Here is a 56937-nt window from a genome sequence, read left to right on the forward strand (position 1 = left end):
GTTCGCCGGCGGCAAGCGGATTCGCCCGTTGCTGTGCGTCCTCGGCTGGCACGCAGCCGCGGGCGAAGTGCCGGTGCCGCAACCGATTGTCCGGGCCGCGGCCTCGCTCGAACTGTTCCACGCCGCCGTGCTGATCCACGACGACATCATCGACAACAGCGACACCCGCCGCGACCGGCCCACCGTGCATCGCGCACTGGCGCAACGGCATCGGGACCGCCGCGATCCGGACGAGTTCGGCGCGCACGCCGCCATCGTGCTCGGCGACCTGACGATGGTCTGGTCGGCCGAACTGCTACACACCGCACAACTCACCGCCGCGCAACTGGACGACGCGCTCACGGTGCTCGACGGCATGCGCGCGGACGTCATGTACGGCCAGTACCTCGACCTGCTCACCACCGCGCGGCCGTCCAGCGACCTCGGCCGCGCGCTGCGGATCATCCGCTACAAGACGGTGTCCTACACCTGCGAACGGCCACTCCAGCTGGGTGCCGTGCTCGCCGGTGCCCGCAGCGGGGTGCGGTCGGCGCTCACCGCCTACGCCGGGCCGCTCGGCGAGGCGTTCCAGCTGCAGGACGATCTGCTCGGCGTCTACGGCGACCCGGCGCGCACCGGCAAGTCCGATCTGGAGGATCTGCGCGACGGCAAGCACACCGCGCTGGTCGCGCTGGCCCTCGAACACGCGACGCCCACACAAGCCACGCAGCTGCTCGCCCTGCTCGGCGATCCAGAGCTCGATGACCGGCAGGCCGACACCTGCCGCGAAATCCTCACCGCCACAGCGCGACACCACGTCGAGGCGATGATCCGCACGCGCTGGGCACAAGCCAACCGGGTCCTCGACCACGCGCCGTTCCCCGCCGCGGTCAACCAAGCGCTACGCGATGTCGCCGACGCCATCGTTTCGAGGAACACCTAGAAAGGTCGCGCTATGGACAGTGAGCTCGTACAGCAGTTGGTCGTGCCCCTAGCGGTCGCGGCCCTTGCCGTCATCGTCTTCGTGGTCGGGAATCGGCTGCGGCCCGCCTCGTGGCGCGAGACCGAGGACGAAGGGTCCGGCACCCTGGTGCTCGACCTGATCAACACACTGTTCATGGCTGTGGCCGCCTTCGTCGTGGTGATCTGCTGGCAGCAGTACGACAACGCGCACAACCACACGGTCGCCGAGTCCAAGGCGCTGGTCGACGTCTACTGGGCCGCGCACTCGCTGCCGGAGCCGGCGCACGAGCAGGTCCAGCGGCTGGTCCACGACTACACCGAGCAGGTCGTCACGGTGGAGTGGCCGGAGATGGACAACGAAGAGCGGCTGAGCCAGTCCACCCAGGACACCTTCGACAAGCTGCGGGACACCGTGCTGGCCATCCAGTCGGAGGACGCTTCGGTGACCGAGCTGCAAGCCAAGGCGGTGGCCGCCCTCGATGCGGTAGCGCAGGCGCGCCACGATCGCGCGATGGACGCGAAGCTCGGCATGCCCGGATTCCTTTACACCGCACTGTGGTTCACCACGATTCTGCTGCTGTGCAGCGCGGCGCTCTCCGGCGTCGAGGTGACCAAACGCAGCGTCGTGATGACCGCGCTGCTCGGTGTCGTGGTCGGCGCGGCGATCGTCGCGATCTACGGGCTCGATCGGCCGTTCACCGGCGGGAACATCGTGTCGAAGGACGCGTTCGAACTGGCACTGTCCCGTTATCAGGACATCACCTGACCGAACCCTGTTGGCAGCGAACCGATTACGAACGGGATGTGCGCACATGGCACAGATCAGAGGATTCGCCGCCGTGACGGCACTGCCCCTCGCCGCCGCGGCACTGGTCGCCGGTCCGGCCGCGGTCGCGACCGCCGACCTGCCACCGCCGGAATGGCCGTCGCTCGGCGAAATCGTCTCGGGCAGTGCCGCTCCGGGCGGCATCGATACCGGAAGCGCGGACTCGGGGACACCGTTGCAGCTCGGTCCGAGCGGCGGCCCCGCAGTGCGCGAATACCTCGGTACCGGTAGCGTCGGCCTCGGTACCGGAACGCGGGCCGAACTGGGAACCGGCACAGGGGAAATCGACGACACCGTGTCGGCGGCCCCGGTGCAGACATTGCCCGGCGGCTCCGCCGAATTGCCCGATCTCGACTCCGACGGCGTCCGAACAGCGTGCACCGGCAGCGTCGCCGTCGGCGGCGCGCTCATCCTGCTCGGCATCGTGACCGGAAGTTCGCACGGCATCCTCGGCTCCAGCGGATCCGCACTCGGCAGCGTCGTCGTCGGCAGCGCCGCCACGGGCAGCGGGCTGGCCTGCCTCCTGTGGCCGCGCGACATCCTGCCCCCCTATCCCGGAAACCCGCTCCTACTCCCCCCGCCATTGCCCACCCTGCCGACGCTCCCCGCGCTACCGGACCTCCCCGCTCCCCCAGCCGAGATCCCACCCACCCCTGAACTCACCCCCGCAACACCGAGCCTCCCGAGTTCCCGAACCAAGCCTCGCCCAACATATTCGGCGGAAGCGGAACTGATCCTCGACCCCGTCGCCTGGAACCCCCTGCAACTGGTGACGATCATGGTGGTCACCATCCTCACCGCCGTGCGCGGCGTCGCAGTCGTCAGACGCAGGCACAGCGGCTAACTACAGCGGCGCCACCAATCGAGGAAGTGCGCGAGGGCCGGGGCGTCGGAGCCGCGCATCCAGGCGATGCGGATGGCGATTTGCGGTGGGTTGGCGCCGAAGGGGATGACGACGATGTTTTCGTGGGCGATTCGGGTTGCGCGTTTGCGGTCGAGCACGCTGATACCGGTGCCGGTCGAGACGAGGTCGAGGACTTGTTCGGCGTCGGATTCCTCGGCAACCAGGTTCGGGGCGCCGTCGCCCCAGATGTGGGTGACCAATTCGTCGTAGAAGTCCGGTCCGGTGTGCCGGGACCAGAGCACGATGGGTTCGTTGACGATATCGGCTATTTCCAGGGTCGATTTCTCGGCCAGGGGGTGGCCTTTGGAAACCACCACTGCGGCTTCCTGCAGTCCGATGAGGTGCGTCTGCACCCGTGGATGGGTGATATTTCCGCGCACGAACGCGACATCGACCTCGCCCGATTCGAGCAGGTCGAGATTCCACGAGGTCCAGCCGGTAATCGTCGAGACGGTGATATCGGGGAACTCCTTGCGAAAGTCCCTGATGCGCTGGGAAATATCGCTGTCGGAGCCCGATCGGGTGAAGGCGATCTTCAACTCGCCTGCCGTGCCCGAGGCGCGCGCACGCACCGTGCGCTCCAGCTCGGCGGCCGTGGCGAGGAGTTGCTGCGCACCCGCCTGCAACGCCAAACCGGCCGCGGTCATCACGAAACCCCTGCCGGTGCGGGCCAGCAGCTCGACGCCGAGCTCTTTCTCCAACGCCTTGACCTGCTGGGACAGCGCAGGCTGGGTGATGTGCAGCGACTCCGCCGCGCGACCGAAGTGTCGGTGCTCGGCTACTGCTAGGAAGTAACGAACGCGACGTAGGTCGTCCACGCGGCCAGCCTAGCCAGATAAGACTTCCTTATCAACGGGAAGCAAATACGTATTGGACCTGGCGTTCTGCGTGGCCCGAGACTGTAGCTACCGAACAGTCCGAGCCCCGCTACCGCGAGAAGGTGTTCCGATGCCGACAGTCGCCGCCGCCATAGCCGAGAATCTTCGCGCCAGGCAGATATCCGAATTCTTCGGCCAGAGCCTGCCGTCGCTGCTGGTATTGGCCGCCGAGGATCTCGGGATCCGGCAGATCGTTTACCGCACCGAAAACGCGGGCGGCACCATGGCCGACGGCTTCGCCAGAGTGTCCGGGCATTGTTCGGTCGTGGTGGCGCAAAACGGTCCCGCAGCGACTTTGCTCGTGCCGCCGCTGACCGAGGCCGCGAAGGTCTCGATTCCCGTGGTCGCCTTCGTGCAGGATGTGCCGAGTCCGATTCGCAACAAAAATGCGTTTCAGGAAATTGATCACCAAAGTCTGTTTTCCGGGTGCACCAAATGGTTCGATCGCCTCGATGACCCGGCCCGCGTCCACGATTATGTCGACGCGGCCTTCCGGGCGGCGACCAGCGGCAGGCCGGGCCCGGCCGTGCTCATGCTGCCGAAGGACGTCCTCGAACTGGACGCACCGCCCCCGCCCGCGGGCCTCGACCGGCCGGCCTTCCCGCTCGACCGGATCCGCCCGCCCGAGGCCGCTGTGCACGCCGCCGCGCAGCTGCTGGCCGGTGCCGAGCGGCCCCTCATCGTCGCCGGTGGCGGCGCGGTCTCCGCCGACGCGGGCGCCGCGCTGGCCCGCCTGAGCGATCTGGCCTCGCTGCCGGTGGCCACTACCCCGATGGGTAAGGGCGTCGTCTCCGACACCGCCGATCTGAGCGTCGGCGTCATCGGCAATTACATGGGCCCGCACGGTGTTTCGCACGGCATGCGCGAGTGGATCGCCGGGGTGGACACGGTCCTGCTCCTCGGCTCGCGCACCAACGAGAACGGCACCGACGGCTGGACCCTGTTCCCGCCGGAGGCCACCTTCATCCATCTCGACATCGACCCGACCGAGATCGGCCGCAACTACCCGTCGCTGCGACTGGTCGGCGACGTCCGGACCGGCATCGATGATCTCGCGGCCGCACTGCGCGAACTCGACCTGAGCAAGCGCAGCGCCGACCGCCCCGCGATCACCACGCAGATCGCCCGGTCACGCGCGGAATTCGAGACGGCCACGGCCGCCGTGCGCACGTCGACGCGGCAGCCGCTACGCCCGGAGCGGGTGGCCGACGAGATCAGCACCCTGCTGCCCGAGGACGCCATCGTCGTCGCGGACGCCAGCTACTCCTCGATCTGGGCCGCGAACTACATCCGCGCCACCACCCATCGGCAGCGGTTCCTGCTGCCGCGCGGCATGGCCGGGCTCGGCTGGGGACTTCCGCTGGCGCTCGGCGCGAAGGCGGCGCGGCCGTCCGCTCCGGTGATCTGCCTGGTCGGGGACGGCGGTTTCGCGCACTGCTGGGCGGAGCTCGAGACGGCCGTCCGCGAGCACCTCGACGTCGTGGTGGTGGTGCTGAACAACGCCATCCTCGGCTACCAGAAGCACGCCGAGATCGTCCAGTTCGGCAGGCCGACCTCGGCGGTCGAACTCGGTCACGTCGACCACGCGCAGATCGCCACCGCGTGCGGCGCGCACGGGCACACCATCCACACCGATGTGGAACTGCGCGAAGCGCTTTCGAAGGCGATCGTCGATCCGGCGACCACCGTCCTCGACGTCATCACCGACTCCGACGCCTACCCACCCATCACCGGCTGGGACGCCAACCGCGCACTCACCGACCATCTCGCCGACCAGAAGCTCAACTGACCGACAGATAACACCCTTCGAGAAAACGGAGACTCCCATGGCTTTCGACTACATGGCCTTTTTCGAGAGACGAATCGACGACATCCGAGCGTCGGGTCAATATCGCACCTTCGTCGAAATCGAGCGCCTGGCAGGCCGATTCCCGCAGGCGGTGCACCACCACCGGGACGGGCTGCGCGAGATCACCGTGTGGTGTAGCAACGACCACCTCGGCATGGGCCAGTTCCCCGCCGTCGTCGAAGCCATGCACCGGTCGGTGAACCGCTCGGGTGTCGCAGCGGGTGGATCGCGCAATATCTCCGGCAACAACCACACGCACATCCTGCTCGAACGTGAAGTGGCGCAACTGCATCGGAAGGAGGCAGGCCTGACCTTCATCACCGGCTACGCGGTCAACGACGCCGTGCTCGGCGTGCTCGGCAAGGAGCTACCCGGCGCGATCTTCTTCTCCGACGAGCAGAACCACGCGTCGATGATCCTCGGCATGCGCGCCTCGCGCGCCGAGCGGCGGATCTTCCGCCACAACGATCCCGCGCACCTCGACGAGCTGCTCGCGGCCACCGACCCGGATCGCCCGAAAATCGTTGCCTTCGAATCGATCTACTCGATGGACGGCGACATCGCGCCGATGCCCGAATTGTGTGCCGTGGCAAAGAAGCACGGCGCGCTCGTCTACGTCGACGAGGCGCACTCGGTCGGCATGTACGGCCCGGAAGGGTCCGGCATGGCCGCGCAGCTCGGCTGCGCCGATCAGGTCGACCTGCTGATGGGCACCTTCGCCAAAGGCTATGGCACCCTGGGCGGTTACCTGACCGGGCCCGCGCCGATCCTCGACGCCGTGCGCAGTTTCGCGCCGGCCTTCATCTTCACCCTCGCGATGCCGCCCGCCCTCGCGGCCGCCGCGCTGGCGAGCGTGCGGCATCTGCGGGAATCCGACAACGAGCGAATCCTGCTGCACCACCGGGCCGGACTACTCCAGGACCTGCTCGCCGACGCCGAAATCCCGTTGGTGTCCACCGAAAGTCATATCGTTCCCGTGCTCGTAGGTGACCCGTACAAATGCAAACAACTGGCCGACATCCTGCTCGAGGAATACCGCCAATACGCCCAGCCGATCAACTTCCCGTCCGTCGCGCGCGGCACCGAACGGCTCAGGATCAATCCGTCACCGGTGCACAGTCCCGCGGCCGTGCACCGATTCGCCGAGATCATCGACACCGTCTGGTCTCAGCTGAACCTGCCCCGCCGCCCGATACTCCCGATCGCCGGCCACGATGTGCTGGAGAAGGTTTCGGTATGAGTATCGAGACGCAGGCCGAGCCACGCCGGAGCCTGCATCCGGCGGTGGCGGCTGAGCCCCCGACGCCGTGGGCTCAGCACATACTTCTCTACGCCGCGTTCTTCCTGATGGGCGCCGAAATGTATCTGGTGGCACCGATGCTGCCGGAGATCGCCCAGTCGTTGCGCGCGTCGGTGGCCGCCTCGGCCACCATCGTCACCGCCTACGTTCTCGTCTACGCCGTCGCGGGCCCACCGTTCGGCATCCTCGCTGACCGGTATCCGCGGCGCTGGTCGATCCTGCTCGGCTCGCTCGTCTTCATGCTCGGCAATCTGGCGTGCGCGGCGGCGAGCTCGCTGCCGATGCTGGTGGTCGGACGCGGTGTCACCGGTCTCGGTGCGGCGATCGCGGCTCCCGCGATCTGGGCCTACCTCGCCGAGCGCACGCCGCAGCACCGGCGCGGGCGGGTGATCTCGCTCGGCGCGAGCGTCTATTCGCTCGGGCAGGTCCTCGGCGTGCCGCTCGGCGCCGCCCTGGCCTCGCTGACCAGCTGGCGGTGGCCGTTTCTCGCGGTCGGCGTGCTGATGATCGCCACCTCGGCGGTGCTGTATGCGCGGCTCGACCACATTCCCGCGACCGGTACCGCCCGTGGCTTCAGCGCACTGCTGGCGCCGTGGGCGCAACCGCGGATCAGCCTGGGGCTCATCGCGACACTGTTCCTGCAAGCGGGTCGCCTCGGTGCCTACACCTTCGTCGGGGTGATCTTCGCCCAGCGCTTCGGTTTCAGCCTCAACGCGCTGGGTCTCGTCGGCCTGCTCGTCGGTGCGGGATCGCTGGTCGGGTCGCTGAGCACCGGCACCATTCTCGATCACTTGCACCGGCGGAACGTGAGCGGCGTGTGGGTCTCGGTAGTGGCCGCCGCCGCGTTCGCACCGTGTGCCGCAGTGGCTTTGAGCACACAGCACGTGCTCGTCGCCCTGGTGGCGCTGACGCTGTGGTGCGTGTTCGGCGGGGCGTTCTACTCCAGCCAGCAGGCCTACCTGTCCTCGGCCGATCCGACCCAGCGCGCGTCCGTCGTCGCCTGGAACAACTCGATGATGAACGCGGGCATCGCGATCGGCACCACCCTGCTCGGCACGCTCACCGTCGGCAGTGCCGCCTTCGCCGGACTGACCGGCGCCCTTGGTATCACGGCGGCGCTGGTCGCGACCGCCCTGCTCGTCCTGCTCCGAAAGGACCGTCAGCCAGCATGATTCCCGCACCGGCCACCGCGCCAAGCCGAACCGCCCTGCCCGTCGCCGCGTGGGCGCAGGGTCCCTACATCTACGACGCCGACGGAAACGACTACCTCGACGGCTCTTCCGGCGTGCTCAATGTCAATGTCGGACATTCGCATCCGACTGTGCTGCAGGCCATCGAGGACCAGCTCGGGCAGCTGACCTTCGTGCACCGCACCCAGTTCCGCAATGATCCCGCGCGGCGACTCACCGAACGCCTGCTCTCGATCGCGCCCGCCGGGACCGCCGCCGTCGAGTACAGCAACTCCGGCTCCGAGGCCAACGAATGCGCGCTACGGCTGGCGTTCGCCTACCAGCGCCGGCGCGGCGCACCGCAGCGCACCGTCATCTTGTCGGAGGAGCCCAGCTACCACGGTATGACCGCGGCGGCGCTGTCCATCACCGGCAGTCCCAACAAGCGTGATCCATCGGTGGAGCCGCTGTTGGGGCTGCCGAACGGAAACCGAGTCCTGGTGCGCCCCAAACCCGGTCGACGGCGCGCCACCCACGAGGAGTGGGCCCAGGCCCTGCTCGGCGTCGGTCCGTCCAAGGTCGCCGCCATCGTCATCGAACCGCTCGGCGGTGCATCCTCGGGTGCCGCGCCCATCGACGTCCATACCATGCAATGGCTGCGCCGGGAGACGAAGAACAACGGGATCGTCCTGATTGCCGACGAGGTGATGTCCGGCTTCGGGCGCACCGGAAAGTGGTGGGCCTGCGACCATTCCAGCATCGCTCCCGACATTCTCACGTCAGGAAAGGGAGTCACCGGCGGCTACACCAGCCTGGCGGTCACCCTGATCGCCGAGACGATCACCGCGGCGATCGCGGAGCCGCTCGGCCCGATCGCGCTGGGGCACACCATGTCCGCGAACCCGCTGGCGTGTGCCGCCGCCAACGCGGTGCTGAGCGTCATCGAGGACGAAGCGCTGCTGAGCAACGCCGCGCGCGTCGGTGAACTGCTCGCGGCGGCGCTGACCACCCTGTGCGATCGGTATCCGACGCTGTTGTCGGATCAGTCGGGCATCGGGCTCATGCGGGCGCTGCATATCCAGGCCGGACAGCCTGCCGACACGAACAAGCGAATCATCGCCGCTGCGAAGGTGAACGGGCTCGTGCTCTGTGCGGCAGGCATCGGCGAGGCAACCAATTCGGTGCTCGTGGCGCCGCCGCTTAACAGCACTTCCGAGCTCATCGACGAGCTCGCCGACCGCCTCGACAAGACGCTGTCGGCGGGCTCCGGAAGCCGAGCAGGCGATGCGTGAGGTAGCCGAGCTGCTCGCCGCCCTACCCACCGAACTGTGGATCGGCGGCGAGCAGACACCGGCGCTGACGGGAAGCACCTTCCCCGTGCACAATCCGGCGACCGGCGAGGTCCTGATCGAGGTCGCCGACGCGGCGGCCGCCGATGGCGCGCGGGCCCTCGACGCCGCGGCCGCGGCGCAAAGCGGGTGGGCCGCAACACCGTCCCGGCTCCGGGCCGAAATCCTGCGCCGCGTATGGGAACTGGTCATCGCGCGACGTGACGATTTCGCCATGTTGATGACCCTCGAGATGGGCAAGCCGCTGGCGGAGAGCCACGGCGAGGTCGACTACGGCGCGGAGTTCCTGCGCTGGTTCGCCGAGGAGGCGGTCCGCGTGCACGGCCGCTACACCCATTCGCCGTCCGGCAACGGCCGCATCCTGGTCACCAAGCAACCCGTCGGTCCGACCTTGGCCATCACCCCGTGGAACTTCCCGCTCGCCATGGGCACCCGCAAGATCGCCCCCGCACTGGCGGCAGGCTGCACGATGGTGGTCAAGCCCGCGGCGGAGACGCCGCTGACCATGCTGCTGCTCGGGCAGGTCTTCGCCGACGCCGGACTGCCACCCGGCGTGCTGTCGATCCTGCCGACCGCGGACGCGGCACCGCTCACCGATCCGCTGTTCGCCGACGACCGGCTGCGCAAGGTGACCTTCACCGGCTCGACCGGCGTCGGCAAAATCCTGCTGGCCCAATCGGCTACCCGTGTCCTGCGCGCCTCGATGGAGCTCGGCGGCAACGCGCCCTTCGTCGTCTTCGCCGATGCCGACATCGATGCGGCGGTCGACGGCGCGATGGCCGCCAAGATGCGCAACACCGGCGAGGCCTGTACCGCGGCGAACCGCTTCCACATCGACAACGCGGTCCGCGCGGAGTTCACCGCGAAGTTGACCGACCGGATGCGCGCGCTGAAAGTCGGTCCCGGCCATCTCGACGGAGTACAGGTCGGTCCGCTGATCAGCGAGAAGCAATGTGGCACCGTCACCGAATTGGTCCGGGATGCAACAGAAAAGGGCGCGCTTGTTGCCACCGGCGGTGCGCGCATCGCGGGTGAAGGCTACTTCTTCGAGCCGACGGTGTTGACGGAAGTGCCTGCCGAGGCACGCATCCTGCGCGAGGAGGTGTTCGGCCCGGTGGCGGCGATCACCGGTTTCGACGGCGAGGCGGAGGGGATCATCGCCGCCGACAACACCGAGTTCGGCCTCGCCGCATACATTTACACCACCGACCTGAACCGCGCGCTGCGCGTCGCCGAGGCGCTCGAAGCCGGCATGGTCGGGGTGAACCGTGGCGTTATCTCCGATGTGGCAGCACCTTTCGGCGGCGTAAAGGAGTCCGGCCTGGGCCGCGAGGCGGGCACCGAGGGCATCGAGGAGTACCTCGAAACCAAATATATTGCCCTGCCCTGACACCGGGGCGACTTGCCATACGCGTATTTTTACGGCATCTTTACGGGTAGGTGCGCCGGGAAGTCTGGTCGGCAAACCCGGTTCGCAGAGCGGCGGGTCGGGCCGTTCGACCACGGGAGATTCGCACCATGTTCGTGACACTCAGGGATGACAACAGGGGCGGACTCGACTACGTCAGCATGGCTCTCGGCTGGGATCCGGTGCACCAGCGCCGGTGGTTCAGCGGCGGTGCCAAGGACATTGATCTGAACGCGTCCGCCCTGCTGTACGCCGAGGACAGCCTCGTGGACGTCGTCTACCACGAGCAGCTCATGTCCAGGGACGGCGCGGTGCGCCATCTCGGCGACAGCACCACCGGAGAAGGCCACGGCGACAACGAGATCGTCACCGTCGACCTGACCCGGCTGGCACCGGAGATCACCCTCGTGTTCTTCCTGGTGACCTGTTACACGGGACAGGGTTTCGACCAGATCGAGAATGCGTTCTGCCGCATCGTCGATGGGGTGTCCGATGTCGAAATCGCCCGCTATGACTTGAGCAGCGCCGGGTCATCCACCGGCCTGATCCTCGGCAAGCTGGCCCGATCGGGCGACGTTTGGCAGTTCGACGCGATCGGTGAAGGTATTTCGGCTCGGCATCCCGCCGACGCGGTGCCTCAGCTGGGAGCCTTGGTGCCGTAACGGGATTCAGTCCGCACGGGCTTGTTCGTCGAGTTCGTCCAGTACCTGCTGACCGATGGCGAACGCGGCGTTCGCGGCGGGAACTCCTGCGTAAGCACCGGTATGCAACAGGACTTCGGCGATCTCGGCGGCGGTGACGCCATTGCCGAGGGCGGCGCGCACGTGCATCGCTATCTCCTCGTGCCTGCCCAGGGCCGTGAGTATCGCCAGGGTTATGCAGCTTCGGGTTCGGCGATCCAGGCCGGGGCGGGTCCAGAGCGATCCCCACACAGCCTCGGTGATGTATTCCTGGAAGGGGCGGGTGAATTCAGTGGTGTTGGCTTCGGCGCGGTCGACGTGCGCGTCGCCGAGCACCTCGCGCCGCACCTGCGAACCCTGCTGTGCGCGCTCGTTCACGAATTCTCCTTCAGCTGTCCGAGGATCAGGTCATTGACGATGCCGGGCTGTTCTACGTTGGCCAGATGCGCTGCCGGGCCGATGATTTCGAGCCGAGCCATCGGCACCGCATCGGCTATCCGCTGTGCGTGCGCCGGTGGCGTCGCGGGATCGTCCGCGCCCGCGACGACCAGTGTGGGTGCGCTGATCTTCGGCAGGCGTGCGGTGAGGTCCATCGTCTCGATCGCCGCGCAGCATGCGGCGTAGCCTTCGGCGGGAGTGCTCGCGATCATGTCCTGAAAGTCGCGGGTCCGTTTCGGATGGGCGGCGCGCCACTGCGGGGTGAACCACCGCTGCACGGCCGCCTCCGCCACCGCGCCGGTCCCCTCGGCTCGAACGGTCGCGGCACGGTCGGCCCAGCCGCTCGGCGGCCCCAGCTCGGCCGAGGTGCAGCACAGGGTCAGCGTGTGCAGCCGATGCGGTGCATACTGGCCGACCCACATGCCGACCATGCCGCCGAGCGACAGGCCGACGAAATGCGCCCGGCGAATGTGCAGCCGGTCGAGCAGTGCGAGCGCGTCGGCACCGAGATCGGCCAGCGAGTACGGGCCGGGCGGCACCGGGGAACGACCGTGCCCGCGCTGGTCGTAGCGCACGACCCGATAGCCCGCCGTCGTCAGCGCGGCGACCTGGGGTTCCCACATCCGCAGGTCGCTGCCGAGCGAGCCACTCAGCAGGACAGGCGGAGCATCCGGCGCCCCTTCCACGACATAGTGGACATCAACCGCGGTCATCACTCCCCCACCCCGGGTGTCGGCGCTTCTGCCGCACACCCTTTGATTTCCCGCACACCGACTCGCCGCGCTGACACGCGTGCGTCTGTCAAAACCTGTGCGGCTGTGGCGGTTGACCTGAGTGGCGGTCATAGGCTCGACTGCCGGTCATGTAGTGCGCGGCGGATGAATTCCTCCGTGGAGCCCAGATAGCCGGCTGGCTCGAGCAGTTCACCGATTCTGTTGCGGCTCAGAAACTTTGCGATGGCGGGGGTGGTCGCGAGCACGTCGGCGAGATCAGTCGCCGTTGCCTCGGCCTGAAGGCAACATTCCGCGACGAGGTCGCCTGCCTCTTGTCGGCCCACCGCACCGTGCGAGGCTGACACCAACTCGATCGCGACGTGCTCAGCCAGCAGCTGGCCACCGGTGCTGTCGAGGTTGGCGCGCATGCGCTGCGCATCGATCTGGAGACGGTCCAGGCAGACCCGAAGCCAGTGCACCGCCGACCCGGTACTGCGCAGCAGCTCGATCAGTGGCCGCCACTCGGCATGCCACGATCCGGCGGCCCGCTGGTGTTCGTGCGCGGCGGCGCCCAGCAGCGTGGCGACCAGCCCCGGCGCTTGCGCTGCCGAACCAGCGGCCAACACCGCGGCGACCGGATTCCGCTTGTGCGGCATCGTCGATGAGCCACCACTGCCCGGCGGACCCTGTTCGCACACTTCGGCGATCTCGGTCTGCGCCAGCAGCGTCACATCACGGGCGATCTTCGCGACCGCACCGCTCGTCTGCCCGAGCACCCCGGCGACCTCGGCGATCCGGCTGCGCTCGGTGTGCCACGGCAGCACCGGCTCGGCCAGTCCGAGGCGATGCGCGAGCTCGCTCAATACGGGAATGCCATTGCCGCGCAGCGCAGCCAAAGTGCCGACAGCGCCACCGAATTGGACCGCGAGCCGATCCCGGAGAAGCGTGTCGATGCGGTCCAGCGCCGCGACCACGCCGCTGAGCCAGCCGGCCGCGGTGAGCCCGAAGGTGACCGGCGGTGCCTGCTGGAGCAAACTGCGCCCAGCCAGCACCGTGCCCGCGTGTTCCTCGGCAAGTTGCGCGAGCCTGTCCGCGCAGGCGTGTAGATCGGCGCGCAGCGCGGTCAGTGCCCGCGCGGTCACCAGCATGGCGGCGGTATCGAGGACGTCCTGACTGGTCGCGCCCAGATGCACGTAGGCAGCCGCCTCAGGGGTGACCCGCGCAGTCAGTGCGCGCGCCAGTGGACCCGCGGGATTGCCGATGCCCACCGCGGCCGCGCCGAGCTCCGCGATGTCGTACTGCTCGGCGTGGCAGCACCTTTCGATGGCCGCTGCGGCCTCGGCCGGAATCTCGCCCACCGCGGCCGAGGCCAGTGCGAGCGCCGCCTCGAAATCGAGCATCGCCTGCACCCAAGCCCGGTCAGCGACCAGCTCTGCGACGGGTCCCGCCGCGAGCACGCCGTCGAACAGTCCCTCAGACATCGAAGAACACCGTTTCGCCCGCGCCCTGGAGGTGCACGTCGAACACGTATCCGTCACCGTCACGCACGGCGATCAGCGTGTCGCGCCGTTCCGGTGGCACCGTGGCCAGCACCGGGTCGGCCCGATGACGGTCGGCATGTTCCGGAAAGTAGACCCGGGTGACCAGCCGATGCAGTAGCCCGCGGGCGAACACCGACATATCGAGGTGCGGCGCCTGTAGGCCCCCGGCACCGTCGCTCACTGGACCCGGCACGACCGTGTAGATGGCGAACTGCCCGCGCCGAGTGTCGCTGCGCGCGAAGCCTCTTCGGTCGTTGCGCTCGTCGTCGGCCGATCCTGGTGCGTCGGCCTGCCAGGTCTCGACCATGGCGTCATCGATGGCCGTACCCGCTCCATCGAACACCCGGCCCGTAATCCACACCGCGCCAGCAGTTCCCAGCGGCACGGCGAACTCGCACTCATCGCGAATCAAGCCGATGTGCAGATAAGGCCCGACGGTCTGGGACGGGGTGCTGCGCAAGCTAGTCATCGTCGTCCTCCTCGTGTTCGAACGGTGTCGCGTCGCGGCCGCGCAGAACGATGTCGAACTCGAAGGCCAGCGCCCGCTCCGGCTCGCTGCGCGCGTAATCGAAACGGCTGACCAGTAATTCACGGGCGTGCTGGGGAACCGAATTGAACACCGGATCCTGGAAGAACAGCGGATCGTCCGGGAAGTACATCTGCGTCACCAGCCGCTGCGCGAAGGCCTGTCCGAACAGCGAGAAGTGGATGTGCGCGGGCCGCCACGCGTTGTGATGGTTACGCCATGGGTAGGCACCGGGCTTGATCGTGGTGAACTCGTAGCGCCCGGCACCGTCGGTGTAGGTGCGCCCGGCTCCGTCGAAGTTGGGGTCCAGCGCGCAGTTCCAACGGTCGCGGTCGTGCCGATAGCGCCCGCCCGCGTTGGCCTGCCAGATCTCCACCAGCGAATGCGGGATGGGCTTGCCGTCGCCGTCGAGCAATCGTCCGTGCACGATGATGCGCTGACCGATCGGCTCGCCCGCGTGCTGGGCAGTCAGATCATTATCGTTGGGGCCCAACCGATCCGAGCCGAACACCGGGCCGGTGAGTTCGGTGAGCCGCTGCGGCAACAGGATCAGCGATTCACGCGGATGCCGCAGCACCGTGGAGGTGTAGCCGGGAAAGTCCAGCGGCGGGTGGATGTCGTCGGGATCGCGACGGAAACCCGCCGGGTGCACCGGTCGCGTCTTCATGACGTTGCCTCCAGCACGACGGCGAGACCTTGGCCGACACCGATGCACAGTGCGGCCAGTCCCCACCGGCTGCCGCGACGGCGCATTTCACGGGCGAGCTGATTGACGAGCCTGACGCCGGACGCACCCAGCGGGTGCCCGAGCGCGATCGCGCCGCCGTTCACATTGACGATCGCCGGGTCCAGCTCCGGCCACCCGGCCAGACAGGCGAGGGACTGCGCGGCGAACGCCTCGTTCAGTTCCACCACCCCGACGTCGCCCCAGCCGATCCCGGCTCGCCGCAGCGCAATTCGCGCGGCCTCTACCGGACCGATGCCGAACGCGTCCGGGTCGACGCCTGCCGCGCCGCGGCCGGCGATGCGGGCGAGTGGCGCGCTACCGATCCGATCGGCGAGCGTCTCGGCACCGAGCAGCAGGGCGCAGGCGCCGTCGCTCAGCGGTGAGGCATTGCCCGCGGTCACCGTCCCGTTCGGGCGGAACGATGGGCGCAGGCGCGCCAGGGTGGCCACCGTGGTGTCCGGGCGCACCGGTTCGTCCCGGCTGAGGTCGATGTCCGGCAGGGCCGCGACGTGGTCGTCGTAGAAGCCGTCCTTCCAGGCCTGAGCGGCGAGTTGATGGCTGCGCGTAGCGAATTCGTCCTGTGCCGCGCGATCGATGCCGAAGAGGTCGGCGAGCAGTTCGGTGCCCTCGCCCAGCGATACCGTCCACCGCGCGGGCATTTCCGGGTTGACCAGGCGCCAGCCCAGTGTCGTCGAATGCAGCGTGGCGTCGCCTGCGGGAAATCCTCTGGGCGGCTTGGTCATTACCCATGGTGCACGGCTCATCGACTCGACTCCGCCGGCCACGAGGACCGAGGCGTCACCGGTCTCGATCATGCGAGAAGCGTGCAGCACCGCGTCCAAACTCGAACCGCACAAACGGTTCACGGTGGCGCCGGGTACCGAGGTCGGCCAGCCCGCGAGCAGCGCGGCCATCCGCGCGACGTTGCGGTTGTCCTCACCCGCCTGGTTGGCGGCGCCGAACAGCACGTCGTCCACCGTCGCCGGGTCCAGTTGCGTGCGTTCGGCCAACGTGCGCAGGACGTGCGCGGCGAGGTCGTCGGGGCGAGTGCCCGCGAGCGCACCGCCGTAGCGGCCGAAGGGGGTTCGCACGCCGTCGTAGAGAAATGCTGCGCTCATGACGCCGCCTGCAAGGTGTGCAGGGCCGCGAGTTCGGCGGCGGTCGGCGGCTCGGTGACCGCCAGGTCGGCGGCGACCTTCAGCTCCCAACCGGTGGCCGCACGGACCTGTTCGACGGTCACCCCGGGGTGCACCGCCGTCAGCACGAGCTCACCGTTCTCGTCGGGTCGCATGATGCCAAGATCCGTGATCACCTGCGTCGGTCCGGCCCCGCGCAGCCCGAGTCGCGCGCGCTCGGCACCGCCGCGCCCGTGCCCGAACGAGGTGACGAAATCGACTCGCTCGACAAAGGATTGACGTGATTGCCGGACCACGACGAACACCTCACCGCACGACGCGGCGATCTCCGGCGCGCCACCCGCGCCCGGCAACCGCACCTTCGGCTTCCGGTAGTCGCCGATGACGGTGGTGTTGATATTGCCGAAGCGGTCCAGCTGCGCCGCGCCGAGGAACCCGATATCGATGCGTCCCGGCTGCAGCCAGTAGTTGAACACCTCCGGCACACTGATCACCGCGTCGGCGGTCTCGGCGAGGATGCCGTCGCCGATCGAGGCGGGCAGCCGGCCCGGCTTGGAACCCAGCGTGCCGGACTCGTAGATGAGCACCAGGTCCGGCGCGTGGGTGGTGCGCGCCAGATTCGCGGCGGTGGACGGCAGGCCGATGCCGACGAAACACCGCTGGCCGCCGCTCAGGGCCCGCGCGGCCGCGACGGTCATCGTCTCGTCGGAGGTCGAGCTTCTCATGCCACGCTCCCTGCGATGTCGGCGAATACGTGCTGCTCCAGCCAGTCGGCGAAACGTTCTCGATCACGGCTGATCGCGTCCCACGCGGCGTAATAAGCGTTGTCCCGTTCGGAATACCCGTGCGCGTAGGAAGGATTCGCACCGCCGGGAACCTCGGCCACCATGGTGACCGCCCAGGCGGGTAGCACGATCGCACCGGGCACCGGGGTGAGCTCGTCGACGATCTCTTCGACGGTGACCAGGCTGCGGCGCGCGGCGAGCACGGCTTCCTTCTGCACCCCGAGCAGACCCCACAGCTGCACGTTCCCGGCCCGGTCCGCGCGCTGGGCGTGAATCACGGTGACGTCGGGGTTGATCGCGGGCACCGCGGTCAGCCGCTCACCGGTGAACGGGCAGGTGATCGGCTTGATGGTCTCGGTCACCGTCGGCAGATCCGTGCCGACGTAGCCACGCAGCACCGCGAACGGCAGACCGGAGGCACCCGCGACATAGCGGTTGGCCATGCCCGCGTGACTGTGCTCCTCGATCGCCAGCGCGCTGGGCCAGGCATGCTCGACCGCGTCCCGAAACCGGTGCAGCGAACCGACTCCGGGGTTGCCGCCCCACGAGAAGATCAGTTTCGCTGCGCAGCCTGCGCCGATCAGCTGGTCGTACACGATGTCCGGGGTCATCCGCACCAGGGTCAGCTCGCGCCTGCGCTGCCGGATGATCTCCTGTCCGGCCGCGACCGGGATCAGGTGCGTAAAGCCTTCCAGGGCAACGGTGTCGCCGTCGTGGACGAGTTCGGCTACCGCGTCCGCCAAGGACGAAATCCGGGCCACAATCACTCCTTACGTTCGTCGGGTCTAGTTCTGCTGCTGCCAGCCGGTGTAGGCCTCAGCGAAATATGCTGCGCCATACCGGGAATCGGCGATCAGCGACAGCTCACCGCGCTGTCGCTTGATATCGAAGGGGGACGCACCGCCCACCGCGTGCAGCATCGTGGTCGCCCAGTACGAAAAGTGCTGTGCCCGCCACACCCGCCGCACGGCGCGCTCGGTGTACCGGTCGAGTACGTCGGCGTCACCGGCGCGGTAGAAGTCGCCGATCGCCTCGGCCAGCACGGCCACGTCGGCGAGCGCCAGGTTCAGCCCTTTCGCGCCGGTCGGCGGCACGGTATGCGCGGCATCGCCGGCCAGCAGCAGCCGACCGTGGCGCAGCGGTGCGGTGACGAAGGAGCGGAACGGCAGCACCATCTTCGCGCTGATCGGGCCTTCCCGCAGGGCGAAGCCGTTGCCGTTGACGCGGCGGCGCATCTCGGTCCAGATCCGGTCGTCGTCCCAGTCCTGCGGGCGCTCGTCGGGCGCGCATTGGAAGTACATCCGCTGCATCGTCGGTGTGCGCTGGCTGATCAGCGCGAAGCCGAACTCCGAACGGGTATAGATCAATTCGTGGTGGGAGGGCGGCGCCTCGGTCAGGAAGCCGAACCAGGCGAACGGGTATTCGCGGAACCACTCGGCGCGGGTGCCGGGCGGGAAGGCGTGGCGGCAGACCGATCGGGAGCCGTCCGCACCGACGAGCAGGTCGGCCTCGATACGCACTCGGCTGCCGTCCGGCTCGGTACACGTCACCGTCGGGCGGGCGCCGGTGTGGTCGACGACGGTATCGGCCACGCCGTAGCGCACGTCTCCCCCGTCGATCGTGCGTCGCCTCGACAAATCCAGGAACACCTCGGTTTGCGGGTACAGCCAGACGGATTCACCGACCAGCTCCTGGAAGTCGATCCGGTGGTTCTCCCCGTCGAAACGCAGCACCACCCCGTCGTGCCGGTGGCCCTCGGTGAGCACGCGATCGGATACTCCCGAATCCACCAGCAGCCGAACAGAACCCGCTTCGAGAATGCCCGCCCGGATCGTGCCCGCGATCTGCTCGTACGTGCGGATATCGACGACGACGGACTCGATCCCCGCGCGGTGCAGCAGATGCGAGAGCAACAGACCGGCCGGACCGGCGCCGACGATCGCTACCTGGGTGCGGGTGGTCCTCATGCCGGGCGTGCTCCTTCGTCGATCAACGGGGCCGGCTCCGGCGCGAGTCCATCGACGGTGGTGCGCGGCACGGCGGCCATGGCGAGCAGACCTATCCCGGCGACCGCCGCGAAAAGGTAGAAGCCCCAGGGGTTCGCGGAACCGAGGACGATGAGCCAGCCGGTGATGGTAGGTCCGAAGATGGCGCCGAGCCGGCCGACACCTGCCGCGAATCCCATTGCCGTGGCTCTGATCTCAGCGGGGTAGGCCTGAGTTACGTAGGCATAGATGAGCACCTGCGCGGAGAAGACGAAGACTCCGGTGACCAGCACCAGCGCGTTGAGCAGCACCGTGCTGGAAATCTTGATACTGAGCAGCGCCAGGAACACCGCCGCCGCACCGAACCACACCAGCACCGTCGGTTTGATGCCCCGCCGATCAGCGAGCGTCCCTGCCGTCAGCAGGCCGATCACCGCACCGATGTTCAACATCAACAGCACCGTCAACGAGGTCGACATGTTGTACCCGGCATCACGCATCAGCTTCGGCAGCCAGGTGTTCAACCCGTAGACAAGCAGCAGCCCCATGAATGATCCGACCCAAACACCCAGCGTGGCACGCAGATACAACGGCTTCAGCAACACCGCAGGCCGCACGCGGGTGGGCGCGTCCTTGGCCGCGAGGAACGCCTCGGACTCCGGCAATTTCGCCCAGATCACCGGCAGCAGCACGAAACCGGCCAGGCCACCGCCGTAGAACAGCGGCTGCCAATGCGGGATGACCCGCAGCGCGAGCAGTGCGGTGAGCACCGCCCCGGTGTGATAGCCGGTCATGGTGATCGTGCTGGCGAAGGCCCGGCGCGCAGGCGGCATGTGTTCGGCCATGAAGGTCAGCGCGGTCGGCAGGCACGCGCCGAGGCCCACGCCGGCGATCAGCCGGAACACGGCGAAGACAGTGACCGATCCGGCCAGTGGAACAACGGCGGTGAACAGGGAGAACACCGCAATCGAGCTGATCAGCATGCGGCGGCGGCCGTAGCGATCGGCGATCGGGCCGGAGGCCGTCGCACCGATGGCCACGCCCACCAGCGAAATGGTCGCGGCGAAAGTCGCACTGGCCGCGGTGAATCCGACGTGGTGCTGATCGATGAGGGTGGGAATGACGGCGCCGAGAACGACTAGGTCGTAGCCCTCCAGCAGCACGATCAGCCAGCAGAGCACGGCCGGCCAGGACAGCAACTTCTTCATGGTGACTTCGTTTCTGGTGTGCAGTTGTGACTGCCATCACGCTACGATCGGCCACATCAGAAATCCAATAGATGTTTTTTCACATCTGTATAGAGGAGATCTATGGCGGCGGAGTTCGATCTGAACCTCATCCGGACCTTCGTGCTGCTCTACGAGACGCGGAGCGTGACGGCGGCGGCGGACGTCCTCGGCGTCACCCAGCCCACCGTCAGCTACGGGTTGGGCAAGCTGCGCAGGCGGCTCGGTGACGAGCTGTTCGTGCGCGGGCCCGGCGGCCTGGTGCCGAGTTCGGAGGCCGAGCGGCTCTATCCGCCGCTGCGCACCGCCATCGAGCAGCTCGATGTGACCATCGGCGCCGCAACACAATTCGATGCGTCCGGACCGGTCAGTTTCTCGATCGGCCTGTCCGACCTCGGCGAGGTGAACACGCTGCCGCTGGTGCTCGCCGAACTCGCGGCGCGGGCACCCGCAGCGACCTTGCAGGTGCATGCGTTCGACATCGACACCGCCACAGACGAACTCACCCGCGGCCGGGTCGACGCGATCGTGGCCAGCCCGGTGCTGGATTCCGTTCGGCTGCACCGGCTTCCACTGTTCACCGAGGGGTATGCGGGCATGGTCGCGGTCGATCATCCACGCCTGCGCGGTGATTCGGCGACCGAGGACGAGCTGCGCGGCGAACGGCACATTGTCGTCGACGGAACCACGGGTCATCCCGCACCCCGTCAAGCGTTGCGCACCTATGGCCTGGAAGGCCAAATCGCCGTCAGGGTAACACGTTTCGCGACGCTCCCGTATGCCGTGCAGGACACCGACCTGGTCGCCATCGTGCCGCAGCGCGTCGCGCGCGCCTTGGCCCGAACCCATCGCGTACGGACCTTCGCATTGCCGTGGGCCATCGAACCCGCCGAGATCGCCGCCTACACCCGCCGGACGCCCGGCCGCAGCCCGGCCCAGGCGTGGTTCCTCGAGGTGATCCGAGCAGCGCTGCAAGATCTGCCGTGAACCGCGGACCCCAGTTCTGCGGGCATGACTACGCATCGCGCGGCACATTACGATCCCCGGACAGGCAGACTGCTCGTCAGACGTCCCATAATTGAATACGGGGGCGGCGGGGCTGACGAATCGCTCTGACTTCGATGACGACCATGGGAGGAATCGTCAGTGAACGATGATCGGGCGGGAAAATTCGAGCAATTGGATCATGGGCGCAGCGGGGTGCGCGGGTTGGGGACAACTCTGCGCTGGTTCCGTGATCCGCTGGCCGTGATGGGTCGGCTCGCCGACCAGCAGGGACCGGTAGCCGGGTTTCGGATCGGGATGTTTCCTGCGGCGCTGGTGACCGGACCGGAGGAGATCCACGAGGTCCTGGTATCGCGGGCCCCGGAATTCCGGCGGGCCAGGGCGGTGACCGGCACGCTGTGGCCCGCGCTGCGCGAGGGGTTGATCATCTCCGAGGGCGAGGTGCACCGCACGCAGCGGGCAATGGTCGCGCCGCTGTTCACGGCGCGGCGGGTGCCGAAATACGTCGACGTGATGGCGACCCGCATGCAGGCGCATCTGCGGCGGTGGCAGGCGGCGGGCGAGGTCGATCTGCTCGCCGGGGTGCAGGCGATGATGCACGATGTCGTCGCCGGGCTGCTGATCGATGAGCCACTCGACGATCACGCGGACGTGGTCGACGCGGCGACCAGGATCTTCGACTGGGAAATGCGGGCGATGTCGCGGCCGATCGTCGCGCCGTTGAACATTCCGACGAAGCGCAATCGCGACTTCATCGCCGATCTCGCCCTGGTGCGCGACTGGGCTGCCCGGATGATCGACACGCGCCGTCGGCAACCCGGGCGGCACGACGACATCGTGACGGCGCTGCTCGCCCAGCGTGACCGCGACGGCGCGCCGATGAGCGAGAATCGGCTCGTCGACGAGGTGATCAACCTGTGGGCGGCGGCGCACGAGACCAGCGCCGACGCGATGTTCTGGACCGCATACGCGCTGTCGCGGCATCCCGGCATCGCCCGGCGGGCCGCGGCAGAAGCAGACCGGGTCCTCGATGGGGCGGCGCCCACCGCGGCGGATCTGCCACAGCTCCCTTACTGTTTGCAGGTGTTCAAGGAATCGATGCGGCTGTATCCGCCGTCGCCCGCGTTCCTGCGCGAGGCCGCGCAGGACACGCGGATCGGTGACTACGCGATCGGCGAGGGCACGATCGTGTTCGTCGCCCCCTACGTGATGCACCGTTCGGCGCGGCAGTATCCCGATCCCTTGACCTTCGACCCCGATCGGTTCGCCCAGGAGTCGGCGCGACCGTGGGAACGACTGTCCTACTTGCCTTTCGGCGCCGGTGAACACGTCTGCATCGGTTCGGCCCTCGCATTGCTCGAGGGGCAGATCTTCACCGCGCTGCTGCTCAGCGGCGGCACGCTGCAACGGATCGACGGTGACGTCGGGATGAAGCTGACGATCAACCTGCGCCCGAAGCGCGAGGCCCGAGTGGTCTACACGCAGAGGCGGCAGGTATCGACCCGCGAGCTGTCCGGGATCGAGGTCGGCGAATCTCGATGACTTCGCCGTCATTGTCCGACCGCGTCGCGGCGGCGGTGTCGCGCCGATTCTGTCGGCGGTCCTCGTCCACCCGGGCGGCGACCGAGCAGATCGAACGCATCCTCGCCTTCGCGCTCGGCGTCGGTGTCTGGATCTTCGGTGTCGGTGACGCCGCCGAGATCGCCAGACAGTCGCGGCACTTCCCGACCTGGTGGACCGTGCTGGCCATGTGTGGTGTGTACGGCACCGCGCTGCTGATGGCGGGGCTCGCGCTGCGCGCCCCGCTGACTGCCGTGCGAGCCCTCGCGGCAACGCACGCAACGGTTTTCGCCGTGGCCGTCGCGTTGTCCGGCTTCGCGGTGGCGCCGGGACAGATCACCGACGACGTGGCCTGGATCTATCGGCTGGTGCCGCTCGGCGGGGTCGCCGCCACGCTGGCCTGGCGGGCGCCGGTGGTTTCGATCTACGTCGTCGGCGTCGCGACGCTCGCCGCGTCGTCCACCGGACAGGCCACCGGCGACCTCAGCTGGACCGAGTTCGGGCTCACCTCGATGCGTATCCTGGGCATCACGGTGACCTTCGTCTACATCACGGAGATGGCGCGCCGCGCGGCCCGCCTGCTCGACCAGGAGCGGGCGCGCGCACACCATCAGGCCTCGCTCGCGGCGGCGGACGAGGCCCGCGCCAGCGAGCGCGCCCGCTTCGCCGGGGTGATCCACGACAAGGTGCTCGCCACGCTGCTCGACACCTCCCGCGGCGGTAGTCCCAGCATGCTTGCGCGGCAAGCCAATCAAGCCCTCGGCCAGTTCGCCGCCATCGGGCGGATCAGCGACCTGTGCACCGATCTCGAGGCGATCGAGACGATCACGCGCGAAGCGGTCGGTGCCACCGATGCCGAACTGCGCGTGCAGGTTCGGCACGACTGCAACTCGGCCGATCTGCGCATCGACTCGGCCACCGTCACCGCGCTCGCCCAGGCCGCCGCCGAAGCTGTTCGGAACAGCGTGCGGCATGCCGGCGTGCCCGGACGCACTGTCGCAAGACAGTTGAGGATCGAGGCGCGCGCCTCCGGACTCACCGTCGTCGTCGGCGACGACGGTGCCGGGTTCGACCCGGCGGTCGTCGCGGCCAACCGGCTCGGGCTCACCGTGAGCATCGTGCAGCGGATGCGCGAAGCCGGCGGCCGCGCCGTCATCGAGTCCCAGCCCGGTGCAGGCACGCGGATCATCCTGGAGTGGAATGCGCCCGATGACACCTGACAGCAGTGGCGACCTGAGCAGGCTGCTCAGCGCGCACCGCTCCACCATGGTGACCATCATCGCCGTGGTGCTGGCCACCGACGCCGCCGTGATGATCCGCTCGGTCCGCCGAGCCGAGCTGCCTCTCTCGGTGACCCTGGTCGCCGCCGCGATCGTGATCGTCGCCGCCACCGTCGTCGTCGTGCTCGACACCGGGAAACCGATCCATACCTATGCGGCCGTCTTCGTGGCGTCCGCCGGCGCCGTCGCCACCCTGATCGCCAGCGACCAGGTGACCGCCGAGCTCGACGCCAACACCAGCGTCTGGACCGCGTACACCGGCGGCAGCGCGCTCGCCATGCTCGTCCTGCGCGGCCGAAACATCTTGGCCTGGACGGGAACCGCGGCCACCTGGCTGGCCGTCGTACTCGCTTCGGACGGCAATCCGACCGTGTACGTGCAGGCGATCGTGCCACTCGTCAACGTCGCCATCGCCGCCGCGTTCGCCGCCATCATGCGCCCCACCCTGCGTTCCCTGCACGAGCTGGAAGTCGAGTCCACCGCCCGCGCCGTCAAACAAGCCAGGCTCGACGCGCAGAACGCCGAACGCAAACGCCAACTCGACCGCCTGGACCGCCGCGCCCGCCCCATGCTCGAACGCATCGCCGCCGCCGTCCCCTTCCAGCCCGACGAGCGCGAAGAATGCCGCCTGCTCGAGGCCGAACTCCGCGACGAACTCCGCGCCCCCACCCTCTCCACCCCCGAACTGCTCGCCGCCGCCCGCGCCGCCCGCGCCCGCGGCGTAGAAGTCATGCTGCTCGACGACGGCGGACTCGAATCCGCCCCCACCCCTCTCAGCACCCGAGTCCGCGAAGTAGCCACCCGCGAACTGGACAACACCACCCACGGCCAAGTAACCGTCCGCGTACTCCCCCCAGGTCGCCACAACCTCGCCACCGTCCTGGTAGACGAAAAATGCGGCAACCGCCGCACCGAAATCGACAGCGCCGGAACAGTAACCGTCACCCTCGACCGAGCAGTCCGCTCAGACGAATCCAGCGACCCACCCCCACCCCGCAAGTCCCCCTGATCCGCAGAGCGGACCCCTGGCTATGTCACGCGGGGGCGGTGGGCTCGGATATCTACGGGGCGTCCGTCGGGATCGCGGGCCGTCATGGTCCATTGGGTGGGTAGGGTCTCGATCTCTCCGACGGGCCATCCGGCGGACAGGATTCGTTCGCGTACCTCGCACAGCAGGTCGTGTGTTCCTACGCGCAGTCCCCATCCTGCTCGGCCCAGCGGGTCGAGGTCGAGGGTTGTGGGGGTAGAGGTTTCGACGAGCATGAGGTGGTCGGCGGCGCCGACGTCGATGACCGCGATGCGTGGGTCGTCGAGGGTGGCGGGGCGTTCGAAGGCGAGTCTGGCTCCGAGCAGCTCGTAGTAGCTCACGAGCTGGTCGAGGTCGGGGGTGGCGAGGGTCAGGTGGTTGATTCCGAGCAGTTCTTGCATGATGAATCGAGCGTAGTGCGGCTGCTGGGCGGGGCCTAGCCCTCTCTGTTCAGGGCACCGCACCAGCGCTCAGGGGGTGGCGTTTCGGTTCTCCAGCACCAGTTCTCGGTATTCGGCGGCGAGGCGGTGGCAGTCGCCTGGCCAGCGGGCGGAGAGGTAGTTGCGGTCGCGGACTGTGAAGCCGCGGTTCGGGTGGGTTGCGGTATCGCGGCGCGGGAGCAGGGGCCCGGGTTCGAATTGGCGCGGATCGCGCAGGGCGGCAGTGACTTCCGCTTGGACGGTCTGGGGGTAGGTGCGGTAGTAGCTGCCGAGGCGGAGGCGGGTCAGGTTCCAGGCGGAGAGTTCTAGAGTTGCGGTGACAGCGGTGGTTCGGCGGTCGTAGAGCACGGAGCGGCCGGTTTGCGGGTCGGTGGCGCGGGCGGCCAGCAATACGCCGTGACAGACGGCAGCTACAGGTTTATCGGCGAGTAGGGCGCGGCCGAAAATTCCTTGGGCAGTGGAGGATTCGAGCATCGACTTCATGCCGGGGGCGTGGCCGCCGGGGACGACGACGCCGGAGATTTCTTCATCGACTACGTCGGCATAGGCAAGAGGTGATTGGAAGTCCGGGTCCTCGCGCATCCGGTCGTAGTCGTGTAGCGCGTCCGGCCGGGTCATCAGGAGTGGGGAGAGGATCGAGAAGCCCTGCTCGACGAGGCGATCGTCGGCGAGGGCGACTCGACCTTCGGGGGTGGCGAAGCGGACGGGCACGCCTGCGTCTCGCAGGGCCGCCCACGGCACCGCGGATTCGGTGGGGTCGTAGTCGCGGGCGGGCAGGAGAAACAGGATCATCTACAAAGGGTAGCGGTGAATTTGCCCGTTTAGAGGTTCAATGGCTGACGGCCGGGTCGGGTGCGGCGCCAGGCGACCGCGAGGAAGGCGATGAGGCCGAGCAGGGGCAGGGTGGCGATGGTCCAGCTGAGCGGCAGCGGCGGGCCGGGTTGGTCGAGGACGTGGATACCGTCGAGGGTGCCTTCGCCGTGGCCGAGGGGTCCGTCGAGGAGGAAGGTGATGGAGTAATCGCCGGGGTCGTCGATAGCCATGATGTCCAGGCCCCAGGAGTCGCGTTTGCGCGGGTGGCGGACGAACGGGGCGTTGCGTTTCCATGACTTGAACGCGGGGCCGGCCATCCGGAACGCGCCGGTCTTGTCGGCGATACCGCCTTCGGGCATGAACGTGAAGTCGAGCGACCTCATCGCGCGGATGGGCCAGGTGGAGAAGCCGACGGTCATGGCGTAGGGGCCGACCTGGACTCGTTCGGTGTGCACGATGTCGACGGGGGCGTAGGCGGAGGCGGGGGCGATCGCGACCAACGACAGGGTGATCGCGGCGAGCACGGTGAGGGCGAGTTTGCGCAGCGCGATCATCGGGCGACCTCCGTGGCGGGCGCGGGCAGCATGCGGACGAAGCGGCCTGCGAGGAAACCGGCGAGCAGGCCGAGCGGTATCGCGACGACCGTGGACAGCACGACGTCGTTGAGGGCGAGGCGGGCGAAGAAATGCGTGAACTGCAACTGCAGCGGGAAGGTCACGCCGACCACGAGCCCGGTCACCAGACCGGCCGCCGGCACGATCTTGTTCGGGTCGAAACCACGGGTGCGGGCCAGCCAGAACAGGCCCTCCACGGCGACGGCCGCGACGATCAGGAACATCGGCATGATCGCGGGCAACGACGGCGGCCGAGAACCGAGCCCGTCCCGCAGCGGCAGCCCGATGGACGAGGCATAGGCTTCCGCGGCCCACGGCGAGAACCACCACAGGGCCGCCTGGATCGAGCCGAGGGCGACCGCGATGGCGATGGCGGCACCGGGGCGGGCCAGCGCCGCCGCACCGAGGACGAGCAGCATCGGCCCGAACAGCAGAACACCGAGAATGGTCGAGTCGACGGGCAGTTCGAGATTGTCCAGCGCTTGGGTGAGGATGGGCGCGAAGGTGATCATGATCGGGATTGCCAGCACGATGCCGACCTGACCCCAGCGGTGGTCGCGGTGGGACGCGAAGACCATGATGCTGCCGATCATGGTGAGCGTGATCGACAGGAACAGCGCCACGTGCGACGGCGTGTTCAGCACCGCGTCGAAACCGTAGATCGCATGCCACTGCATGTCGAGCAGCCCGTAGAGCAGGAACAACGCGGCGCCCGCCCCGGCAACCATGTAACCGAGCGGGGCCGTGAGGTTACTGCCGAACACCCGGATGGGCGTGCCACCCAGCGCGGGCACCGGCCGTCCGGCCCGTTGGGCGGAGGTGGCGAGGAAAACCATGGCGAGGCTGGCGAATCCGGAGATGGCACTGCCGGAATACAGGAACAGGTGCGGCAGCGTGAAGAACGTGTCGGGGCCGACGTCGTTGTGCCACTGGATATCCCAGCTCAGGCCGATCAACGTGACGGCGGTGCCGAGCAGCACGCCCCATGCGCCGACGCGGGCCGCGGTGCTGTTGTCGGACGTGGCGGTGTGCGCCGTAGGCGTGCTCCCGTCTTCGATCGTGTCGGACGGTGCTGAGATATCCATGACGAGCGGTCCCTCCTCGGTGGTCTTGCGATTCGTGCTGATGCGTGCGTCTTTTCGGCTCAGCCGCCGACCCACAGGGGCAAGGTGACCTGGTCGATGCCGTGGTGCGCGTCGATGAACAAGCGCAGCTCCCATGGGCCGGTCATCATCAGCGACACCGATGCGGCGCGGAAATGACCGGACCCGGTGGCGGCGGCCGGGACCGGCGCTCCGGCGTGGCCCATCAGCGGCTGGATCGCTTGAACCTGTACCGCCGCATGGTCTATCGCCGCGCCGGTGCGATCGGTGACGGTGACGTCCACAGCGGTGTCGCCGAGACGGAGGCTGTCGATAGTGACGGTGACGAGGTGTTGCGGTGTACCGGCTTTCAGCACGACAGGGTCGGGCGAGCTCGGCCACACCAGCCATCCGATGGTGGCGATGACGACCACGGCGGCTACTGCCGCAACGATACGAAGCGAACGAGGACCAGTGGACGACGCGCTCATCGACGTGCCCCCGCCGCGACATCGAGCACCACAGGAACGGTGAGCACCGTGTAGTTCCGTTCGACCTGGATCCAGAGCCGATACCTGCCCGCGACCGGGAACGTGAAGGTGAACGGCACGTCAGGCCCGAACGCGGCGACCGTTTCGTCGGGCGGACTCTCGCCGTTGGCGGGCGGCATCAGCATCACGCCGCGGCCCGCGTCGGGCATCCCCGACATGTCGTGCCCACCGCTCATCCCTGGCATGTCGTGCCCACCAGCCATCCCTGGCATATCTTGCATCGACGTCGGCCCCATCGAGTGGGCGTGCCCCCAGACGGCCGAGTTCTGCACGGCCGCAGCGATATCCACGCTGCCCGTCGGCACCGGTCCCGCCATGACCAGGTGCCCGACCATGCCGAGCCACGGTTGCAGATCAGCAGTGTCGCCGACTTCGGCAGTGATGGTCGTGGGTTTCCCGACCACCGCCTCGGTTGTCCTGACGGTAATGGCATTGCCCCCGACAACCATCGACGCGGACTTGTCGCTCCCACCGAGATGCAACGGGCTGTTCGACACCTGGGGCACAGAATCACTCGGCGCGACCTCGACTCCGGTTGCGGCACGAACCATTTGCACACCCCCACCCCGACGAGCCAACTCCGCCGACAACGCATAGCGGCCAGGCTCGGATGCCGTCAGATGGACCTGATAGCGACCGGGACCGGTCCGGATCGGATGTAAGTGCGAGAGTCCACCATTCGGACCGACCACCAGCAGATGCACGAACGCACTGTCGTGCACGACGATGTCGTCCGCCAACGCTCCGGTGGCCGCATCGATCAACACCAGATCGAAGTCGCTCCCCCGCCCGGCTACCGCAGCACCCGCCACCGTGAGCAACACCGGCGGCCGGGAGTAGTCCGAGATCATCGGCTGACCAACCGAATACGGATCGGTGACATTGTCCACGGTGGGGTCGAGCTGACCGCCCGGCTGCGGCGGCAACGGCAACGACACCGACAGCAGGGCGGCCGTCACCGACACGGCAACCCCCGCCACCATCCCACCGGCAGGCAGCAACGCCCACGCCGTGCGCCGCGCCCGCATCGCCACCAACACCGAAACTGGAAGCAGCACACCGGCTACCAGAAACCCGCCGTACACCAGCCGCTCCGGCGGCGAGGTGACCTGCGCGGGCACGACGAATGGAATCCGCGCCACGCGCACACCGTCACCGATCGCGAGTTCCCAAGGGCCGGGCCGATCCATGTCCAAGGTCGCCGGATACATGCCCGGCGTGCCGCCGAGTTCGACAACCGCCTCCGCAGTGGGAGCTCCAGGAGCAGGCAGGTCCGGCACGGCCCCCATCGGCGTCGCCGCGAGCGTGAGTTGCCCTGCGGCCGTGCCCGCGTGCGTAACGACATCCACCCGCAGCGGCCCCGGGACGCTCGTCACCCGGCGCAGCACGACCGTGAGCTCCCGGTCGCCGAGGGACTGCGCGATCGAGATATCCCCGCCCGCGGACGCGGAATCAGCAGATGCGGGCGCCATTCCAGCCGACACGAGCAAGGCCAGCAACCCGGCGACGAGCAGGGCGCGACAGCGAACGGCAGGGGCGACAGTCACTCGCGCCATGCTATGGCCGCGAACCCGCAAGATCATCACCTCCTGAGGGGACCCCGACTCCCCCATCGGGTTGATGCCGTCATAGGGGATGTCCCGGAGAATGCCCCCGCTACCCGCCGTGCTCATCGGCGGCCGCGCGGAGCAGATCGAGGAAGACAGACAGCGGCGGCTGCGACTCGGCACCCGCCTTGACCACCGCGACAATCGTTCTCGTCGGGACCGGACCGACGACCGGACGGCACACGACCGACTCGGTCGGGATCGCACGCAGCGCCAGGCGCGGAATCAGCGTCAACCCCAGCCCGGCAGCGACGAAACCGACAGCGGCGGCGTAGTCGTGCGCCTCCACCACGAAGTCCGGGCTGAATCCGGCCGCACCGCAAGCCTTCAGCATGGTTTCCCGGCACAGGGTGCTCGGCCACTCGTTGTCGATCCACCGTTCCGCTCGCAGCTGCCCCAACTCGATGACCGGCTGCCTGGCGAGCGGATGGGCAGGCGGCAGCACCGCGAGGAACGGATCGTCGAGCAGGTGCAGTGTGCGTAGGCCCCTGCTCGCCGAACACACGCGTCGGATTCAGGAGGAAATCGCCCGTGCGGAAACCGCACTCGCCGACCTCACACCTGCCTCGGTGGGCCGGATGTCGCGTCCGTGCCGCTCTACCAACGGCATTCCGGTCTCCCGCTGGAGCGCGGCGATGTGCTGACTGATCGCGGACGGCGTGTAGCCGAGCCGGGCGGCCGCGCCGTGGATCGAGCCGTTCTCCACGACCGCGCGGCACCCGGACTTCGAGGTGGTAGCGGCAGCCGACCCGAATCCCACTGCCCTCGAACGGATTCGCGCCCAGCATCCGGTTATTTCCCTGGGCCACTCCGCAGCACCCCTGCTCGACAGCGCTCGACTGGACGCCATCTACATCGCCTCGCCGCCGGACACCCACGCCGGCTACGCGATAGCCGCGATGTCCGCGGGCAAGGCCGTCTTATCGGAAAAGCCTCTCGCCGTGCGGCTCAGCGACGGGGCGGAGATGGTGCGCGTCGCCACCGCGACCGGCGTGGTGAATGCCCTCAACTTCACCCTGGCCGATCGCGCTGCCGCACTCGCGGTCGGGCAAGCGCTACGCAACGGCGAAGCCGGTGACGTCGTCGGCGTGGACATGCGGTTCACCTTTCCGAGCTGGCCCCGCCCCTTCCAGCGCGACGCCCGCTGGGTCGCCGGTCGCGAACAAGGCGACCTGCTACGCGAAGTCGGTTCGCACTACCTGTTCCTCACCGACCAGCTGCTCGGCCCGCTCACTCCGGCTTCGACCCACATCCGGTACGGCACCGCAGCCGAAACGTTTGCCGCAGGACGATTTACGGCAGGCGATATCCCGATCACCATCGCCGGAAGAGTTGCCGCCGCACCCGAGACATACGAATGGACCCTCATGGCACCGAACGATCATTCCGCATCACCGACTGGTCGCGGCTGCACATCAGCGACGGCGGCCAATGGACGGAAGTCGCCCCGAGCGGACCACGCGGCACCGAGCACACCCGCCTGAGCGCGTTCGCCCGAGCCATCCGCGGGCAGCACTCGACACTGCCCGACTTCGCGACAGGCCTACGCGTCCAACAGGCGATCGAGCACTTCCACCAGGCACCTTCCTGATCATCGACGAAATCCACCGGGCCGCAATTCGACTGGCACCCTTGACAACCCTGCCGCCGTAGCATGCAATATATTGCATGCCGGTTCCGCACAGCGAAGGTCTCGTCGCCAGGTCACTGCTTCGAGAGAACGCCTACCGCGCGATCCGGGACGCCATCGTCGACGGCACCCTCGCGCCCGGCGAACGCCTCAACGACAACGACCTGGTGAAATGGCTCGGCGTCAGCCGAACACCGGTGCGAGAGGCGCTCATGCGCCTGGAGCAGGCGGGTCTGGTGCAGACCAAACCCGGCCGCTACACCATCGTCAGCCCGCTCGACGTCCGCGCGGTCCGCGCCGCCCAGTCCGTCACCACCGCCATGCACGAACTCGCCGTGCGCGAGGCCCTGCCCAACCTCTCTGCCGACGAACTGGCGGCCATGCGCGAAGCCAACGCACGCTTCGCAGAAGCCTTGCGCCGCAACGATGTCGACGCCGCGATCACCGCCGACGACGACTTCCATCGCATCCCGGTCACCGCGAGCGCCAACGACGCCATCCGCAGCGTCCTCGAACAGTTCACCCCGGTACTGCGCCGGGTGGAGCGCCTGCGGTTCTCCTCCCTGAGCGGCCGCAGTTCCGTAGCGCAGCACGACCGCATCATCGCGCTGTGCGAGGCAGGCGATGTCGAAGGCGCGGTGGCAGGCACCCGGGCGAACTGGCAGACGCTGGTACCCCTGCTCGAAAACCTCACTCCCGGAACGTAATACCGGCTGCATCCCTAGGAACCATCGATGTCTCTCGACACCTTCGAGCGTTATCCCCTGCTGTTCGGACCGAGCCCGATCCACCCGCTGGACCGGCTCAGCGATCATCTCGGCGGCGCTCGGATCTGGGCCAAGCGCGAGGACTGCAACAGCGGTCTTGCCTTCGGCGGCAACAAGACTCGCAAACTGGAATACCTGGTGCACGACGCGCTGAGCAAAGGCGCGGACACCCTGGTCAGCATCGGCGGCGTGCAGTCCAATCACACGCGGCAGGTGGCCGCGGTCGCCGCCAAAGCCGGATTGAAGGCGGTCTTGGTCCAGGAGAGCTGGGTCGACTGGCCCGACCCGGTCAACGACAAGGTCGGCAATATCCTGCTGTCCCGCATCATGGGTGCCGACGTGCGGCTGGTCCGGGCAGGGTTCGGGATCGGCTTCAAGGACAGCTGGCACCAGGCCCTCGACGACGTCCGGGCCGCGGGCGGTACCCCGTACCCGATTCCGGCGGGCGCGTCCGACCATCCACTGGGCGGCCTCGGCTTCGCCAACTGGGCCTACGAGGTGCAGCGGCAAGAGCGCGAGCTCGGCGTATTCTTCGACACCATCGTGGTGTGCAGCGTCACCGGCAGCACCCAGGCAGGCATGATCGCGGGCTTCGCCGGTCAGGACCGTCCCCGTCGTGTCCTCGGCATCGACGCCTCGGCCAAGCTCGCCGAGACCCACGCCCAAGTGGCCAAGATCGCCCGCAGTACAGCCGAACTCATCGGCCTCGGCCGCGAACTACGCGACGACGAGATCACCGTCCTGGAGGGCTGGGCCGGTGACCGGTACGGCATCCCGGTGCCATCCACCCTGGACGCCATCCGGCTCACCGGCAGCCTCGAAGGCATGATCATCGACCCGGTCTACGAGGGCAAGTCGATGGCCGGTCTCCTCGACCTCGTGCAAAACGGTGAAATCCCCAAGGATTCCACCGTTTTGTACGCCCACCTCGGCGGCCAGCCCGCCCTCAACGCCTACAGCGGCGTCTTCTGACCGGACGGGGTCGGCGGCGCGGGCACCGGACATGCGTCCGCCGCCTCGGCCACCACCTGTGCGGCATCGGGAACCGGCGGACGGGCCCCGGCGGCATACTCGGCACCCACGAGGGGTGGCGCCGAGTCGAGCGCTTCGTTCTCCGCCGCCGTGAAAGCCCGTGCCCTGCTGAGGAATCGCCAGCCTTCCGGTGCCTCCAGGCTGAAGCCACCGCCCCGTCCGGGCACCACGTCGATGACGAGTTGCGTGTGCTTCCACGCCTGGAACTGCGAGCCGGAGATCCACACCGGCACCGCGTCGAGGTCGGCGGACGGCAGACTCGCGGGCACCTCCCCCACCGCCAGCCGCAGATCGAGGAGGCCGACCAGCACGTCGCGATCGCCGACGATGAACTCCCCCAACGGATAACACATCGGCGACGAGCCGTCGCAGCACCCGCCGGACTGGTGCATCATCAGCGCGCCGTGCACATCGCGGAGGCGGCGCAACAACGCCGCCGCCCCCACGGTCGCGACCAAACGGGGCGGGGCGGCACTCACCGTGGCGCCCGTTCCCGCGCGGCCCGCTCGCCCGGCATCAGAAGAATCCCATGGCTTTCGGCGCGTAGCTGACCAGCAGGTTCTTGGTCTGCTGGTAGTGGTCGAGCATCATCTTGTGGTTCTCCCGGCCGATACCGGACTGCTTGTACCCGCCGAACGCCGCGTGCGCCGGGTACTGGTGATAGGTGTTGGTCCACACCCGTCCGGCCTGGATCTCGCGGCCCGCCCGGTAGGCGGTGCCACCGTCCCGGGACCACACGCCGGCGCCGAGGCCGTACAGGGTGTCGTTGGCGATCGAGATGGCGTCGTCGTAGTCGGTGAACGAGGTCACCGACACCACCGGGCCGAAGATCTCCTCCTGGAAGATCCGCATCGCGTTGCGGCCGGTGAAGATCGTCGGCTGCACGTAGTAGCCGCCGTTCAGGTCGCCGCCGAGCATCGCGCGTTCGCCGCCGGTAATCAGCTGCGCGCCTTCGCCTTTGCCGATCTCGATGTAGGAGAGCACCTTCTCCAGCTGATCGTTGGACGCCTGCGCGCCGATCATCGTCTCGGTATCCAGCGGATCACCCTGGCGCACTGCCTTCGTCCGCAGCGCGGCGAGATCGAGGAAGCGATCGAAGATGTCGGCCTGGATCAGCGAGCGCGACGGGCACGTGCACACCTCGCCCTGGTTGAGCGCGAACATCGTGAAGCCTTCCAGGGCCTTGTCCAGGAAGTCGTCGTCGGCGCTCATCACATCGGAGAAGAAGATGTTCGGGCTCTTGCCGCCGAGTTCGAGGGTCACCGGGATCAGGTTCTGCGACGCGTACTGCATGATCAGCCTGCCGGTGGTCGTCTCACCGGTGAACGCGATCTTCGCGATGCGGTTGCTCGAGGCGAGCGGCTTGCCCGCTTCGAAACCGAAACCGTTCACGATATTGACCACCCCGGGCGGCAGCAGATCGCCGATGATGTTCCACAGGAACAGGATCGAGGCCGGGGTCTGCTCGGCGGGCTTGAGCACCACGGCGTTGCCCGCGGCCAGTGCGGGCGCCAGCTTCCAGGTCGCCATCAGGATCGGGAAGTTCCACGGAATGATCTGCCCGACCACGCCGAGCGGCTCATGGAAGTGGTAGGCGACGGTCTCGCTGTCGATCTCCGACAGCGAACCCTCTTGGGCGCGAATGGCTCCGGCGAAGTAGCGGAAGTGGTCGACGGCGAGCGGGATGTCGGCGGCCAGCGCCTCCCTGATCGGCTTGCCGTTGTCCCAGGTCTCGGCGATGGCGATCGCGTCGAGGTGCTCCTCGATCCGGTCCGCGATCTTGTTCAGGATCACCGCGCGTTCGGCGGGCGAGGTCTTGCCCCAGGCCGGGGCTGCGGCGTGCGCGGCGTCGAGCGCGAGCTCGATGTCCTCCGCGGTGGAACGTGCTACCTCGCAAAAGGTTTCACCGGTGATCGGGGTGGGGTTCTCGAAATACTGTCCCTTGACCGGCGCAACCCACTGGCCGCCGATCCAGTTGTCGTAGCGAGGCTGGAAGCTCACCGGCGACTCCGGCGAACCAGGACGGGCGTATACGGTCATCGAAAACTCCTAGCGTTCACGGCGATCCCCCTGTGATCCACGACACTAGAGTTCCAACGTTGCATCATCGTTGGGAACGGCCGAGCTCGCGATCCAGCATGGCGAGCTGCGCCGCGACTTGGGCATACAGCGAGGAATCGCGGTCGAGCGAGGCGAGATAGGCCGACCACGCGCCACGGTCCTCGCGACCGTCGACCGACGCGATCCACCAGCCGAGAATCGCCGGGTCCCTGGAGGTCAGCACGGCGGCGCGCATCCGCGCCCGCAGTGATTCGCGCACCCGGCCGACACCGGGCGCGCGCGAGGCGGGCAGCAGCTGGCCGCGGTAGCGCGCCACGGCCGCGCCGATGTCGCCGCGGCGCAGGCTGCGCCGCAGTTCACCCACGTCCGAATCGAGCTCGGTGAGTAGCCGGTAGGGGCGTGAGCCCAGTGCGGTGCCGCCGAGAATCCGGCGCAGGCGCGAGATCTCGGCGCGCACGGTGACCGCGTCGAGGTCCCGCTCGTCGAGCAGCACCGCGATGTGCTCGGTGCCGAGGCCCTCCGGATGTTCCATCAGTAGGAGCAGGATCTCTGAATGCCTGCGCGACAACGGAATTCGCTCGTTGCCGAACAGCAGCGCCGGGTTGGCGCCCAGCAGTTCGACCCGCGGTGTCGTGCGGATCGTGATCGGATGGGCCCGCAGTTCCGACTCCGCGACAGCCACGGTCGCCCTGATCAGCGAAAGTACTTCCGGCGCAGCGACACGGGGGCCGCCGGTGATGTCGATCGCGCCGAGGATCCGGCCGGTCGCCGGGTCATGGACCGGCCCGGCCGCGCAACTCCACGGGTGCACCATCCTGCTGTAGTGCTCGGCACCGAAGATCTGCACGCAATGATCAAGGGCCAGTGCCGTTCCCGGCGCGTTGGTGCCGACCGCGGCTTCGCTCCAGTCCGCGCCGTCGACGAAGTTCATGTCCGCGGCACGGTCTCTGGCCGCCGAATCGCCCTCCACCCACAGCAATCGGCCGTGCGCGTCGCTCAGCGCGATCAGCAGCCCGGTATCCCTGGCGTCCTCGACCAGCAAGGTCTGCACGACCGGGCGCACCGACGACATCGGATGGGTGCGCCGGTAACGCTCCAATTCGATTCCGGTCAGCGAGGTCCGGCCGATCTGGCGGTCCGGGTCGATGCCGTTGCCGCGGCTGCGCACCCAGGAAGCCTCGACCACCTGCCGCACCGACCCGGGCGCCTCACCCCGCTCGACGAACGACTCGTGCGCCGCCGACACATCCGTGCCCACCTGCTCCGCGTCCTCGTCCGGGCGCAACGCCACCCACGGATTCACCCGAATATCCGCACCGCCGGCCACGTACTCCATCCTCCTCGGCAAATCCGCCCCGATCAATGCGCCGCCGGGCCCAGCTCGACGCTACCGACCGATCGGGCAGCAGCTGTGCGTTCGGCCGAACGCGCAGTGCGATGACTTTCGCAGCGCCGCACCGTCTGTATTCGCATGCGACTCGAAAAGAAGAATGCAGTGGTGTACGGAGCGGCGGGCCATATGGGCGCGGCGGTGGCGCGGGCGTTCGCTCGGGAAGGGGCCCATGTGTTCTTGGCCGGGCGGACGCAGCAGACGCTCGACGCGGTGGCCGAGGAAATTGTCGAGCAGGGTGGGCGGGCGACCGTCACTCCGGTTGACGTGTTCGATCGAGCCGCTGTCGAGGCGCATGCCGACCGCGTAGTCGGCGAGGGTGGGACGCTCGATATCTCCTTCAATGCGGTGGGGATGGACGCGGTTCAGGACGTTGCGCTCGTCGACCTGGAGCCGGCGGATTTCCTGGCCCCGATCATGGCGTCGGCCCAATCGCATTTCATCACCACGACGGCGGCCGCGCGACGGATGACGGCGCAGGGCTCGGGCGTCATCGTGCTGCTGTCCGCCACGGCGGCCGGTGAATCCCGGCACCGGATGGGCGGATTCAATATCGCCTGCGCCGGCATCGAAGCACTGAATCGCAGCCTGGCCGGCGAGGTCGGGCCTTACGGGGTGCGCGTGGTGTGCATCCGTTCCAATTTCGCACCGGAGACGGTGCCCGAGTTGTCCGAATCCGACGAGGCGATTCAGCCCTTGGTCCGTGATACCCGATTGGGCCGGCTGCCCCGGCTGACCGAGGTCGCCGAGACCGCGGTGTATGCCGCCTCCGACGGCGCGGGCGCGATGACCGGCGCGGTGCTCAACCTCTCGTGCGGTGCGCTGGTCGACTGAGCTGCCGGTCGGCCCCGTAACTCGTGCGTCGACTCAGAGGAACGGGGCCACCTGCTCTGCCGCCTCGACCGGGTGGCCGGCCTGGATGGGGGCGCCGAGCGCGCGGAACTTCCAGACGTCGGCTTCGCGTTGGACCTTCGCGACCACCATGCCGGTGTGTTTGCCGCCGACGCGCAAGCTACCGCCGGTCAGTTCGATGTCGGTGGTGCCGTCGACCAAGCGCCAGAAGGCGTTGCGCACTCGCTCGAATGTGTGTCCGGCGTAGGAGGTTACGACGAAAACCACAGTCGAGGCCTCGGGGGACAGCCTGGTGAGGTCGACGTCGATCATTTCGTTGTCGCCGCGGCCGGCACCGGTGAGATTGTCGCCCTGGTGTCGGACCGATCCGTCTTTGGAGGACAGGTGGCCGTAAAAGGCGGCGTCGAGTAGCTCGCGACCGGAAAAGACCAATGCCGAGGCGTCGAGATCTATATCGACTTCCCGCAAACCGAATCGTCCCGGCTCACGCACCGGGTCCCAGCCCAATGCCATCTTCACATGGGACAATTCGGCGCCGCCGGGATTACGCAGCGCCAATTCCTGAACGGTGGCGAGTGCACTTACCATTTCCGGATCGGGCAGTTGCCGCACCGGCTTCGGTGTGCGCCCCACCGCGACGCCGTGCGCGGACACCAGGGCGGCGAAACCGCTGCGGTATCCGTGCCCGAGGGGACGCAGCAGCCAGGGGTCGCCCCGATCCAAGTCCACCGCGACGACGGTCGATTCCGCACCTGATCCGTCGATGACGAATTCGTACAGTCGATTGCCCGCGGCGTCATCGATCCGCAGTCCAGGCGCTGGATAATCGCCCAGGCTGTCCTGCTGATCGTCGAGCGCGACGACAACGCGAACATGCTCGATCCCCGGGGGCACCACCCGCAGATCTATCGCCAATGCGCCCGGTTGGCCGCCTTCCCCGGGCACCAGCCGCACACCTTCCCCGAGCGGCTGGTTGTAGAAGACCAGATCCGCGTCCGTCCGGACCATGCCGTTCGCGGTGAGCAGCAATGCGGACAGATCGACCGCCGCGCCGTGGCGCACCGAAACAACAATGTGCTCGGCTTCGAGCACATTTACCTGCCCCCGAGCCAGTTGCACGGTCATTCACCACACCCTACAAAAACAATCGTGGAATGCCGGGAACGGCGCGCGTCGATTATGGCGCTCGAATAAGTCCGCGTAAATACCGCAACTTTTAGCTGCCGCGCAGCGCGCGCCGGTATTGTCACGACAGCGGTGCTCCATGAACCGAAATCCACCGCTCGCGGACCTGGCCGCACCTAGGCTGGTTCCATGTCGATAACACATCAGCTGGAACGAATCTTCGCGGGGCTCAACGCATCTCTGTATCGGGTCAGCGGCGGCAAGCTCGGCGGCCGGCTGGGCAAGGCGCCGATCTTGCTGCTCACCACTGTCGGACGCAAGTCCGGCCAGCGCCGCACCTCTCCGTTGCTCTACCAGCAAGACGGCGACCGCTACCTCATCGCCGGATCCCATCGCGGCACCGCGACCCATCCCGACTGGGTGCTGAACCTACGCGCGAACCCCGAGGCGGAGGTCCAGATCAACAGCAAGACCATCCCCGTCACGGCGACCGAGCTCGCGCCCGCCGAGCGCGACGCCGCATGGCCGGGCCTCGACGCGATGTACCCCAGTTTCGCCGACTACCGCAGCAAGACCGACCGCACCATCCCGATCTTCGCGCTCGTTCCGCGTTCGAACGGCGCTACCGGGCCGCGTTAGCCCTCGACGCAACCCCCGTAGCCGGTCCCCAGTTGTGACACATAACTAGCGAACGTCACGATCATGTCATAGTGTGGAGGAAGGCCGCACCCGACCGATGGGGATTCCGCATGACCGTCGAGCACAACACCCGCGCACTCGAACACGACATCGTGACCGACTTCAGCTCGCGCCTGAGCTACGGCGGCTACCTCGACCTGAACACCTTGCTCAGCGCCCAGCACCCGGTCAGCAAGCCGGAGCACCACGATGAGCTGCTGTTCATCATCCAGCACCAGACCACCGAGCTGTGGCTCAAACTGGTGCTGCACGAAACCCGCGCCGCGCGTGCGGCGTTCGATGCCGACGACGTCGGCGTCGCCCTGAAATGCATTGCGCGCGTGAAGCACATCCAGAAGACGCTCACCGAGCAGTGGTCGGTGCTCGCGACCCTGACGCCCACCGAGTACGCCCAGTTCCGCGACGTGCTCGGCAATTCGTCGGGCTTTCAGTCGTATCAGTACCGGGCTGTCGAGTTCATTCTCGGCAACAAGAACGCCTCGATGCTGAAGGTCTTCGAAGCAGATCCGGTCGCGCACAAGGAGTTACAGACGCTGCTGTACGAACCGAGCCTCTACGACGCGTTCTGGCGGCACGCCGCGCGCAGCGGGCTCGACGTGCCGCGCTCCACGCTGGACCGGGACGTGACGAAGGCCTACGTGCTCGACCCCGAGCTGCTCCCTTTGGTGAAGTCCATTTACGAAGCCCCGGAACAGCATTGGTCGATCTACGAGACCTTCGAAGAGTTGGTCGACCTCGAAGAGAACTTTCAACTGTGGCGGTTCCGGCACATGCGCACGGTGCTGCGCACCATCGGCATGAAGCGCGGCACGGGCGGATCCAGTGGGGTCGGCTTCCTGCAACGCGCGCTCGACCTCACCTTCTTCCCCGAACTGTTCGCTGTACGCACAGAGATCGGACGCTGACCGCATGACCTCGCCCGCACACAACTTCGCCATGCGCGCGAAAGCTCTCGACGACGCCGATCCGCTGCGCGACTACCCGAGCCGATTCCTCGGCAGCGACAACCCGGAGATCATCGCCTACCTCGACGGCAACTCACTCGGCCGTCCGCTCCGGGCGACCGCAGACCGCCTCAGTTCCTTCGTCACCGACGCGTGGGGCGGACGCCTCATCCGCGGCTGGGACGAGCAATGGTTCGACCTGCCGCTCACCATCGGTGACCGGATCGGTGCTGCGGTGCTCGGCGCCGCCGCGGGTCAGACCACGATCGGCGACTCGACCACGGTGCTGCTGTACAAGATCGCCCGCGGCGCACTCGCGCGCCGGGGCGAGCGCACCGAGATCGTGCTCGACCGCGACAACTTCCCCACCGACCGCTACCTGCTCGAGGCGATCGCCACCGAGCTCGGCCTGACGCTGCGCTGGATCGAACCGGAGTTCACCGGCGGCGTCACCGCCCAGCAGGTGGCCGACGCCGTCTCCGACCGCACCGCGCTCGTCGTGCTGAGCCACGTCGCCTACCGGTCCGGCTATCTGCTCGACGCGCCCGCCATCAGCACCGTCGTGCACGACGCCGGCGCCGTGCTGCTGCTGGACCTGTGCCATTCGGCAGGCGCGGTCGAGCTCGAACTCGATTCCTGGGCCGTCGATTACGCGGTCGGCTGCACCTACAAGTATCTGAACGGCGGCCCCGGCGCGCCCGCCTTCGGGTACGTCAACGGCGCGCACCTCGACGATTTCACGCAGCCGATCTGGGGCTGGATGGGTCGCGAGAGTCCGTTCGAGATGGCGCAGGGTTACGTTCCCGCGCAAGGCATCCGGCGGGTCATCAGCGGGACTCCCGCGATCGTCGGCATGCTGCCGATCCAGGACACCCTCGACCTGATCGAGGAGGTGGGCATGGCGGCCGTGCGGGCGAAGTCGGTCGCCCTCACCGAATTCGCGCTCGAACTGGTGCGGGCCTGGCTGATTCCGCTGGGCGTTGCGGTATCGTCGCCCACCGACCCCGCCCGTCGTGGTGGCCACGTGACGATCGACCACCCGGACTTCAAGGAGCTCACCGCGCGACTCTGGCAACGCGGCGTCATCCCCGATTTCCGTCCGCCGCAAGGCATCCGGATCGGCCTGAGCCCGCTCAGCACCACCTACACCGAGGTTCTCGCCGGGATCTCGGCGATCCGCGATGAACTCACCACGCGCTGACCTCGCGGGCGCGGTCCTCGACGACATCGATTCGAGGCCGGGCAGCGCGACCTCGCTTGCCCGGACCGTGCTCGGCGCCTACGTCCGCGACCTGGGCGGCTGGCTCGCCATCGCCGACTTCAGCGCGCTGCTGGCCGGACTCGGCGTGCCCGAGCAGAGTACCCGGACCGCCGTCACCCGGCTGAAGAGCAAGGGCGTGCTCGACGCCGAGTCGCGCGACGGCCGCAGCGGATACCGCATCACCGCCGCGGCCGAGGCGATGTACTCGCGCGGCGATCCGCGCATCTTCGGCTTCCGGCAGATGGCCGACGGCGACGCCTGGCACCTGATCTCGTTCGGCATCCCGGAATCCCAGCGCGCCGCGCGGCATCAGCTGCGCCGCAGGTTGTCCTCGATCGGCTGCGGCACCGTGTCGGCCGGCCTGTGGATCTGCCCGGAATACCTGGCGGCCGAGGCGGCCACGATCGTCACGGCCTTGGCGCTCGACGACTACGTGACCTCGTTTCGCGCCACCGACCTGACGGTCCCCGGCACGCTGCGCGCCGCGGCCGCGCAATGGTGGGATCTGCCCACCCTCGCCGAGCGGCACCGCGCGTTCCTCGCCCACCACGGCGATATTCTCACTCTCGACAATCTGACCGACCGACAAGCCTTCGAATACTTCGTCCCGCTGCTCGACGAATGGCGCATCATCCCCTACCTCGATCCCGGCCTCCCGGCGCCGATGTTGCCCCCCGACTGGCCCGGACCGGCCAGTGTGCGGCTGTTCGCCGAGGCGCAACAGCGCTGCCTGGCACCGAGCCGACGCTGGGTACGGTCCAGCATCGAGGCCGGAAGTAAACCCGGAATATTGATCCATTGATTTCCGAATTCACTTGGCACCCAATGCCGTAAAGTGTGGCTCCGCGCCGGGCAAATCGGGCTGAGCACGCGCGCGAACAGGTGTTATTCCATTCGGTGGTGGACCGCAGTGCGGCGTTATACCATCAGGCCCCTTTGTCACTTCGTATGGCGGGACCAGAGCTTGACCAGTGGTATTCAGCGGACCCCCTCGTCCGCTCGTCGTGAACGTTCCCGCCGGAGCTCCTCGACACACTCCCCCACCCTCGCCGCACTGCTCGCCTCGGCCGTGGAACGCAATCCCGACGGTGTCGCGGCCGTGTGCGGCGACAGGTCGATCACCTACCGTCAACTCGACGCCCGCTCCTCGCGGCTGGCGCGGACGCTGCTCGTGATGGGCGTCGGGCCGGAGACCATGGTGGCGGTGGCGCTGCCCCGATCGATCGACTCGGTCCTCGCGGTGTGGGCGGTCGCGAAGACCGGCGCCGCGTTCGTGCCGATCGATCCAGGCCTGCCGGGTAAGCGCATCCAGTTCCAAGTGGGCGACTGCGGCGCCGACATCGGGCTGACGAACTGCGAGAACGCGCCCGCACTGCCCGCAGGCGTGCGCTGGCTCGCGATCGATGACCCGGAGCTGGTCACCCGGACCGCCGCGGCATCGGCGAATCCTATTTCATACCTCGATCGTCCTACGCTGCTTCGGGTTTCGAACGTGGCGTACCTGATCTATACCTCCGGCTCGACCGGCAGGCCGAAGGGCGTCGCGGTCACCCACGCCGGTCTCGCCGCGTTCTGCGCCGAGCAGATCGCCAGGTACACGCTCACGTCGGCCGCGCGCACCCTGCATTTCGCGTCACCGAGCTTCGACGCCTCGGTGCTCGAGCTGCTGCTCGCCATCGGCTCCGCCGCCACCATGGTGATCGCGCCGCCGACGGTCTACGGCGGCGCCGAACTGGCGAGCCTGATCGCGCGCCACGAGATCAGCCACGCCTTTCTGACTCCGTCCGCGCTGGCCTCGCTCGAACCGACCGGACTGGACACGCTGCGGGTGGTGATCGTCGGCGGCGAAACCTGCCCCGCACCCTTGGTTCACCGCTGGTCGGCTCCCGGACGCCGATTCTTCAACGGTTACGGTCCAACCGAAACCACCATCATGGTGTCGATCAGCGCGGCGTTGGCCCCGGACCTGCCGGTCACCATCGGCTCGGGACTGCCGGGGATCAGCTGCCGGGTGCTCGACAAACGACTACGCCCGGTCGGCGTCGGTACCGCGGGCGAACTGTACGTCTCCGGGCCCGCCCTGGCCCGCGGGTACCACGATCGATCCGGCCTGACGGCACAGCGTTTCGTGGCCGACCCGCACGGCCTGCCCGGCACCCGGATGTACCGCACCGGCGACATCGTCCGCCGCGGCACCGGCGGTGACCTCGAATATCTGGGCCGCAGCGACGATCAGGTCAAGGTGCGCGGCTTCCGCATCGAGCTCGGCGAGATCGAATCGGTGCTGGCGAGCAGGCCCGGGGTGCGCGCGGCGGTGACCGTCGATCGCAAGACCGCGGCGGGCGAGACGGCGCTGGCCGCCTACGTGCAAGCCGAACCCGGCCATGCGCTCGATGACGCCGAGCTGGCGAGCGCGTTGGCTCGGCAGTTACCGCATTACATGCTGCCCGCCACGATCACCGTGATCGATCGAATTCCCTTGACCCCCACCGGAAAGGCCGACCGGGCGGCATTGCGCGCCCGCGCTGTCGATCAGCTCGCGTGCCGCGCACTGTCGGGCCCCGGTGAGGAACTGGTCGCCGAGGTGTTCGCTCAGGTACTGGGTCACGATCAGCTGGGCGCGGACTCCGATTTCTTTGCCTCGGGCGGCAATTCGCTGCTCGCCACCCAGGTCGCCGCACGGTTGAGCGAGATGTGGCAGGCACGGATCCCGACCCGATTGCTGTTCGACCATCCGACCGTGGCGGCGCTGGCGAAAGCCATTCAGGCGCAGCGGTTCGACGAGAGCCGACCCGCGCTGCTGGCCCGGCCACGACCCGAACGAGTGCCACTTTCCCCGTCGCAGTTGCGGTTCTGGCTGCGTAACCGGTTCGACCCCGAATCGGCCGTGGACAACATCGGCTTCGCCTTCAGCATGTCCGGCGACCTCGATGTCGACGCCTTGCGCGCCGCGTTCATCGATACCGTTGCCCGCCACGAGATCCTGCGCACGCGGTATCCGGCCGACAGCACCGGGCCCCGCCAGCACGCGCTCGAAGCGGGAAGTGGTGTCGCCGATTTCGCCGTCGAGGAGCTGGCGACGGCGACGCCCGACGAGCTGGCCGAACGGGTGCACGCCATTCTGTGGCGCGGCTTCGACGTGTCGATCGAAGTGCCGCTGCGGGTTCGGCTGCTCCGGACCGCCGACGAACACGTGCTGGTGTGCGCGGTGCACCATATCTGCGCCGACGGCTCCTCGCTGGCCCCGCTGGCTCGCGATATCGCCACCGCCTACACCGCGCGCGCCGCGGGCACCGCTCCGGCATGGCGCCCGCTCGATATCCAATACGCCGACTACGCACTGTGGCAGCAGGAGCTGCTCGGCTCCCGCGACGACCCGGATTCGCTGCTGTCCCGGCAGCTTTCCTACTGGACGACCGAACTGGCCGGGCTGCCGGACGAACTCGATCTGCCGAGCGACCGGCCACGCCCGAGCACCGCGTCGTTGCGCGGCGCGGCCACCCAGCGGCCGGTGCCCGCCACCCTGCACAGTGCGTTGCTCGCCGTGGCCCGCGAGCACAAGGCGACCCTGTTCATGGTGATGCGGACGGCCTTGGCCGTGCTGCTGTCCCGGCTGTCCGGCAGCACCGATATCGCCATCGGGGTGCCGATGACCAACCGGGCCGAGGCCGCCCTGGACGATCTCGTCGGCATGTTCGTCAATACGACGGTGTCGCGCACCAGGATCGATCCCGGCGAGAGCTTCGCCGCGCTGCTCGACCGGACCAGGGATCGGGATCTGGCGAACTTCGCCCATTCCGAGGTGCCGTTCGAGCACGTCGTCGACGCGGTCAACCCGGTGCGGTCACCGGGGCGGCATCCGCTGTATCAGGTCGGTTTCGCGTTCCAGAACTTCGGCAAGGCCAGCCTCGAACTGCCCGGTTTGACGTTCGCCGGGCTCGATGTCGACACGCGGACGGCGAAGACCGATCTGCATATCGCGGTGGTCGACGATCATGGTGCCGACCGCACGCCGGGGCAGATCATCATCCGGTTCGGTTATGCCACTGATCTTTTCGACGAACCGACGGTACTGCGGTTCCTCGACGCCTATATCCGTGTGCTGCATCAAGTGGCCGCCGATCCGGTCGCCGCGGTCGGTGACATCCATATGGTGCATCCGGACGAGCGGCGGCGGATCGAATCATGGTCGGCCGGTGACGCTCACGCCGTCGCGCCAGAAACCCTCGGCGCGGCATTGCAACGCACAGCCGCGGCCACGCCGGACGCCATCGCCGTGGTGTGCGGATCGGCGATGCTGACCTACGGACAATTGCAGGCCCGCGCCAACAGGTTGGCGCGGTGGCTGATCGGGCAAGGTGTCGGGCCGGAAGCCGTTGTCGCGGTGGCCATGCGGCGTTCCCTTGATCAGGTTGTTGCACTGTGCGCGATCGCCGAAGCGGGCGGCGCCTGGGTGCCGATCGATCCGGATCACCCCGCCGAACGGATCGGCTATGTGCTGGATTCTGCTGCGCCGCACTGCGTGTTGACGACCAGTGCGGACGCGTTCACGGTTACGGCGGCGCACGCCGTCGACACCTTGGATCTGACCGACTTGGACTCAGCGCCCGTTCGTGATGACGAACGCCGGATGCCGTTGCGTGGTGACCATCCCGCGTATGTCATCTACACCTCCGGCTCGACCGGGCGTCCAAAAGGTGTGGTGGTCAGCCACGAGGCGATCGTCAATCAGCTCGACTGGATGCAGCATCAGTACGGGGTAGACGCCGCCGACACCTATTTGCAGAAGACACCGGCGACGTTCGATGTGTCGCTGTGGGGGTACTTCCTGCCGCTGCGGGCCGGTGCGCGAATGGTGCTGGCCGGCCCCGACGATCATCGGGATCCGGCGGCGCTGTGCGGGCTGATCGCCGCGCACCGGGTCACCCTCACGGATTTCGTGCCGACCATGCTGACGGCGTTCGCCGGACATGCCACCGTCGGCGAAGTGTCTTCGCTGCGTGCGGTTTTCGTTATCGGCGAGGCCTTGGCGCCGGAGACCGCGCTAGCGTTCGCGGCGATCAGCAGCGCCGAGGTGCACAACCTGTACGGGCCGACCGAGGCGGCGGTGAGCATCACCCAGCATCACGTCGATGCGGCCGAGCCTGCGGCCACGGTGCCGATCGGTGTGCCGGAGTGGAACTCGCGGGTGTTCGTTCTCGATACGCGACTGCGGCCGGTACCGGTGGGCGCGGTGGGCGAATTGTATTTAGCCGGGGTCCAGCTGGCCCGTGGATACAAAGGTGCGCCTGGACTCACTGCCGGACGCTTCGTCGCGAACCCGGCCGAGCGGGGTGCACGGATGTACCGGACCGGGGATCTGGTGCGCTGGAACTCGCACGGCACCCTGGACTACCTGGGGCGCAGCGACTTCCAGGTGAAGGTCCGCGGGCATCGCATCGAACTCGGCGATATCGAGACCGCGTTGCTCGCCGACCCTGGCGTCGGGCAGGCGGCGGTCGCGGTGAAACCGTCCGACGGTGGCGACCGGCTGGTCGGCTACGTCGTCGCGGCAGGCGACTCGGATGTCGACCCGAATGCGTTGCGGCAGTCGCTCTCTCGCATGCTTCCTACCTACATGGTGCCGTCGGCGGTGCTGCTGCTCGATGCGCTGCCGATCAATACCAGCGGCAAACTCGACCGAGCGGCACTCCCCCAGCCGGTTTTCGCGGCACGCGACGGCGTCGCCCCGTCGACGCCGCTGGAGATCGCGATCGCCGAGGTATTCGCCGAGGTGCTCGCCGTCGCCCCGATCGGGGTGACCGACGACTTCTTCGAGCTCGGCGGTTCCTCGCTGATGGCTTTCACCCTGCATCAACGGCTTTCGGCCCGGCTGGCGCGCGACGTGCCGATGTCGGCACTGCTCACCACCCCCACGGTGGGTGGCCTCGCCGCGCACCTCACCGGGACGGCCGCGCAGACGCGGGTGCCGACCCCGACAGAGGACGCCGTACTCGACGACGACATCACCGTCCACCACGGTCTCGCCCCGCACACCGGGACACCGCACGTGGTGTTGCTGACCGGCGCGACCGGCTTCCTGGGAGCGCATCTGCTCCGAGATCTGTTGGAGCACACCGACGCACAGGTGTGGTGTCTGGTTCGTGCCGACACCGCGGACCAGGGCGCCGATCGAATCCGGCAGGTACTACAGCGCTACCGGCTGTGGGACGAGGCCGCCGAGCATCGAATCGTCGCGGTGCCCGGTGATCTCGCCGCGCCACGATTAGGGCTCTCCGACACCGAATACGACCGTCTCGCCGAGACCGTCGACGTGATCCTGCACAACGGCGCCCGCGTCAACCACATTGATCCGTACGCACGACTGCGCGCGGCCAATGTCGAGGGCACCCGCGACGTGCTCCGCCTGGCGACGACACACCGGCTCAAACCGGTACATTTCGTCTCCACGCTGGGCACCACCGTCGCCAAAACCGCGACACCCCGCCTCATCGTGGAAACCACCCGACTGCGAGCGGACCGGCTCGCCGAGAACGGCTATGTCCTGTCCAAGTGGGCCGCAGAGGAACTGGTGTGGCAGGCGGGCGACCGCGGGGTACCGATCGGCATCTACCGCCCCGGAACCATCTGCGGCGACCCGCAAGCCGGCCTGAACAGTGCCGATGATTCGTTCTGGAACATGATCCGCGCCGCCGCGATCCTCGGGCAGGCACCGGATGTCAGTGACGCGGCCGTCTCGCTGAGCCCGGCGACCTACGTGTCCCGCGCCATCGTGGAACTCGCCACCCATCCTCGCGCAGAGACGGTGTACCACTTGGTCAACAAGACCCCGGTGGCCGTGAAAACCATCTTCGCCCGGCTACGCCGCCACGGACTACCGGTGACCACCGCCCCATTGGACACGGTGCGGGCCGCCCTCACCGCCGAATCCCGTCGGCGCAACGCCGCCGGTGACGATTCACTCGTCCGCGCCGAGCTGCTGAGCACGAACTACCTCGGCCTCGCCCGCCTCGATTGGAGCGACGCCCACACCCGCGCCGCCCTCGCCGACACCGGCATCACCTGCCCACCGATTACCGAGGCCGCCCTCGACGCCTACATCAAGGAGTTCATCGCCTCCGGCTTCCTGCCGGCCGGCGCGGCACAGGGTTTGCCCGCACCTGACCCGATTCTCGGTGCCACTCAGCAGGTGGTGGGGCCGGGGTCGGCGCCCGCGAGGACTGCGGTGAGCCAGAGCAGTGATGGTTCGTAGCCGATGAGTTCGGCCGAGATGTGTTCGGAGGCAGGGACTCTGAAGAAGCGGAGGTTGGCGCCGGCTGCGCAGTAGCGTTGCACGACGGGTTCGATGGCGGCGATGGGGATGATCGGGTCGGTGGTGGAGTGCCACATGGCGATCGGGACGTCGGGGGCGTCGCCGTAGCCGAGACTGTCTCGGTGCAGGACGTTTTGGATGTCGGGGTCCAGGAAAGCGTTCGGGTCTTTGAGGTAGTTCTTCAGCGGGCGCCATGCGCCGGTGGCGGCCGCGGTGTAGAGGCAGCGGTGTTCGATGTCGTGGACCACGGTCATGCCGTCGGCGGTGAGGAACTTGTCGAGCGGCAGCAGGTCGGGGAATTCCCTGGACAGTGCGATCAGCCAGATCCAGCCGACGAAATCGGCCTGCCCGGCGATACCGGGGCCCGCGTCCATGGCGAACAGGGTCATGGCGTGCTTGTCGCCGGGCACGCCGCCCTGGGCGCTGCCCTTGATCGGCAGTTCAGGGGCGTAGCCGCGGTGCAGTTCGGCCGCCCAGCCGGTGGCGCTGCCGCCGCCGGAGTATCCCCACAGTCCGATCGGCGAGTCGGCCAAGCCCAGGCCCGCGCGCCGGGTCGCACGGACACCGTCGAGCACCATGTGGCCTTCGCTCGGCGCGAGGGCGGTGCTGGTCTTGCCGTTGAAGTCGGGGATCGTCACCGCCATGCCTTCACCGAGGAATTGCAGCAACAGCTGGGTTTCCTTCATGGTTCCCGCGCGCACGGTGTGCGAAGGGTTGCACGCCGGGTCCAGGCCGTCGATCGCCTCCTGATAGGAGATCACCGGGCGCGGGCTGGGGCCGAGCCACGGGATCCCCGGGATCATCACGGTGGTGGCGGTGACGATCGGGCGGTCGCGGCTGTCGGTGCTGCGGTAGAGGATCTGTTCGGTGTGCACCGGCGGCCACGGCACACCGAGCAGATAGCTGGTGACCACGCGCTTGCGGATCACGTCACCGTTGGCGTAGCGGTCGAGGTCGTCCGGGTCGTCGTACCAATGATCGTCCGCGGGCATCGGGACGGGAATGAACCGGTAGATGTCGGTTTCGCTCGGCAGTGGCGGCAGCTGGTTCTCGTCGGGACGAACCGGCCAGGTGGCTTGCGGTCCGGTGTTCGGCGAATCCGCCTCTGCGGTCGCCGTCGCGGCAACGGCGAGGGAAACAGTGAGCGCGAAACCTACTGCGAATATGGCACAACGAACTTGGATCACAATCGGGGTACCTCTCGGGCGAAGCTGACATCGAAGCCAGAGGCCGCTGCACACAGCGGCCGCCAACCGGGACACCATCGAGCGCCCGACGGACCGAACGAGGTCTCAGTTCACACGACTGTTCGCGGAAGTGTCACTACGCAACCGGCCAGGGTTTCCCGACTACCACTGTGCACACTGCATAAGTCCTGACGACCCGCAGTCGGTCAGGATGTCGCCGCGTGAAATCGCAGCTGCTGCCCTGGACGCAGCTGTGCGAGCAGGTCGACGTCGGCCGTGACCACGGTCCCGACGACCGGATATCCGCCGGTGATGGGGTGATCGGCGAGGAAGACGACCGGTTCGCCGCTTGGTTGCACCTGGATCGCGCCGAGCGGTACTCCTTCGGTCGGCAGTTCCTTGTCGTTGATCCGGGTGAGTGGCGCCCCGTCGCCGACCCTGGACAATCGCACACCTACGCGGTCGGCGCGGTCGGTCATCTGCCAGCGGCCGGTGAACAGTGACTGCGGGTCGGAGAACCAGTCGTCCCGCGGGCCGAGCAGTACGCGGACGGTGACCAGACCGGAGTCCATCGGCGGCACCGGCGCCACCTCGACATTCGGCCAAGGGCAGTTCTCCGTCGGACCAACGCTGAGCTGCGCACCCTCGGTCAGCGGCTCGGGGCCGAGTCCGGCGAGGGTGTCTCTACTGCGGGAGCCGAGTACCGGATCGACGGCGATACCGCCGCGCACCGCGACATACACGCGCAGCCCGGCGGTGGCCATGCCGAGCTTCAATCGCTGCCCGGTGCCCAGCGCGAGAACGGACGCGCGAGCCTGGGCGACACCGTCCACGGTGATCGGCGCGTCGGCACCGGTCACCGCGAGCAGGACCGGCGCCTCGGCCACGAGTTCCAGTCCGCCGAGCAAGGTTTCGATGCCTGCCGCGTCCTCGGGGTTGCCGACCAGCCGATTCGCCAGCTTCAGCGAACCTCTATCGGCCGCACCGGATACGCCGACACCGATGGAGAACCAGCCGGGCCTGCCGAGGTCCTGGATGGTGCTCAACAGACCCGCATCGAGGATGCGTACCACGGTCATTCGCCGGCCCCCTCGATGAAACGGACCCGGGTGCCCGGGCGCAGCAGGGACGGCTCGGCCCGGTCGAGGTCCCACATCCGGACGTCGGTGGTGCCGATGAGCTGCCAGCCGCCGGGCGAACGCCGCGGGTAGACGGCGCTGTATCCGTCGGCCAGCGCCACCGAGCCCGCGGGCACCGACGTCCGTGACTCGGACCGGCGCGGCACGGCCAATCCCGACTCGGCGGCCTCGAGATAACCGAACCCCGGAGCGAATCCGATGAACGAGCACCGCCACACCGTGCGGGTGTGCGCGGCGATCAGCGCGCGGACCGAGATACCCAACTGTGCCGCAACGCTTTCCAGGTCCGGCCCGTCATAACGGACCGGGATGGTGCGTACGTCGTCCGGCAGTACCTCGGCCGAGCCCGCCCCCTGGATACTCCGAAACAGCTGCCGCAGTTGCTCTTCGACGGCTCGGCTGTCCGCCGCATCGGTCATGGTGACCAGGACGGTCTGCGCGGCGGGCAGCACATCGTGCACGCCGCTGGGCAATTCGCGGCGGAGCAGGTCGATGAACGCGACCAGATCGGCGTGCTCGTCGGGCGCGACGAGCATCGACCGGTCCCCCGCGGGCAGGATCCGCAGCGGCGCCCTCGGCACGGTGATCGCGGACATCGACCCTCCTTCAGGCTAATTCGCGGCCGCGGGTTTCCGGCAGGCCGAACAGCGCGATGACCGCGAGAACATATCCGAAGGCGCCGAACATCATCGCGCCGGCCAGGCCCAGCGTGGTGGAGGCCAAAAAGCCGACCACGGTGGGGAATACGGCGCCGACACCGCGACCGAAGTTGTAGGTGAAGCCCTGTCCGGTACCGCGGGACGCGGTCGGGTACAGCTCGGACAGGAACGACCCGAAGCTGGAGAAGATGGCCGCGGTACAGAAGCCCAGCGGGAAGCCGAGGATCAGCACCATGGTGTTCGCCCCCTCCGGCACCTGGATATAGGACACCATGAAGGCGACCGACAATACGGCGAAGAGCTGGATGGTGCGTTTGCGGCCGATCCGGTCGGCGAGGATGCCGCCGGTGACATACCCGAGGAACGCTCCGCCGATCAGCAGGAACAGATAACCGCCGGTACCAACGACATTCAAGTCGCGGCTCTTCTTCAGGAAGGTCGGCAGCCAGGTGGCGAGGGTGTAGTAACCGCCTTGAACACCGGTGGCCAGCAAGGAGGCGAACAGCGTCGTCCGGAGCAGGTCGCGCCGGAAGATCGACACGAACGATCCCGCCCGGTTACCCGCCGACTCCCGGCGCTGGGTGACCGTCTCGGAGTCGGTCAGATTGCGGCGCACCCAGATGATCAGCAATGCGGGCAGCGCACCGGTCCAAAACAGCACCCGCCAGGCGAGATCTTCGCTCACGAATTGGAAGACGAGCGTGTAGACCAGCACCGCCAAGCCCCAGCCGACCGCCCAGGCACTCTGCACGTAAGCCACCGTGCGGCCTCGATACTTGGTCTGCGCGTACTCGGCGACCAGGATCGCGCCCGCGGCCCATTCGCCGCCGAAGCCGAGACCCTGGAATGCCCGGAAGACCAGCAGCGTCTCGAAATTGGGTGCGAAACCGCACAGCACGGTGAACAGGGTGTAGGTGGCGACGGTGAGTTGCAGCGTGCGCACTCGCCCGATCTTGTCGGCCAGCACACCGGCCAGCGCGCCGCCGAGCGCGGACACCAGCAGGGTGACCGTGGTCAGCAGCCCCGCCTGGCCCGAGCTGATGACGAAGTACGACGAGATGGCACCGAGCGCCAGCGGCAGCACCTGGAAGTCGTAGGCGTCCAAGCCATATCCGCCGAACGCGCCGAGGAAGGCCTTCTTGCCTTTGGCGCTCAGCGTTCGGAACCAGTCGAAGGGTTGTGACTTTTCGGCCGGATCCACCGGGAGGTCTGTGGAAAGGCTCATGGCTGCCTCGCAATGCTCGAGCTCAGGAGAGCGACGTACGTCACAGCAGACTACGGATCGTTGAACGATTCTGCAATCCTAAGGTGGGATCGTCGGCTGGCGGTTCGATCACTGGGTTATGCTCGAACGGCAAAGCCACTGGTCCGCGGAGGTTTGGATGACGACACCGGTAGATCGGCCCGATCCCGTCTACACGGCGCTGTCCGAACACAAGGGCCTGCTCGCCCGCTCCAGTCGCAGTTCGCAAACCGCCGACATCGTGCGGGCCAGCATCCTGGACGGGTCGCTGCGACCGGGCACCCGCCTGTCCGAGCCGGATATCTGTGCGGCACTGGGAGTTTCGCGCAACACGCTGCGTGAAGCGTTCCGCTCGCTGATCGAAGAACGGCTCGTGACGCACGAGCTCAATCGCGGCGCCTTCGTGCGCATCCCGACCCCGGACGATGTCGCAGAGCTCTATCAGTGCCGCCGGGTGATCGAGGGCGCGGCCGTGCACAGTTTCGATCCAGCCGGCCAGCAGCCGACCGACCTCGCCGCCGCGCTCGCCCACGCGGATGCCTGTGCCGCGAACCAGGATTGGACCGGCGTCGGCACGGCCGACATCGACTTCCACAAGGCGATCGCCGCGCTCAACCGGAGCAGGCGGCTGGACGAGATGATGTCGAGCGTGTGGAACGAGCTGCGTCTGGTCTTCCATGTGATGGCCGATCCGCTGACCTTCCACGAGCCGTATCTGGCTCGCAATCACGAGATCTACGAGGCGATGGTCGGCGGTCGAACCACCGAGGCCGAGCAGATGCTGGCCGACTACCTCAGCGACGCAGAGTCACACATTCGCGCGGCGTACACCCAGATTGTCACCTGAGCTCTAGCGCGGCCGCGGCGGATTCCGACGAGCCCGCCGCGCCCGTTTCCGGCATCGTGAGCGCAATCCTGGTCACCGGACCGTCGGCCGAGGACAGTGGGACGACTTGTCCCGTGTGTCTCGTGCCAGGAGAGGTCATCATGTCCGACAGCAGTGCGCAATTCCGGCCGATCGAATCGCTGCTCGCGCAGACCGCAACCGAGTTGGGGGTGCGGTCGGTGCGGGTGGTCGACAACGACACCGAACTGTTCGTGCGTGATTCGCGCGCCGACCCGGCGGCCGAACAGGCCCTTGCCACGCGCCCCGCAACGCTCTGAGCTGCGGCGCGACGCGTTCAGAAAATCTACAGTCGCGACTGTAGACATTCCCGCACCGCTGTTATATGGTTCATCCCGTCAGCAGAGAAGAAAGTCGCATTGGCCGGGTAGAGGATGAACTTCCCGGAATGAGATGAAGTGACTGAATACCCTCCCCTCCGGGTGGCTGACGACAACGCCACCGGAGGGGAGGGACGTACACCACGAAAGGTAGGGAGCGGTGCCCGGTTCCGACGCGCTCTCAGCGTTCGGACGGCATAGCGCGTATCGCAGCGCAAGCGGGCATCGCGGTTCCATGGATTGGAGGTGGTCGACAGTCCTAACGATGCGATCCCCACACCCCACCCTGCAGCACGGGATGTGGAAAGACGAAGCCGGTCACGATGATCGGCATGGTGAATAAACCCCCTCTGGGCCCCGGCGCTCCACGCGCCGGGGCCCAATTCTTGTTTCGCAGATAGGTATTCATGCAACAGACCCACGCCGAATCGGCAACCGACAACCCCGGCGCCAAACTGGACGACGACGACTATCCCGCCTACAGCATGGGCAGTGCCGCAGACGCCCTCGGCGTCACCCAGGCCTTCCTGCGCGCCCTCGACGCCGCCGAACTCCTGACCCCCCAACGCTCCGACGGCGGCCACCGCCGCTACTCCCGCTACCAACTGCGCATCGCCGCCCGAGTCCGCGAATTGGTCGACCAGGGCACCGCGCTCGACGCCGCCTGCCGCATCATCATTCTCGAAGACCAGCTCGCCGAAGCACAGCGCATCAACTCCGAACTGCGCCGGAATCACGGGCAGCACGCGGCCGGCACCGGTCGCGATATCGCGCTTTAACCGTTGCGCTCAACAGGTTCGGGCAGCTGATGCGCGGACAGCGGCAGTGGTCGACGCGACCACCGGTTCACGGCTCGTTCGCGGTCAATGTGGCGACCCCCGGCCCAGTCAGCAATGCAGCTGCGACAGAACGGCCTGTCGCGAGCAGGAGCAGCGCGCCTGCGGTTCCCTGGACGAGTTCACCCGTGCCCGTAGACCACTCGATGTCGGTCGCGACGAGGCGATAGCCCGACAGTCGCTCTTCGATGCCGAAACGATCGGCCGTTTCCCATACCCGGTCCAACGCCGATCGGGCTGATACAGCAGGCATTTCATGGACGATGCCGAGCGGAATGGCGATGTCTTGGGCATGCACCAGGACGTCCAGCAAGCGGTCGGCCGGCACTGTGCCGATCGGAACGAATCGGGACGGTGCGGTGGCACGTAGCTCCGCAAGCAACTGGCGGGTGCCGACGCGGTCGGCGTAGCGAATGGCGCTGTCCCGCAAGCCCCGATGCACGTTGCCACGGGCACGGATCAGATTGACCACTATCCAGCCGAGATTCGCGCGCGTCGACAGCACCAGATGCGCGACGACATCGCGGATTCGCCATCCCGCACAGAGGGATGCGCGGTCCCAGTCGGATTCGGTGCGGTCGGCGAGCAAGTCGGCCAGGCGCGCTCGTTCGGCGGCGACGGCCTGCCAGATCTGCTCGGTCGTCATGGATTCGGGGTGGTTCATCGGTCGATCCCTCTCACTCGAAGTTCCATTACGGTAGGAACTCCACCCGAGTGGAGGTTCAAGTCGATGTGACCGAGGACACCTACCCTGCCGCGATGAGCATCGGAGAGTTGGCGCGCCGCACCGGGGTGCCCGTGCGGACCATCCGGTTCTATTGCGACAGCGGGATTCTGGAGTATCGCCGGACCGGCGGCGGGCATCGGATATTCGACTCCCCCGCGGCGGTGGACCGGTTGCTGCTGGTGCGCCGGTTACGCGCGCTGGGTGTGCCGCTGCCCGCGACCCTCAACGTGCTCGACGGCGCCGAGTCGATCGGTGCGGCCGCAGCCGCCGAACGCGCCACCGTCGATGCCGAGCTCGACGCGCTCCGGTGGCGCAGGGCGGCCCTGTTCGCTATCGAATGCGCACCGCCCGGCGAACGTGCGCGTCGCCTGGAACTGCTTGCCGCGGTGCAGGACCGGAGCTCGATCATCGATAGCGCCGTCGCATTCTGGCGGCCCATTCTCGGCCCGCTGCCCCGCGAGCAGTTCGATTCGTTCATCGACATGAAT

General features: G+C 67.8%; 54 protein-coding genes (2 of these 54 only partly in view). 26 read left to right on the plus strand and 28 right to left on the minus strand.

What is annotated here, in order from left to right; all coding sequences use genetic code 11:
- The 3 genes in view from IBX18_RS30030 to IBX18_RS30040 are tightly spaced (at most 46 nt apart) and all read left to right on the plus strand, a layout consistent with a single transcriptional unit that may run on beyond the window.
- On the plus strand, positions 1–922 hold the 3' portion of the coding sequence (locus IBX18_RS30030) for a polyprenyl synthetase family protein (protein WP_194836852.1). The gene continues 155 nt to the left of window position 1, outside the view; the window shows 922 of its 1077 coding nt (coding positions 156–1077); its start codon lies beyond the left edge, outside the window; it ends in the stop codon at positions 920–922.
- 12 nt (positions 923–934) lie between these two features.
- Positions 935–1708, plus strand: coding sequence for a DUF4239 domain-containing protein (locus IBX18_RS30035; RefSeq protein ID WP_194836853.1), 774 nt, complete (start codon positions 935–937; stop codon positions 1706–1708).
- Between the two features lie 46 nt (positions 1709–1754).
- Positions 1755–2612 carry a hypothetical protein gene (locus IBX18_RS30040; RefSeq protein WP_194836854.1) on the plus strand — a complete coding sequence of 286 codons (858 nt, stop codon included), beginning with the start codon at positions 1755–1757 and terminating at the stop codon, positions 2610–2612.
- On the opposite strand, the gene IBX18_RS30045 is transcribed toward IBX18_RS30040, so the two are convergent.
- Positions 2609–3490, minus strand: coding sequence for a LysR family transcriptional regulator (locus IBX18_RS30045; RefSeq protein WP_194836855.1), 882 nt, complete (start codon positions 3488–3490; stop codon positions 2609–2611). The genes IBX18_RS30040 and IBX18_RS30045 overlap by 4 nt on opposite strands.
- Positions 3491–3620: 130 nt before the next feature.
- Between IBX18_RS30045 and IBX18_RS30050 the strand changes: the two genes are divergently transcribed.
- The 6 genes from IBX18_RS30050 to IBX18_RS30075 all read left to right on the plus strand — a co-directional run bounded on the left by IBX18_RS30050 (position 3621) and on the right by IBX18_RS30075 (position 11287).
- Positions 3621–5339, plus strand: coding sequence for an acetolactate synthase catalytic subunit (locus IBX18_RS30050; RefSeq protein ID WP_194836856.1), 1719 nt, complete (start codon positions 3621–3623; stop codon positions 5337–5339).
- A 37-nt stretch (positions 5340–5376) separates the two neighbouring features.
- Positions 5377–6639 carry a 5-aminolevulinate synthase gene (hemA, locus tag IBX18_RS30055; RefSeq protein WP_194836857.1) on the plus strand — a complete coding sequence of 421 codons (1263 nt, stop codon included), beginning with the start codon at positions 5377–5379 and terminating at the stop codon, positions 6637–6639.
- Positions 6636–7871 carry an MFS transporter gene (locus IBX18_RS30060; RefSeq protein WP_194836858.1) on the plus strand — a complete coding sequence of 412 codons (1236 nt, stop codon included), beginning with the start codon at positions 6636–6638 and terminating at the stop codon, positions 7869–7871. The genes hemA and IBX18_RS30060 overlap by 4 nt, the downstream gene beginning before the upstream one ends.
- Positions 7868–9160, plus strand: a complete 1293-nt coding sequence (locus IBX18_RS30065) for an aspartate aminotransferase family protein (RefSeq protein ID WP_194836859.1) — start codon at positions 7868–7870, stop codon at positions 9158–9160. The genes IBX18_RS30060 and IBX18_RS30065 overlap by 4 nt, the downstream gene beginning before the upstream one ends.
- The gene (locus IBX18_RS30070) at positions 9153–10607 is read left to right on the plus strand and encodes an NAD-dependent succinate-semialdehyde dehydrogenase (RefSeq protein ID WP_194836860.1); all 1455 of its coding nucleotides are present in this window, start codon (positions 9153–9155) and stop codon (positions 10605–10607) included. The genes IBX18_RS30065 and IBX18_RS30070 overlap by 8 nt, the downstream gene beginning before the upstream one ends.
- A 128-nt stretch (positions 10608–10735) precedes the next feature.
- A complete protein-coding gene (locus IBX18_RS30075; protein ID WP_194836861.1) occupies positions 10736–11287 on the plus strand; it encodes a TerD family protein in 552 nt (183 codons plus the stop codon).
- A gap of 6 nt (positions 11288–11293) precedes the next feature.
- Here IBX18_RS30075 and pcaC read toward each other — a convergent pair whose 3' ends face one another.
- The 10 genes from pcaC to IBX18_RS30125 form a co-directional block, all read right to left on the minus strand.
- A complete protein-coding gene (gene pcaC / locus IBX18_RS30080; protein WP_194836862.1) occupies positions 11294–11683 on the minus strand; it encodes a 4-carboxymuconolactone decarboxylase in 390 nt (129 codons plus the stop codon).
- Positions 11680–12456 carry a 3-oxoadipate enol-lactonase gene (pcaD, locus tag IBX18_RS30085; RefSeq protein ID WP_194836863.1) on the minus strand — a complete coding sequence of 259 codons (777 nt, stop codon included), beginning with the start codon at positions 12454–12456 and terminating at the stop codon, positions 11680–11682. The genes pcaC and pcaD overlap by 4 nt, the downstream gene beginning before the upstream one ends.
- Before the next feature lie 128 nt (positions 12457–12584).
- Positions 12585–13937 carry a 3-carboxy-cis,cis-muconate cycloisomerase gene (gene pcaB / locus IBX18_RS30090; protein ID WP_194836864.1) on the minus strand — a complete coding sequence of 451 codons (1353 nt, stop codon included), beginning with the start codon at positions 13935–13937 and terminating at the stop codon, positions 12585–12587.
- Positions 13930–14466 (minus strand): protocatechuate 3,4-dioxygenase subunit alpha, encoded by a 537-nt coding sequence (gene pcaG / locus IBX18_RS30095; protein WP_194836865.1) that lies wholly within the window; start codon positions 14464–14466, stop codon positions 13930–13932. Before pcaG ends, pcaB begins: the two co-directional genes overlap by 8 nt.
- Positions 14459–15190 carry a protocatechuate 3,4-dioxygenase subunit beta gene (gene pcaH / locus IBX18_RS30100; protein WP_194836866.1) on the minus strand — a complete coding sequence of 244 codons (732 nt, stop codon included), beginning with the start codon at positions 15188–15190 and terminating at the stop codon, positions 14459–14461. The genes pcaG and pcaH overlap by 8 nt, the downstream gene beginning before the upstream one ends.
- Entirely contained in the window at positions 15187–16368 is a 1182-nt protein-coding gene (locus IBX18_RS30105; protein ID WP_194836867.1) for a thiolase family protein, read from the minus strand. The genes pcaH and IBX18_RS30105 overlap by 4 nt, the downstream gene beginning before the upstream one ends.
- Positions 16365–17111 carry a CoA-transferase subunit beta gene (locus IBX18_RS30110; RefSeq protein ID WP_194836868.1) on the minus strand — a complete coding sequence of 249 codons (747 nt, stop codon included), beginning with the start codon at positions 17109–17111 and terminating at the stop codon, positions 16365–16367. The genes IBX18_RS30105 and IBX18_RS30110 overlap by 4 nt, the downstream gene beginning before the upstream one ends.
- A complete protein-coding gene (locus IBX18_RS30115) occupies positions 17108–17932 on the minus strand; it encodes a CoA transferase subunit A (RefSeq protein ID WP_194836869.1) in 825 nt (274 codons plus the stop codon). The genes IBX18_RS30110 and IBX18_RS30115 overlap by 4 nt, the downstream gene beginning before the upstream one ends.
- Positions 17933–17956: 24 nt before the next feature.
- A complete protein-coding gene (locus IBX18_RS30120; RefSeq protein WP_194836870.1) occupies positions 17957–19138 on the minus strand; it encodes a 4-hydroxybenzoate 3-monooxygenase in 1182 nt (393 codons plus the stop codon).
- Positions 19135–20364, minus strand: coding sequence for an aromatic acid/H+ symport family MFS transporter (locus tag IBX18_RS30125; RefSeq protein ID WP_194836871.1), 1230 nt, complete (start codon positions 20362–20364; stop codon positions 19135–19137). The genes IBX18_RS30120 and IBX18_RS30125 overlap by 4 nt, the downstream gene beginning before the upstream one ends.
- A 102-nt stretch (positions 20365–20466) precedes the next feature.
- Here IBX18_RS30125 and IBX18_RS30130 point away from each other — a divergent pair, with 102 nt between their 5' ends.
- The 4 genes from IBX18_RS30130 (at position 20467) to IBX18_RS30145 (ending at position 25236) form a co-directional block, all read left to right on the plus strand.
- Entirely contained in the window at positions 20467–21369 is a 903-nt protein-coding gene (locus tag IBX18_RS30130) for a LysR family transcriptional regulator (protein WP_194836872.1), read from the plus strand.
- Between the two features lie 159 nt (positions 21370–21528).
- Entirely contained in the window at positions 21529–22929 is a 1401-nt protein-coding gene (locus IBX18_RS30135) for a cytochrome P450 (RefSeq protein WP_194836873.1), read from the plus strand.
- A complete protein-coding gene (locus IBX18_RS30140) occupies positions 22926–24167 on the plus strand; it encodes an ATP-binding protein (RefSeq protein ID WP_194836874.1) in 1242 nt (413 codons plus the stop codon). Before IBX18_RS30135 ends, IBX18_RS30140 begins: the two co-directional genes overlap by 4 nt.
- Positions 24157–25236 carry a hypothetical protein gene (locus IBX18_RS30145; protein WP_194836875.1) on the plus strand — a complete coding sequence of 360 codons (1080 nt, stop codon included), beginning with the start codon at positions 24157–24159 and terminating at the stop codon, positions 25234–25236. Before IBX18_RS30140 ends, IBX18_RS30145 begins: the two co-directional genes overlap by 11 nt.
- A 20-nt stretch (positions 25237–25256) precedes the next feature.
- Here the strand turns inward: IBX18_RS30145 and IBX18_RS30150 are convergent, their stop codons facing one another.
- The 8 genes from IBX18_RS30150 to IBX18_RS43225 all read right to left on the minus strand — a co-directional run bounded on the left by IBX18_RS30150 (position 25257) and on the right by IBX18_RS43225 (position 31067).
- Positions 25257–25655: a VOC family protein gene (locus IBX18_RS30150; RefSeq protein WP_194836876.1), complete on the minus strand. Its 399-nt coding sequence runs from the start codon at positions 25653–25655 to the stop codon at positions 25257–25259.
- Positions 25656–25724: 69 nt separating this feature from the next.
- Positions 25725–26486 carry a type 1 glutamine amidotransferase domain-containing protein gene (locus IBX18_RS30155; RefSeq protein WP_194836877.1) on the minus strand — a complete coding sequence of 254 codons (762 nt, stop codon included), beginning with the start codon at positions 26484–26486 and terminating at the stop codon, positions 25725–25727.
- Positions 26487–26515: 29 nt separating this feature from the next.
- Entirely contained in the window at positions 26516–27061 is a 546-nt protein-coding gene (locus tag IBX18_RS30160; protein ID WP_194836878.1) for a hypothetical protein, read from the minus strand.
- Complete coding sequence (locus IBX18_RS30165; RefSeq protein WP_194836879.1) at positions 27058–28206, minus strand: hypothetical protein; 1149 nt, start codon at positions 28204–28206, stop codon at positions 27058–27060. Before IBX18_RS30165 ends, IBX18_RS30160 begins: the two co-directional genes overlap by 4 nt.
- A gap of 59 nt (positions 28207–28265) precedes the next feature.
- Complete coding sequence (locus tag IBX18_RS30170) at positions 28266–28637, minus strand: FixH family protein (protein WP_194836880.1); 372 nt, start codon at positions 28635–28637, stop codon at positions 28266–28268.
- A gap of 53 nt (positions 28638–28690) precedes the next feature.
- Entirely contained in the window at positions 28691–30301 is a 1611-nt protein-coding gene (locus IBX18_RS30175) for a hypothetical protein (protein WP_306796474.1), read from the minus strand.
- Positions 30302–30410: 109 nt separating this feature from the next.
- Positions 30411–30866: a LysR substrate-binding domain-containing protein gene (locus IBX18_RS42395; RefSeq protein ID WP_306796475.1), complete on the minus strand. Its 456-nt coding sequence runs from the start codon at positions 30864–30866 to the stop codon at positions 30411–30413.
- Between the two features lie 9 nt (positions 30867–30875).
- Positions 30876–31067, minus strand: coding sequence for a LysR family transcriptional regulator (locus tag IBX18_RS43225; RefSeq protein ID WP_306796476.1), 192 nt, complete (start codon positions 31065–31067; stop codon positions 30876–30878).
- Between the two features lie 25 nt (positions 31068–31092).
- Between IBX18_RS43225 and IBX18_RS30185 the strand changes: the two genes are divergently transcribed.
- The 3 genes from IBX18_RS30185 (at position 31093) to IBX18_RS30195 (ending at position 33730) form a co-directional block, all read left to right on the plus strand.
- Positions 31093–31845, plus strand: a complete 753-nt coding sequence (locus tag IBX18_RS30185; protein ID WP_306796477.1) for a Gfo/Idh/MocA family oxidoreductase — start codon at positions 31093–31095, stop codon at positions 31843–31845.
- 184 nt (positions 31846–32029) lie between these two features.
- The gene (locus tag IBX18_RS30190) at positions 32030–32698 is read left to right on the plus strand and encodes a GntR family transcriptional regulator (protein ID WP_194836882.1); all 669 of its coding nucleotides are present in this window, start codon (positions 32030–32032) and stop codon (positions 32696–32698) included.
- Between the two features lie 27 nt (positions 32699–32725).
- The gene (locus IBX18_RS30195) at positions 32726–33730 is read left to right on the plus strand and encodes a 1-aminocyclopropane-1-carboxylate deaminase (RefSeq protein WP_194836883.1); all 1005 of its coding nucleotides are present in this window, start codon (positions 32726–32728) and stop codon (positions 33728–33730) included.
- Here the strand turns inward: IBX18_RS30195 and IBX18_RS30200 are convergent.
- The 3 genes from IBX18_RS30200 to IBX18_RS30210 all read right to left on the minus strand — a co-directional run bounded on the left by IBX18_RS30200 (position 33712) and on the right by IBX18_RS30210 (position 37178).
- On the minus strand, positions 33712–34269 hold the full coding sequence (locus IBX18_RS30200) for a DUF779 domain-containing protein (protein ID WP_194836884.1): 558 nt from the start codon (positions 34267–34269) through the stop codon (positions 33712–33714). The genes IBX18_RS30195 and IBX18_RS30200 overlap by 19 nt on opposite strands.
- A 37-nt stretch (positions 34270–34306) precedes the next feature.
- Positions 34307–35830 (minus strand): aldehyde dehydrogenase, encoded by a 1524-nt coding sequence (gene adh, locus IBX18_RS30205; protein ID WP_194836885.1) that lies wholly within the window; start codon positions 35828–35830, stop codon positions 34307–34309.
- 64 nt (positions 35831–35894) lie between these two features.
- Entirely contained in the window at positions 35895–37178 is a 1284-nt protein-coding gene (locus tag IBX18_RS30210; protein ID WP_306796478.1) for a transcriptional regulator, read from the minus strand.
- Positions 37179–37346: 168 nt separating this feature from the next.
- On the opposite strand from IBX18_RS30210, the gene IBX18_RS30215 reads away from it, so the two are divergent.
- Complete coding sequence (locus tag IBX18_RS30215) at positions 37347–38075, plus strand: SDR family oxidoreductase (protein ID WP_306796479.1); 729 nt, start codon at positions 37347–37349, stop codon at positions 38073–38075.
- Positions 38076–38108: 33 nt separating this feature from the next.
- Here the strand turns inward: IBX18_RS30215 and IBX18_RS30220 are convergent, their stop codons facing one another.
- Positions 38109–39218 carry a TerD family protein gene (locus IBX18_RS30220; RefSeq protein ID WP_194836888.1) on the minus strand — a complete coding sequence of 370 codons (1110 nt, stop codon included), beginning with the start codon at positions 39216–39218 and terminating at the stop codon, positions 38109–38111.
- A 189-nt stretch (positions 39219–39407) separates the two neighbouring features.
- On the opposite strand from IBX18_RS30220, the gene IBX18_RS30225 reads away from it, so the two are divergent.
- From IBX18_RS30225 to IBX18_RS30245, 5 genes are all read left to right on the plus strand, one after another.
- Positions 39408–39857, plus strand: coding sequence for a nitroreductase family deazaflavin-dependent oxidoreductase (locus IBX18_RS30225; protein WP_194836889.1), 450 nt, complete (start codon positions 39408–39410; stop codon positions 39855–39857).
- 110 nt (positions 39858–39967) lie between these two features.
- Positions 39968–40822, plus strand: coding sequence for a tryptophan 2,3-dioxygenase (locus IBX18_RS30230; protein ID WP_194836890.1), 855 nt, complete (start codon positions 39968–39970; stop codon positions 40820–40822).
- A 4-nt stretch (positions 40823–40826) separates the two neighbouring features.
- On the plus strand, positions 40827–42062 hold the full coding sequence (locus IBX18_RS30235) for an aminotransferase class V-fold PLP-dependent enzyme (protein WP_194836891.1): 1236 nt from the start codon (positions 40827–40829) through the stop codon (positions 42060–42062).
- Positions 42043–42924, plus strand: a complete 882-nt coding sequence (locus tag IBX18_RS30240) for a PaaX family transcriptional regulator C-terminal domain-containing protein (protein ID WP_194836892.1) — start codon at positions 42043–42045, stop codon at positions 42922–42924. Before IBX18_RS30235 ends, IBX18_RS30240 begins: the two co-directional genes overlap by 20 nt.
- A 162-nt stretch (positions 42925–43086) precedes the next feature.
- On the plus strand, positions 43087–49374 hold the full coding sequence (locus IBX18_RS30245) for a non-ribosomal peptide synthetase (RefSeq protein ID WP_194836893.1): 6288 nt from the start codon (positions 43087–43089) through the stop codon (positions 49372–49374).
- On the opposite strand, the gene IBX18_RS30250 is transcribed toward IBX18_RS30245, so the two are convergent.
- From IBX18_RS30250 to IBX18_RS30265, 4 genes are all read right to left on the minus strand, one after another.
- On the minus strand, positions 49305–50621 hold the full coding sequence (locus IBX18_RS30250; RefSeq protein WP_306796480.1) for a lipase family protein: 1317 nt from the start codon (positions 50619–50621) through the stop codon (positions 49305–49307). The genes IBX18_RS30245 and IBX18_RS30250 overlap by 70 nt on opposite strands.
- 206 nt (positions 50622–50827) lie before the next feature.
- Positions 50828–51700 carry a biotin-dependent carboxyltransferase family protein gene (locus IBX18_RS30255; protein ID WP_194836894.1) on the minus strand — a complete coding sequence of 291 codons (873 nt, stop codon included), beginning with the start codon at positions 51698–51700 and terminating at the stop codon, positions 50828–50830.
- Entirely contained in the window at positions 51697–52356 is a 660-nt protein-coding gene (locus IBX18_RS30260) for an allophanate hydrolase subunit 1 (protein ID WP_194836895.1), read from the minus strand. Before IBX18_RS30260 ends, IBX18_RS30255 begins: the two co-directional genes overlap by 4 nt.
- 10 nt (positions 52357–52366) lie before the next feature.
- On the minus strand, positions 52367–53644 hold the full coding sequence (locus tag IBX18_RS30265) for an MFS transporter (protein ID WP_194836896.1): 1278 nt from the start codon (positions 53642–53644) through the stop codon (positions 52367–52369).
- Positions 53645–53801: 157 nt separating this feature from the next.
- On the opposite strand from IBX18_RS30265, the gene IBX18_RS30270 reads away from it, so the two are divergent.
- The 3 genes from IBX18_RS30270 (at position 53802) to IBX18_RS30280 (ending at position 55665) form a co-directional block, all read left to right on the plus strand.
- Entirely contained in the window at positions 53802–54509 is a 708-nt protein-coding gene (locus tag IBX18_RS30270; protein WP_194836897.1) for a GntR family transcriptional regulator, read from the plus strand.
- A gap of 140 nt (positions 54510–54649) precedes the next feature.
- Entirely contained in the window at positions 54650–54826 is a 177-nt protein-coding gene (locus IBX18_RS30275; RefSeq protein ID WP_194836898.1) for a hypothetical protein, read from the plus strand.
- Between the two features lie 467 nt (positions 54827–55293).
- The gene (locus tag IBX18_RS30280) at positions 55294–55665 is read left to right on the plus strand and encodes a helix-turn-helix domain-containing protein (protein WP_194836899.1); all 372 of its coding nucleotides are present in this window, start codon (positions 55294–55296) and stop codon (positions 55663–55665) included.
- A 67-nt stretch (positions 55666–55732) separates the two neighbouring features.
- On the opposite strand, the gene IBX18_RS30285 is transcribed toward IBX18_RS30280, so the two are convergent.
- Positions 55733–56386, minus strand: coding sequence for a maleylpyruvate isomerase family mycothiol-dependent enzyme (locus IBX18_RS30285; RefSeq protein ID WP_194836900.1), 654 nt, complete (start codon positions 56384–56386; stop codon positions 55733–55735).
- 95 nt (positions 56387–56481) lie between these two features.
- Between IBX18_RS30285 and IBX18_RS30290 the strand changes: the two genes are divergently transcribed.
- Positions 56482–56937, plus strand: partial view of a MerR family transcriptional regulator gene (locus IBX18_RS30290; RefSeq protein ID WP_194836901.1) — the 5' portion only. It continues 432 nt past the right edge of the window; only the first 456 of its 888 coding nucleotides appear in the window; the start codon lies at positions 56482–56484; the stop codon falls past the right edge of the window.

It is taken from the genome of Nocardia sp. XZ_19_369 (genome assembly GCF_015355715.1).
In the GTDB taxonomy this organism is placed as follows: Bacteria; Actinomycetota; Actinomycetes; order Mycobacteriales; family Mycobacteriaceae; genus Nocardia.

Excerpts from the sequence above, each read along its gene's own strand:
- IBX18_RS30035 (WP_194836853.1), top strand. The coding sequence starts at position 935 with ATGGACAGTGAGCTCGTACAGCAGTTGGTCGTGCCCCTAGCGGTCGCG.
- IBX18_RS30040 (WP_194836854.1), top strand. The coding sequence starts at position 1,755 with ATGGCACAGATCAGAGGATTCGCCGCCGTGACGGCACTGCCCCTCGCC.
- IBX18_RS30050 (WP_194836856.1), top strand. The coding sequence starts at position 3,621 with ATGCCGACAGTCGCCGCCGCCATAGCCGAGAATCTTCGCGCCAGGCAG.
- hemA (WP_194836857.1), top strand. The coding sequence starts at position 5,377 with ATGGCTTTCGACTACATGGCCTTTTTCGAGAGACGAATCGACGACATC.
- IBX18_RS30060 (WP_194836858.1), top strand. The coding sequence starts at position 6,636 with ATGAGTATCGAGACGCAGGCCGAGCCACGCCGGAGCCTGCATCCGGCG.
- IBX18_RS30065 (WP_194836859.1), top strand. The coding sequence starts at position 7,868 with ATGATTCCCGCACCGGCCACCGCGCCAAGCCGAACCGCCCTGCCCGTC.
- IBX18_RS30070 (WP_194836860.1), top strand. The coding sequence starts at position 9,153 with ATGCGTGAGGTAGCCGAGCTGCTCGCCGCCCTACCCACCGAACTGTGG.
- IBX18_RS30075 (WP_194836861.1), top strand. The coding sequence starts at position 10,736 with ATGTTCGTGACACTCAGGGATGACAACAGGGGCGGACTCGACTACGTC.
- pcaD (WP_194836863.1), bottom strand. The coding sequence starts at position 12,456 with ATGACCGCGGTTGATGTCCACTATGTCGTGGAAGGGGCGCCGGATGCT.
- pcaB (WP_194836864.1), bottom strand. The coding sequence starts at position 13,937 with ATGTCTGAGGGACTGTTCGACGGCGTGCTCGCGGCGGGACCCGTCGCA.
- pcaG (WP_194836865.1), bottom strand. The coding sequence starts at position 14,466 with ATGACTAGCTTGCGCAGCACCCCGTCCCAGACCGTCGGGCCTTATCTG.
- pcaH (WP_194836866.1), bottom strand. The coding sequence starts at position 15,190 with ATGAAGACGCGACCGGTGCACCCGGCGGGTTTCCGTCGCGATCCCGAC.
- IBX18_RS30105 (WP_194836867.1), bottom strand. The coding sequence starts at position 16,368 with ATGAGCGCAGCATTTCTCTACGACGGCGTGCGAACCCCCTTCGGCCGC.
- IBX18_RS30110 (WP_194836868.1), bottom strand. The coding sequence starts at position 17,111 with ATGAGAAGCTCGACCTCCGACGAGACGATGACCGTCGCGGCCGCGCGG.
- IBX18_RS30120 (WP_194836870.1), bottom strand. The coding sequence starts at position 19,138 with ATGAGGACCACCCGCACCCAGGTAGCGATCGTCGGCGCCGGTCCGGCC.
- IBX18_RS30125 (WP_194836871.1), bottom strand. The coding sequence starts at position 20,364 with ATGAAGAAGTTGCTGTCCTGGCCGGCCGTGCTCTGCTGGCTGATCGTG.
- IBX18_RS30130 (WP_194836872.1), top strand. The coding sequence starts at position 20,467 with ATGGCGGCGGAGTTCGATCTGAACCTCATCCGGACCTTCGTGCTGCTC.
- IBX18_RS30140 (WP_194836874.1), top strand. The coding sequence starts at position 22,926 with ATGACTTCGCCGTCATTGTCCGACCGCGTCGCGGCGGCGGTGTCGCGC.
- IBX18_RS30145 (WP_194836875.1), top strand. The coding sequence starts at position 24,157 with ATGACACCTGACAGCAGTGGCGACCTGAGCAGGCTGCTCAGCGCGCAC.
- IBX18_RS30150 (WP_194836876.1), bottom strand. The coding sequence starts at position 25,655 with ATGCAAGAACTGCTCGGAATCAACCACCTGACCCTCGCCACCCCCGAC.
- IBX18_RS30155 (WP_194836877.1), bottom strand. The coding sequence starts at position 26,486 with ATGATCCTGTTTCTCCTGCCCGCCCGCGACTACGACCCCACCGAATCC.
- IBX18_RS30160 (WP_194836878.1), bottom strand. The coding sequence starts at position 27,061 with ATGATCGCGCTGCGCAAACTCGCCCTCACCGTGCTCGCCGCGATCACC.
- IBX18_RS30165 (WP_194836879.1), bottom strand. The coding sequence starts at position 28,206 with ATGGATATCTCAGCACCGTCCGACACGATCGAAGACGGGAGCACGCCT.
- IBX18_RS30190 (WP_194836882.1), top strand. The coding sequence starts at position 32,030 with ATGCCGGTTCCGCACAGCGAAGGTCTCGTCGCCAGGTCACTGCTTCGA.
- IBX18_RS30195 (WP_194836883.1), top strand. The coding sequence starts at position 32,726 with ATGTCTCTCGACACCTTCGAGCGTTATCCCCTGCTGTTCGGACCGAGC.
- adh (WP_194836885.1), bottom strand. The coding sequence starts at position 35,830 with ATGACCGTATACGCCCGTCCTGGTTCGCCGGAGTCGCCGGTGAGCTTC.
- IBX18_RS30220 (WP_194836888.1), bottom strand. The coding sequence starts at position 39,218 with ATGACCGTGCAACTGGCTCGGGGGCAGGTAAATGTGCTCGAAGCCGAG.
- IBX18_RS30225 (WP_194836889.1), top strand. The coding sequence starts at position 39,408 with ATGTCGATAACACATCAGCTGGAACGAATCTTCGCGGGGCTCAACGCA.
- IBX18_RS30230 (WP_194836890.1), top strand. The coding sequence starts at position 39,968 with ATGACCGTCGAGCACAACACCCGCGCACTCGAACACGACATCGTGACC.
- IBX18_RS30235 (WP_194836891.1), top strand. The coding sequence starts at position 40,827 with ATGACCTCGCCCGCACACAACTTCGCCATGCGCGCGAAAGCTCTCGAC.
- IBX18_RS30240 (WP_194836892.1), top strand. The coding sequence starts at position 42,043 with ATGAACTCACCACGCGCTGACCTCGCGGGCGCGGTCCTCGACGACATC.
- IBX18_RS30255 (WP_194836894.1), bottom strand. The coding sequence starts at position 51,700 with ATGACCGTGGTACGCATCCTCGATGCGGGTCTGTTGAGCACCATCCAG.
- IBX18_RS30260 (WP_194836895.1), bottom strand. The coding sequence starts at position 52,356 with ATGTCCGCGATCACCGTGCCGAGGGCGCCGCTGCGGATCCTGCCCGCG.
- IBX18_RS30265 (WP_194836896.1), bottom strand. The coding sequence starts at position 53,644 with ATGAGCCTTTCCACAGACCTCCCGGTGGATCCGGCCGAAAAGTCACAA.
- IBX18_RS30270 (WP_194836897.1), top strand. The coding sequence starts at position 53,802 with ATGACGACACCGGTAGATCGGCCCGATCCCGTCTACACGGCGCTGTCC.
- IBX18_RS30275 (WP_194836898.1), top strand. The coding sequence starts at position 54,650 with ATGTCCGACAGCAGTGCGCAATTCCGGCCGATCGAATCGCTGCTCGCG.
- IBX18_RS30280 (WP_194836899.1), top strand. The coding sequence starts at position 55,294 with ATGCAACAGACCCACGCCGAATCGGCAACCGACAACCCCGGCGCCAAA.
- IBX18_RS30285 (WP_194836900.1), bottom strand. The coding sequence starts at position 56,386 with ATGAACCACCCCGAATCCATGACGACCGAGCAGATCTGGCAGGCCGTC.